This is a genomic window from Alteromonas sp. RW2A1 (assembly GCF_001886475.1).
Taxonomy (GTDB): domain Bacteria; phylum Pseudomonadota; class Gammaproteobacteria; order Enterobacterales; family Alteromonadaceae; genus Alteromonas; species Alteromonas hispanica.
Genome location: NZ_CP018031.1, coordinates 3,555,453 through 3,613,123, shown reverse-complemented (window position 1 = coordinate 3,613,123; position 57,671 = coordinate 3,555,453). Strand labels below are relative to the sequence as shown.

Genomic DNA, 57,671 nt, shown 5'->3' with positions numbered 1-57,671 from the left:
CCTTTTTCCCAACCTGCATAGCAATCGCCAATTCACTTGCTGGGGAACGAGCTGCTTCGTCAATAACGACGAGATCATAAATATTTTCCTGCACACCGTAATGGTTCCGACCAATACCTACACAGGTGCCACACACAAGGGTTCTGGTTTTGGCAAGGAAGTTTTGAAACTGGGCTTTTCCTGATGCCATTACACTTAACCATTCGTTAGATGTCTCAATAAGGTTGCTAACTTTGGATATCAGTTCCCTTGAGTAAATATCGAAATGTTCAGCGAGGTGTTCTAATAAAGTACTTCGTATCTTAGATAGTGGAACACCCGTAAAGGAGGGAGAGTCAGGTAATTGTCTGGCCAAAAAATCGTTAAAGTTCGATTTTAGCTTTGATTCTCTTTGCGTAAGTTTAGCTGTGCCAGCCTGATCTTCATCCTGAGCCTGAGATAGTAATTGGTTAAATCGTTGACCGTAGGAATCCTCAAATTCTGTAATGACAGAAGACATCTCGGCTGGTATGCCAATGTGTTCAAGTAGCGTACTTAGTCGCTCTTTATATTCAGCCCTAAACTTGTCACGATAGTGTTCTTGTAGTGCTTTTTCACCAACATCAGTCAATGATGCAGATAAGTTTGATTCATCACCAAGACGGACAATATCGATTGCTTGCTCCGTTCTTTTAAAAAGTGAACGAACTCTCTCACTAGCATTATTGACGGCTTCGTGAGATTGACTCACAAGCAGTACACGTCGAGCTCCTTTCATTATTGAATAATGAATATAGGAACCGATAAAGGCTGTTTTACCCGTTCCGGGGGGGCCTTGAAGCAAAGCAATAGGACCATATTTGTACAGTGCCTTGAAAGCATCTCGTTGTTGTTCGTTTAAGGCGAATGAAATGCTGCCATCTTCTTTGTATTCAGTATAGGAATCTAACTCATCTTCAGTTGGTGTTATACCTTCTATAATTTGAGCATCAAGTCCGGGAGAAAAATAGTCTGGAAGATCAGGTATTATTGCTCTACCTGTTATTAATTTTGTAACCGCTCTTTCTCGTTTAGAAAGTGACGCAGCGCTCATACTTCCCTCCAAAATGAGGGTGTCGCCTGCTTGTGGTGTATTATTACCGCGAGTTTTTAATATGAGATTGTCTGAGTTTAAATCTTCAACAATACCGATTACTCTTAGTTCGCCCCGCACTTCCATTTTTACATTCACTCGTTCGGTTCGTAGGTCGAAGTCGAATTTGCTGTCGTCTAGTGAATAGCGGAAACTGAGTAACTGATTGGCATTGTAAACAGGGTCAGTCACAACCTGAATTTTGGGATAGCTTTCTTCCTCTGTATCGACAAGCACTTTCCAAATTTCGCGAGCATCCAATACCGTTGACTTAGCCATCTTTGGTAGTGACAGAGTTGGTCTTATGGGCCCTTCGGCTTCAGCATTCGTCTCACCGGAAGTTCTGGCTAACTCTTTGTAGGCATCACTTTCGAGAATGAAGTTGATGAAATCTTCGGTTGATCCATGAATATTGTTCGACAGGTGAATTTCACCAGTTAGCTTTAACTGAGAATCGCGTTTATTTCTGATGAACTGGTCATGTCGAATGTCATTTTCTCTGAAACTGACAATGAACTTTCTATCTTCATTAATTAACAAGCTTATATTTTTCTTGATGCCACTCAGCTGAACACTTAATAGATCTCTATCTTTACCCGCGTTCTGCTTAAGGGTCATGTAATAAGCGCCATCGTCTGAGGTCAATATCTCGGTGACTGTTCGACAATTCTTATGATGGATCTCATATTTTTTGATGGTAACTGGAGGCGGTGGATTAACAATTTCATCGAAATTATCGAGTAACTTTTCTAGTTCGCTTGTCGACACTTCAGGGAGATCAAGTAATTCTTCTGTATATTTAACGAGATGAAGAGAGCTAATCGTCTGAGACAGTTCATGTATTATCTTTACGGCAGCAAAACGATCAATGGTGGCCTTGGAAAGGCTTTCATAGGAAGACGGAACATAGGAAGGTGTATGTTTGTCTGCGTTGTTTAAGTCATACTCCACTAAGTCGATGAAACGAATGTTTTCATTATCAACAATTATATTTTTAGGGTGTAAGTCGCCATGGTGAAGCTTTGCGCCATGGAGTTTGAGTAAAGCGAGTAACAGCGTCTTCGCCAATGCATAACCGCTCGGTTTCTCGATATTCTCAACTGCTTTTTCCCACGTTACCCCCTCGACCCATTCGTATTTAAAAAAGGCGCAGGTCATTGTCGGGTTAAATCCAAAATCTAAAATTTTAGGAAGGTAAGGTAAAGCGGCTTTATTGATGCTCTCAAGCCTGCTGAAGAACATCAGAAGCTCATGGTTTATTCCACCGGTTCCGTTTGTATCACTGACCCCAAACCATGCTTTTACCCCAAAAGAGTCATCAGGGGCTTTTAATAAATGACATATCCCTTCTGTTTTAAAGGGCACGGCGCCAAGTTCTGTATAGACGTTTTTATTGGTATGGTATTTTGCTAGAAGTGACAAAGTGTGTGTAGGGTCTTCTGCACCAGTTCTTACTAACTTATTTAGCGCCGTTTGCGCATCACAAAGATCCTGAAATCTATCTCTGGAGTCGAGTTCAAGGCCGCGAGAAAACCAGTCTCCAAGCTTTTCACTAATTTCATTGCCTGCAATTGGGGTCCACACATAGATGCCTTCTTCTTTCTTGGGCCAAGTATCAAACGCTATGTAGTGACAAGCCGCAGTTGCTAAATACACATCTCTGCTAAACGCAGTTGCATGTGAGGTTTCTTCAAAAAGCTCTTCAGGTGTCTCGACTCGCCCATGTTGAATAATTTTTCTGACTGGAGAAACCGTCTTTTTATCGGGATCTGGGTAATACGCTGTTAAAAAGTTTGAGAGGACCACTTTACTGGGTAGGGATAACCAAATGCTATGCGAACCGAGATCGCGGTGTGCCACTTCAATATCATGAAGTCTCGATAGTCGACTAACCAGAACTTGTATTAAGTCTAATCTGTTCTGTGTCGTTAACTTTTTGTGATTCTTACGAATAAAGGTATCTAGTCTTTCTTTCTTATTAGGCCACTCGTAGAGCTCTACGAAGTCTTCCGTTAAATCTGTCGGTATATGAAGTAACTGAAGGTGACTATTCTTTAAATCTTCATCTTGAGTGTCAATATAACCTAGAACATTAGACTCTCGTTGAGCAATTATTGCACGCTGTTCAGGGGTTCTAGAATGCTCAACTATGCATGGAGCAGTAAAATCCCATCTTCTCATTAAGGCTTGGTAATTAGCGTTTTCTGCCTTTTGGCTCCGATATTCAGCATACAAGTTATCTTTGTGCTGAAAAAGCGAAGTACCGTTTAATACATAGCCATTTGATGAAAAGGCTTTTGCTTTGAAGTCGGCGCTATTGTTAAGAAAAATTTTATTCCAAATTTTAATATTTTTTGTTGGGATGTCTTCTTTTCGGTCAAAACTGAATGGGCGTCCGATAATCTTTTTGTATATTTTTTCGTCACCGATGTGTTTGAACTCATCCAGTGTAAAAACGCACTCTCTTTCTTCTTCTGAAAGATGAGAAGCGTCAGCTGAGCCGCACAGAACGACACGTTTATCAACATAAGGCACATATCTATTACCGCGCTTTTCTCTCAGTTTCGTCTTTAATATTTTTGCGGCTCTACTTGCCTGAGATAACGCGTTAATACGGTTTTCTTGGCGACCATCATCGTACTCCTGAACCCATTTGTTACCTTTAGAAAATATTTTACCTTTGTAGTTTTTTAATTCGACAACGATTATTCGGTCGTGAGTAATTAGAATTAGATCAGCCTCAAAGTCTTTTCCCTGACGGCCAAGCATTTCTAGAGAAGAGTAGCCTATCCAGCTATCAGGTAGGTGCTTTGATAAAACATCGTTAGCTTTAAGTTCGAAACCATTGATTCCTTGAGGATCGAGACATTTTATGTCCATACTGCTTCCTTGAAGAGTGATAACTAAATTTTGATGAATACAATCAGGCTATCGCAGTAATAGAGAGGCTTTTTGTTGACTAACGAAACAGCTTGGCAGAGCAAGTGGGATAACGTTCAACTTCGATAAGCGCATTCCATTTCTGCTTATTAAAACGTTTTGTCGACGTTCTTCTTTATTAGACTAAAGTTTAAATTTTTATAACGATAACTCTTAATCCATTAAACGTAAAGTTCTACTTTCAAGTGTATAGCTGGTAACTGTAGCTCGACGAAGAGGTTAGTAATAAACGAAGACGCATCAGTACATCATCTGGCTGTTAGAACATACCAAATACGTTGTAATGGAGGGCCACAACTCGAAGAGGGAATGGATTGAGGTTGTCCCACAGCGTCTCAGCATACTTATAGGGCACCTCAAAATCATTGAGTGAACATACAAGGAAGCGCTGGAGAAGTATCCTAGAAAAAGTTTAGCGCGAGATGACATCGTAGATGCTCTAATTGTTTATGCATCGCATTTGCGCACAACGAGCAGCGCAAAACAGTAACTTCGAACCCGAGGGATAATGCCAGTGGATTACCGATGTAAATGTTATATATCGGGTAGCTATCGACTTTCGTCTCTGTATTTGTGAGCCTTTGACAACCGTCTACCTCTTCAGTCCCGGTTTATACCTAATGGTTGCCTAGTATAATCTTGCAGCGCGTTAAACAAGTCATTTAATTCTTCTGTGTCAAAAAGTAGCAGGTTGCTGACAATTTGGCTCAGTCTCTTATTTTTGCCAACCTTGCTCAGGAGCTCAATTTTCTCATCGTCCTCGAATTGTTGAGTCAGAGACTCTAGTTGTTTGACATTTAGCTGGGCTAAATCATTTAAAAATAACATGCATTTCGGTTCTATATTGAACAAGGCCGATGTATCAGCAGCGAGGAAACCTCCAATAGCGAGGGTTACCCGCTCATCCAGACCGTATACCTTACTGATGCGCACGAGGAAATCCCGAGACGGCTTTTCGGTCCCATTCTCAACGCGGCTGATATAACTTTTGCTGACACCAACCTTACCAGCGACGGTAAACTGTGAAAAAGCTTGCCGGCCGTGCTCGCTCATAAGTGCTTCGCGACAGTGTTTTAAATAATTATTAATCATAAGGTTTCGTAATTACGAAACTTATAGTAATAAAAAGGACCATACGAATACAATACCTGTTTATATTTTGTTCTCATAAAAGCTGGTTTTTTAGTCCATTTGGTTTGATATAACTAATTAAGCAATAAAAAGATAATCAAATAATTTTAAGTTATTACAGGGTTTTACTAAAATTATTTGAATAAAGCCCTTTTTAACCATTCATATGCAAACTAATTTGACACAAATAAGATAAAAATCAGTAGTTTAAGTTTTTTCGAAATATCTTGCAGCTTCGATTTGTGGGTCTATAACTGAGTGATATTGAATTCACGAGTCAAAGAGGTTGTAGATGACAAAAATGACAAAACATAAGCAGTTTGATCCGAAAGCTAAGCTGCTTATCACAGAAGCAGATGCTGAGCGATATGCGAATTGGGCGGAAGCAAGAAATAGAAATGAAACTTATGAACCGTTCATACGCGCTTGCTCAACGCATTCGTTAGGCCGTAAGCACTACTTCTTTTGTCCTGTCCTCAAGCGAACCGTAAAGTTACTTAGCGACGGTGAACTGTTGGCATATAAACACCTTATTTGGCAACCGGGCGTCATTAATATCGAAGAGCAATATGCGCTCAATCCGTCTCGAACATTTGAGATTGCTACGGAGAAGGGGGTTGTCCACCCTTATTCCTACAAGCAACACATTCACCATGTGATGACATCAGATTTCAGGGTAACCTCTTTAAATCATGAGGGCGTTCCTGTTAAACACACTTATGCTTACAAACCGAATTTTGATCCTAATAAGCCATCTAGAACGCGGCAGAAGTTAGAAATTGAGCGCTGTTACTCAGCCGCTGAGAACATCGGCTATCGCGTTCTTACAAGCGAAAATGTCACGAAAGCATGGTACATGACGCTGCGCTTCTGCGAGATGCACTACGATGAAAGCCTTTCTCCACAGGATCTCGAAGAGTTCTCTCAGGTGCTTACCCGCGCACACATCAACCAGCCTTGGCAGCCTCTAAGGCAGCTTTTAACGCGCATTGCGGCTGTTTTTTCTTATTCATTACGTAAGTCAGAACGACATTTCAAAAATGCAGTCCTCAAGCGGTTTATTTGCCCAGATCACAATACGCCCATTCAATTAAATAAACCTCTTCTGCTTAAAAATCAGCCTTTACTGGAGCTAGAGGAGTTGCCCTATGCTGTATAAACGTAATCAGGAGCTTCGCCTTAAACCGGCATATGAATCAGATATAAAGTGGGCGACACAACATGATGCTCTCTCGATTGTTTGGGTTAACCTAAAATTAGGGCGCGCAGCCATCGCGAATATGTCAAATGTGTTTGGCCTTGACGCTAATGGAAAGACGCTCGCTAAAAAGGGTGAGCGGAAAAAAGCTCACCAGATACCTAAGCCCAAAGTCTTTTCATTCGACGATATTGACCGCATGTTCAGCTGTGTGAAAGTGGGTAAGGGGTTAAAGTTTTTCAGACTTCCCAAAGTGCTGAGAGAGCCAGATCAGGTTTTAGCACCAGAGCGTCTTGAAAAATATAAAGAGAAAAACGACAGAGCACTTGAAAGGTTGGGCGGCCTTATCGATCCAAACGTAATTGAGTCTTACCTGCTAGGCTATGGCATTGCAGAAGAGTTGGAGGATGCGTTAACTCAACTGGCTATTGCTAACCCAACAAAGAGCTTTTCGTCTCCAACGGCATTAATTCGCCATCTTAATCAGTACATTACGTTCCGTGGTGTTGCAATGCCGTTGATCCCTTTGGGTTATCTGAATTGCGGTTGCAATTACCTGCACAATACCGACGATATGATCATTAGGCGAGGAGCAGCAGGTAAGGATGGTAGAAACGCAAACACCGATTACAAGGCGATTACACCATCACATAAAAAACTTATTAAACGACTATCCAGACAATTTGGGACCTCCAATCGAAATGGCGCACTTCGCTATACCGAAATGCACTACGTGTACTGCATAGAAGCTCTTGAGGCAGAGGGCATTGATATGCCCGAGCCAGATGAGCAGGGGAACCGTAACTTAAGTGAGTTCGAGCCACACATCCTCTCATATGGCGCTTTTCGCTATCATTATTTAAATGAATTGTCGCTAACCGAACAATTGTTTCTGCGTTATGGAACGATAAGAGCGCAGCGAGACTTTTTAGACCGGCAGGGTCATGCAATTGATATGAACCTTGGAGCAAACGATGTAGTTGAGATTGACTCTACTGAGCTCTCTCTTCATGTGCGGGATCCAAGGGTCGGTGAAAAGCGGATGTCAGCTGGGCGCCTTTATCTTTGCGTAGCTGTCTGTGTAAGGACGCGATATGTTTTGGGGTACAGCCTATCTTTCAAACCACCTTGCTGGGAAAACGTCGCTGAATGTTTATACAACATCGTTGCAGACAAAAAAGAGTACTGTAAAAAATACGGGATCCATCTCAAAGATTATCAGTGGGTATCACATCACTTATTCGATTCAATCCAAGTTGATAATGGTATTGAATATCCGGAAAACGAAGTCGATGAGCTGGTTGCCAGTCAGTTTGGTTGTGGCCACGTAAAAACTGTTACTAAAGGTCGGGGTGATTTAAAGCCAATCGTAGAGCGGGTAATTGGCTACTTTGACGATATGGTCTCCACTATGGACGGTGGAATTGAAGCAGACCGCGATAAAACAGAACAAGATGCATCCCAACGAGCTTTACACTCGATTGAAGATGTTCACCGAAAAATTATCAGAGAGATAATTACAGAAAACCTTCGTAAAGACTGCGCCGACTTGATGGATAGCGACATGGCGCACCATAATATTGGAATTTCACCACACAGTCTCTGGACATACAGTATGGAATGCCAGATGGGTGGTGGGCATCCTATTGATATTTCAGAATTACCTACTTACAGATACATGCTGCTTCCCAAAGCATTGGTGAAAGTGAGAGAGGACGGCATTCACTTCAATGGTCTGTTGTTCCATTGTGAGTATGCGAAGAAAAAAGACTGGTATATTAAAGCCAAATACTTGGGTGAGATAGAGAAGCGCATGGCATATACACCCAGCCTCTGCGACGCCATCTTTTATGAAGATGACGAAGGCACTATTCACACCTTTAGGCTGGCAGATCAGAAGGAGCAATACTCTGGATTGAGCTGGGAAGAGGTAAAAGAGCGTCGGGCCTATGTCGCTGAACTCCGCTCGTCAAATAAACGCCAGAAACTTGCTGACAAGGTTGCTAATGCTGCGGAGGACAGAAAAGACCGTAGAGCAGCAGAGGAGGCAGCAAAAGGAAGTCCTAAGAATGATCAACTTGGCTATCAAAGTGGGGCCAATGATCGTCGAAGAGAGCTTGCTGCTGAGCAGTCCAAGGATAATGCTCAGAAAATTCATGACCAGCTTTCCGATGTAACAGACTCTTCCGTCAGTCCATTTTCAGAGGAGTCAGCAATCTAATGCGCTTAGCTAAATATAATACGCATCCGCTATCGATTTACGCAGGAAATCCATTGATTGAGACGCTTGACATCATCAAGTACTCATCAGATTTTGAGGGAATAATTGAAGAAAAAAAGGTGCTCCCATCGGATATCATGTCTTACGATCCATTTGCTGGGCAAAGCGTGATAGGCGATTTGGAGGACGCTTACATTCCTCATCCCAATGCGTGGCATATCTATAAACAGCTCACGCAGCAGATAATGGCAGGGTATCGTAAAAGGAACCCTGCGACGGCTTCTGGGCAATATTATCAGAACAAGGTACTGGTAATGTGCCAAAACGGCCAGTCTGTCGAACTCGACAAGTTTATGGGCTCTGCCGCTGGGACTTCACGTTGCTCTCTCTCGACTGGCCTTTCAGGGACAGGGAAGACCGAAACGTTGAGACGGATTTTACGGTGCATCCCCCAGAAGTATCGACATACTAAGGTTAATAACCGACATCAATGCTTTGACCAACTTGTCTGGGTGTCATTTGATGTTACAACAAGTAATAGTCTGAAAGGCCTTGCTTCCAATTTTTACAGGGCCGTTGATCAAGCCATCGGCACTTCATATGAGGATGACTATCCGGAAAAAGGTTTAGGTGTGGATACGCATATTAACTGTGTCCGCAAAATCTGCGCAAGGCATTACATTGGCTTGGTGCATGTTGACGAATGTCAGCATCTACTGAAGGGTATTGGTAATCCCATTAATACTACGCTTGACCATTTGGAAAGCCTCTTTAACCGAATCGGAGTACCCATGCTGACCACCTGTACACCGGAGGGGCTTCGATTGTTCTTTGACCAAGATTTAGAAAATGCCAAGTTACAAAGTACTCGGCGGCTGATGTCGGATCGTGTTTATGATTTTTCGCCAATGGAAAAAGATTCACTTTTTTATAAGACATTCTTCGATACATATTTGCCTGAAAATATTTTTCATAATACGGCGATTACGTCACAACCATTTAGAGACATAATTCATTTCAATACCTTTGGTTTACAGGCCATTGCTAGTCACCTGATGAGACTTTTTTTTGAAGCCGTGCAATCTAAACCTGAATTCTTAGAAGGCGAAAAGTGCTTTGATCTGCTGGAGATGGTTTATCAACAACACTTCGGTGCTATGTCTTTAGCAATTGAAGAGCTAAGGAGAAACAAAGCGCAACGTTATGAAGCTGAGCGAGCGGCAATTCAACAAGCAGAAGCACAAATGGAAATGCTGCAACGTAAAGAGCAAAACGAAAAAGGCAAAGGTTTTCGAACTATGCATTCATCCAGACGCGCGCCACGAATTGCGCATACGTCCAGTTTGCTGAAACTGGCTGCACTCGATAAACGTTTAGCTAATGTGATAGACGCATCTCCTCTTTTGACTGGTTTTGCTGAGGCGCACCAGTGATCCAGCAGGACGCCTCTCCATTTTCGCTAGCCAGTTTGCCGGACGAGCATTACCTCTCTTATCTTTGGCGATGGGCTAACCTGTCAGGAAGTAGATCATTATATGCAGGTCTGTTTGCGCTAACAGATTCAAGAACACTGGGATTAGCCCGAGCATTAACTCCACAGTTTCTGGCTAGTGTATTAGAGCGGATGCCAGAGCATATCGACGTTAATGCCTTTATGCTGGAGAACACACCTGAGCGCTTTTTTAAAAGTCTAAAAGGAACAGAGTCTGGTTTTATACCACTGGGGAAAAACGTGGGTGTCGATTTTGCCAATAAGCATCTTCGTTGGTGTGTTGCCTGTGCGAAAGACGATGAAAAAAGCCACGGTCTGGCTTATTGGCGAAACAGCCATCAAGACCATAGACTGATGCGCTGTCAGAAGCATGGCTTAAGACTACTGAAAACCTGTCACTTATGTAAGCGGCATAAAGCTTTGCTGACAAAATTAGGGCAATCGCCGACGTCAGCGCGCTGTCAGTATTGCTCAAAACAATTGGAAAATCATTTAGTAAAAAAGCTAACACCGTTTCAACAATGGTTGGAGCAATTACACCACCTGTCGAATCATGGGGTTCAGGTAGATCGTAATTCGCTTATCAGGCGTGTGCAGGCAGTAGTGGCAGGTGAAAGTGCTTTGATGAAGCAAAGCCCGAGAAAGCTGTCGGAGCGTCCGCAGAAGCGCTTTATTGATGCATTCAATGATACAAAAGCATGTGACCATTTCTCTTTTGGTGAAGTGCCATATGGTGCTTTAAGTTCTTATTCTCAACTACATTTGTCTTACGTATTAAATCCTGACATTAACCACTCATCGATAATATACGCATTATTAGGGTGGGTCTTTTTATCGACAGAGGAGCGCAAAGCCAGCTTTGGGACTTTCTCGGCTGGAAAGGCTATTAAGGACTCAGTGTGATGGCTTTTCCAACACCAATGCCCGATGAAGCACTGTTAAGCGTGATCCAGCGTGCGGTTGTGTTAGACACAGCTGCCACGGAACGCAAAGCAGCAAAGCGACTATTTAATTCGTCGTCTTTGCAATTTTGTTCTCCGTTTCCTAGCTGTATCCCTGCGATTGCCGAGTTGAGCGGTATGACAGGTCATTACTGGATACAGCGTCACACTATACTCCCCGTTTTCCGGGCTCTTACACCTGTTTCCAGATATGTTGATGCCTATCAAAACCTGCTGAATGGGAAGGGTGACGCAGTGTTTAAGTCACTATCACTAATTGCTAATCGACAGTGTAATACAGGCGCTATGCGATTTTGTTCCGAATGCGCAGAGGAAGATAGCAAAGAAGTTGGTTTAGCATATTGGCATGTAGAACATCAGCTGCCCGGCACCTTTGTCTGTGCCAAACACAAGATTCGACTAATGAGCACTCCTGTATCTCGAAAGCGATTTGATAACTGGCCACACAGAGGCGTAGCGTTTCGTCACTTGGCTTCCAAGATTGAAATGAAGTTGGTCAGATTCGCATGTTACTTCCAGTATCATAGTTCTGAACGCTTTCGCCATTACCTTTGCGATATATACAAGGCTCGGTTACATGACATGGGGTTTCTCACTAAATGTGCACATGTTCGCCTGAAACAGCTACGACTCTCAATGATAGAGGCTCTTAAACCAGTTCTAGACTACTCAGAAGTTAAAGGGATTTTTGATGACGCTCGTTATCCTCTTTACCCTTCCAGTGTTCTGACTAACAGAGATGCTGCTATATCACCCTTGAAACATCTGCTTATGATGACTTTTCTCTTTGATTCTGTAAGTGATTTACTAAACAGTGATATTGAATGCTCACCAGAAGTGGTTCAGGCAAGTACGAATCCGAATGCGAACGATGAACTGAGTAGTGATATTGACGATATCATACATGCCCTTAAAAGGGGTGACAGCTTAAGATGCGTCGCCGGGAGCACCGAGCATTCGGTTGCTTATGTTAAGAAAGTAGCGTTGACGACTGGTGTTGCTATTGAAACCCGCGAACAAAAGCTTTTTGCAACAGAGCGGCGGCAGATAGCAATTAAACTGTTAGCGGGAAAGAGCACAGAAGATATTGCTAAGGATTTCAATTGCTCAAAGGGGGCCATTGAAAAAATTCTAAGTCAGCACCCGGATATCGTGACACTAAGAAGACGGCGCCGCAAATACGCCAAAATGAAGTTAATGCGTCAATCACTGTTAGAAACAATCAAGTCGATCACAACGCCACGAAGACAAGACGTGAAGTATGAGAATCACGTAGCCTATTTGTGGCTATATAAGAATGACAGGCATTGGCTCTATGCACACTTGCCCAAAGCAATCCCCAGAAATTTGAGACGTAGAAAGCCAGTCAGTGACGAGTCGCATATATAAAAGCTTGTGCTGAATATTAAAGGGTTGACCATTGTAGGTAAGAGTTAGCGTCGAGTACGTGACTATAACAATGTAGATAGGATTTAATGATGACAACAAAACATAATCTACTTTTGCCTAAAGAACCGGTAAGTGCAAAATCATGGGCTCTTGATTTAGGAGTAACCATTGCGTTTATTTCGCACTGTGTGGACGTATCTGAAGATGGTCTCGACAATCGAGACTTCAATTTAACCGAATCCCAACAGACTCGCTTGCTGATTATCAAAAGAATACTTCAACGAATAGAAAAGTGGTTTGATACTCGTCAGGAAGCTGTCTCGTGGTTTGACACCTGCCGACTAGAGTCTTCCGGTGATTTTACTCCATTGGAAATAGTCAAACAGCATGGAGAAGATGGAGAGCAGGTGGTACTGACATTCATTGCACAAAAAGAGCTAGGAGGCTTTGAGTGAGAATCAGAACCAATGCCTGAACCGTAAAGGCATTATTTTAGAAGTATATATTGTTCACTTATTTCCGCTTTTACGAATTCACAAGACGAAAAAAGGCTATTGTAGTTTTCGGAAAAGAAAGTAACATCTCCCTTCTTCACGTGGGAAATGAAAATTATAACAAAGACAAGGAGATAGAATGACAAATGGAAAGTCGGACATCCTCCGCAACCTTTTAGTCGAGAGTATCAATTCAGTTGTTAGTGCAGGTCGAGTCGATTTAAATTCTCAGTTAGATGTAGAAGGCGAATTGACAGCGGATATTCATGGCTACACCACCATTATTGAATGGAATGGTATTGGTCATGGTGAATTGTCCTTCCATGTTTTCTGGGCAATCGATGCACAAGCCAAAGGTGGGAAAACCCTAAAAAGATTTAGCGGTCAAACAATCACTTATTATGCATCAGTATCTGGATGGCTCGAAAGGAAGGACGGGAAATGGGTTCAGGGAGAGGGTGGAAGCTCATTATCCGAAACATATCTTAGTGAATTCGCGAGATCTCGCCTGTCAGATTTAAGTGCTGACGGAAGCGGTTTTAAAGCCAGCGGACCTGATAGGTTTTTTTGAGCAGCTACTACAGGAATCGTTTGTGATTCTATTTAGTAGGCATGTATTAGAGCTGCTCGCAAAGAAGGATTTGAAGTTTGAGCACACATATCATTAAAGATGACAAGCTTTCTATTCCGCTATATCACGGGACCACCTCACTATTTATAAAGTCGATAAATGAGTACGGCCTTGGGGGCAAAGATCCGCTGAAGTCTTACAACGCACTGAATTTATTGCAAAGTCTATGGTGTAAAGCCGAGAATCAACTCGCTAACGATTCCTTTTGGCTTTCAATTCGTGAAAGATTCCAAACGATTGTTGAACAAAACCAATTCAAAGGGGTTTTGAATCAGCAACATGGCGAGACCTACCTCACATACAATCCTATGATTGCCGTGAAGTATGCAGTTGATTGTCTTCACGGTGGTGAGTTTCTGACTAACTTAAGAGGATTGATTCAACTACTGATAAGTAAAAATGTTGAAGGCGTTAGAGAAGAGGTCAATGCTCATCCCTTACGTCAAGTTCTAGACCAATATTACGATCCATATGTTTTGAAGATTGAGTCATTAGATATTAATGATTTAGAGACGGAAACGGGACTTGCCATGGATGTGCAAATAGCGAAGATTTCTCACTATATGTCCAACGCCATCATTTCTCCTTTGAGTTTTAAACTTAAATCAGTGGTAAAGCCCCAAGATATTGAGATCAAAAAAATAGGTAAGTGGCAAACTGTTGAACAACAGCTCGCCTTAAAAATACTCAATACCAAATATAGTAGATATGTCGAGAAACTAGGGTAAAAGTTAAAACTCCTCACTTTCGCCAAAACATAATTATTGATTTTATGTTTTGGCGAAAGTGAGGAGTTTCATAACACCGGAAGATGTCTGAATTAGCTCTTTGGGGGGCTTTTTATCAGTGAAGTAATGCTTCTCTTCCAACCAGTTTTCGGCACTGGTAACAGAGCCGTATTTGTCCAGCAGTGCTTTATCTAGTGACCCAAGAAGAAACTGATGCTCCGTGTCTTCTGTGTAAGCCTGAGAGATTGAAGGGCAATTTACTGCGTATGGTGCCAGTATTTCAGGAATATACTTGGCAAGGAAGTCCCGGTCTTTATCGTGCCAGATAACAGTAGTTGCACCATGCCAGTCATGGGTCAGTAAAAGTGCACCATAGCTGCCAAAGAAAGCTGTGTGCACGAATTTTTTATCAACAATTTCGCTGACCTGAGACAAACCATATGTTTTATTGATGTGAATGGCCGCGTATCGTGCAAAAGCATAAAAGGTGCTTTCTGATGGTAATGATTCATTTTTCTTTTGAAGTAAAGATGTTTGCAGGCGTCCCTGAAATGGCTTACTGGTTTTCAGCATCGGCGCGATAAAGGCTGTATAGGCTGACTCAACGGAAACGAACTCATTATCAAAGGGGATGTAGCGCCATTTTGATGCTGTACCATTAAAAAAATAGCTAACGATAAATGGCTTTCTAGGGGGCTCTACTTCAACAACCTCATATCCCGTATCTTCAAGCTTTTTCGCCGAAACTCTGTTCATATAGTTAATGTTTGGCGATATCCGTATCAAAATCTCAATGCATAATGTCGGTGAGTGTAACGCCAGCTCTCCCCATCTCGATACGTGCGCAGTAAAACCTGCCACTTTAAACGCCTTAAGCAACAACTTCAAAACTGGTGTTATTTCATCAAAAAAAGACCTGTCGGCAGGCACACAAGGTTTTGCATCTTTGCAGTAGATTGATATGGGTTGTGTTTTTCTAGCTTGGCGTAGTGCCCTGATAACATTATTTATGTTCATTATTAGGAACCAATGTAACGTATGCTGATTCACTGCGTTTGCCAAGCAAACCATTTTTCAGAACTTTGGGACCAGTAAGGTACAGCGTACCATTGTAGTATCGAACCGACTCCAGCTGAATTTCCTGATTTTTATTGTTCAGCTTTGTTTGAGTAATGATCCGGTCACCGACAGATATGCTAAGGACACGATTGCAAAGAAGTTCGCATTTTCTTTCAATTAGCCGCTCCAGTGACTCAGCTTCTTTTTCTAGCTGTTTGATTTCAATGCTTACTTCAAGCGCAAGTTCATCAGTTTTTTCACTCGGGGTTGTAAAACTGGCAGCTTTGACTCCATCAATAGCGCTAGTAAGTCCCTCTAAACTATCTAGTCGTTCCCACGCGAGCTGCATTTCCCTATCTAAATTTTCTATTTCACTTATCAACGCCTTTGCTGTATCAGTAGCTAGAAATGCGAGGTTGAGTTGTCTTGCCGCTCGTTTTTCATCGGGAGTAATTGATGACAATGGAAGTCTCGTCGAGACAAAAATGGGAGTTTTGTCGGGAGCGAAGGCCCCTGAGTAATATATGCAATCTTTTGTGACGTGAAGATTGGAACGTATCTCCTGATATATTTGCTCAGACAGCGAACTGAACCAGTTTACGTCGTCGGAGCGAAAAGAGACTTCGTTTAAATCGTTCTCATCGATTAAAGACAGTGCTTTATTAATAGTATTTATGAAATCAGTCGTGACAAATGCACTGCAAAGTTTGGGGGATGGCACCATGAATGGATACATGGGCTTAGCGTTATTGTAAGCATTGAGCAGTTCAACATTGAGGCAAAGCAGTTTCTTAGTCATCGGCATGTTTCTTCTAGATATACAACAGCAATGTTTCATTGGTCATAGATGTAGGCGATAAACAGCTCGCCTGACAGCGGGGGTAGCAGTAATAACCGCTGTCAGACTAAGTTTGTTTCGTTGCAATTTACATGGACAGTATGTAATTCAGTGTCGCTGTGAATTTCGGAAATACGATAAGTTTAATGAGTAAGACTCGGTTGCATTTCAGCCCATCCAATAACAGCTTCTTCCCCAACAAAACCATCAGCAAGCATATTGTTAATTGATTTGCATGTGCTATCTATTATCCATTCATCTTCGATAAGGCAGGCTAATTTTTTCTGTCCTCGGACAGTTATCAACGCATAACGTTTGATTTGTGGGTTGGGTAAAGTTGTGATTGAAGCTTGACTAAAAAATTTATTTGTAAACATAAAAATTCCTTTTGGGTTAGGTCTATCGTTTTGGGTTGTGTTTTAAAATTTGAATCTATTGCTTCACATACTGACTTTGCTTGAAAGTAAGAAAGAGAAAGACTCTCGGGTTAAAAATTTCTTGCGGTTTCCAAAGTCATGATGAGTAACCATTTTACTTCTAACTGTCATGCCATCCGGTTGTTCTCTTCTTAAAAAAGGGCCGAGTGAGTCTCCTTTGACACCTAAAAAAAATGCAAGCTGTTGAAGAGAAAATAATTCAGCTGGCACGTCATACAGGTTGCGTAATTTTTGTTTACAACAATTAACACTATTCGCTTCAACCTGAGTGAGGATGTACAAGCCAATCGAGTCTATGGTCTCTTGTACCTCGCAATACTGCCTTTTTTTTGCACCGTATTCGTCACTCACCAGACCAAGTTTTAAACGAGTTTTTTCACGTACATTAAACCGCGCGATATTAATAAGTGCTGCCAAGTAGTCTAAGGTCGCTGACAGCTGACTAATAGTCGGATTATTCATACGTTTCTTCGTGTCTGTAGTATCGAATATGACGTTGATCCGAGGTACAAAGCAAAGATCTTGGTGCACCCTTTGAATGACATGTTCATTTACCAAGTTCAAAGGAAAGCAGTCATCTTCAAGTTGAATGGCTTGTTTAAAGTGTTGTTCCACCTCTTCAATTAAGAGGTAGAGCGCATGTCTGTCGTTAAGCAAAGTTTCGATGTGAGAGACTTTACGAAAATTCAAGTAATAGCCATCGAAAGGGTTGTCTAGTTGACGCCCAGAAACTAGGTATTCCAAGAACTGCTTAAACGCTGCTTTCGAAGAGAAACTTGTTGCTACACCGCAGTATTGTAATTTGCCAATGGCATTTTTTCGTTTTTCAAATTTTGAAAATCCGCCACTAAAATAGGGATAGGTTAGTGTAACAGCTTCATTGTCATCTAACTCACTGATTACTGATCTAGCCGCTATCTCTAATCGTTCGGCCGCTGAAATGCAAAAGATAAGAGCATTGTTTTTTTTCGGTTTAGTATTGCCGTTTGCGTCCACGCTAGATAATAAATAGAAACTATAGTCGTTCAATTCATTAATTGGGTCTACGACTGAGAAAAGACTCATACCTTTGTATTTAGCTTCTTCGAAATAGCCTCCTTGCTCAGTTAAGCAGTCTAAAATCTCATCTGAATTCATCTCACTCTCTAGTGTCTGTGGCGATTGGTTGTAACGATATAGACATAACCACTTTATGTCAATTATAAAAACGAAATAAAACGTTATTATAATTTGAGTGGACTTTTTATCAGTTTCCACAAGCTGAACAGATCATTACCGTCGCTAAATGTCTTTAGAACTCTCTGCAAATATTTAAAACGTTGGTGAGTTTGTCGTTGTAAAAATTAGGAGGTAGGTCTATGCTAGTGTTTTATTAATAAATAAAAAATAATTTAAAAATCAATATCTTAAATGGAGTTTATTCAGGTCTAAAGCCTTGATTATGCTAGCTTTCACAAACTTAATTTGAGAGGGCTTAGGAGTGTTTTGTGTTAACAGGACAAATTCACAAACTTCATTTAAAAACCCCTTTTCTTGAGCCTCCTGATATCAAGAGGGCAGATCACAAACTTCATTCGAAACTGACAGGTGTCGAAGTACTGATACTGATTTGAAAGGCGAACCGTTTGGTTCGCTTTTTTTCAAAAAAGTAACCAAAGTTGCAAATTAATGTTAGCGTATAAAGCAAGGATGGCAATTTTTGACTGATCACTATCATGGAAGACAAAGCGGAATCGAAGTATTTTTGGCTAATTGAACTGCTTGCGTATTGGCAAGGAAAAGTAAATAGTAAAGATCTTATTGATGCATTTCTTATAAGTGCTACACAGGCCAAGAAATATTTATCAGCTTACAATTCCCTTTATCCCTCACAGCTAATCTACAACCTTAGTGTGAAAGCGCATCAAACACAGACTGAATTCAACGCCCAATTTATATCTACTGATGTTGCCGAGTATTTAGATTGGTTAAACGGCTATCGCGCTAAAACGAGTAACTCAAATCAATCTTCAATATCGACTGAATTGAAGATCCCTTCAAGGCGAGTAAGCCCCCAGGTAATGCGAGGGCTCATAGGTGCAATTAAACAACGGAAGCGCGTTGACGTTGAATACTTGTCACTGAACACGTCGTCGTTTGAAGATCGAGTAATTCAGCCTCATTCTCTCGTTAAAACTGGTTTGCGTTGGCACTTGAGAGGGTATTGTGAGTATCGCTCTGAATTTCGTGATTTTGTATTAAGCCGTTTCCGCGGCACACCGTTGTTAATGGATCACGCCACATTTTTTGAAAAAGATGATCCAGGTTGGAATACAGAAATCGTTTTGCGAATACAACCCGATCCAAGGTTCTCAAAAGCGCAAAGCGCTGTTATTGAGCAAGACTATCAGATGAAGAACGGTGAATTACTGATCAAGACAAAGCCCGCATTAGCCCAATACTTGATTCAAGAAATGCGCGTAAGAACCGAGTTTCTAGCGAAAACACCTCAACAGCAGCAGCTTGTACTGGTAAACGAAAGCGACGTAAAAGAATGGCTATTCGGTAACTAGCCGATGTAAGCGCACACAATCGGTAAACTTAATTTACTGGTTTTATTTACCTTATTGTAGATGAGGTAGAAATATGGAAATGTACTTAAACACTGAGGGATCCCCACGAATTTAGCATGTAATCTTGCTCATGCAAGCTTCAGCGGTGAGTTCATCAAGCCAGCGGATCGTCTTTTTCCACTGATGCAGGTAACTCGGCTATAAGCTTTGTAAATTGTGCTGGGATCATGATCAACCCTCAATAACTGTATTCATATACAGTATAGCAACAATTTAGCAGAACATAGCCCTCTTTATTATTGAAAAAAAGCCTTCATTTTTCTACTGTAGGTACAAATGAAAGAATCTTCTGCCTGGTTAAAGATATCATCGAGTCGACGGCTGGGCGCAAAAGGACGTTATGTTTACCCACAATGCTGTATTTGAGGAAGCCGAGTTTAGCCGGCTAGTTAGGGCCAATAAGCAAGTATTTGTCGATGAATTGCTTGAATATAATGCATCGCTAAAAGCTGACTTTTTGTTGCTTGGTGTCCGAAACGAAAATAGTGTTTCTGTGTTAGTTGGAATTCAACAGCAAACGCTGGTTAGTGATTTATCTGATTATGCATTGCAGGGCTCTCCTTGCGAAGAGGTTTTACAACGCGGTGTGTGTGCATTTTCCGACTCTGTACGCAGTCACTATCCCTGCGATAAGTCGCTTCAAAAAATAGCGGCAGAGGCTTATCTCGGCGCAGGACTTTTTAATGAAGAGGGGCGCAACGTAGGTATTTTAGCTGCGATTTTTACGTCCCCAAGACCTAACATTGAAGAGCACAAACCAGGCTTCAGTGCGAATGCAAAGCTCATTGCCACGCGCTTACAAAAGTACTATCAAGAATTCCGTACTATAAATAACTTATCTTTATTAGATGAAGTAAGTAGTCTCTCGAAAACCGGAGCGTGGGAATATTACCCTGCTGAAGATAAGCTATTTTGGTCCAAGGAAACCTATGCAATTCACGATATTTCATATAAAAAGCCAGTGAGTGTAAATGATGCTTTGTCGTTTTATAGCCAAGAATCAATAGAGTTAGTTGAGCACACCTTTGCCGAGTTGATAAAGCACAACACCTCGTACGATATTGAAGTTCAAATACTTTCGGCCAGCAATGTCAAAAAGTGGGTCCGAACATCGGGTAAACACGAGCTTGACGAAGAAGGGAATGTGAGGCGCTATTTCGGAGCCTTCGAAGATATCACCGATTATAAGAAAACAATGATCTTGAGCGAGGAGCGGGCTGGACGAATTCAAAATATTCTCGACAACATTAACGATGCGGTAGTAAGTATTTCTTCAAAAGGCATTATAAAACAATGTAACGACATCACGCTTTCCATGTTTGGCTACGCAAAAAACGAGCTTGTCGGGGAGTCTGTAGAAGTACTTATGCCCGAGCCATATGCATCAAACCACTCTCGTTACATGGCAAATTATGAGCGTACAGGGAATGCCAAAATTATAGGTACGGGCAGGCAGCTGCCTGCAAAGCGCAAAGATGGCTCAGTATTTCAGATGGAGTTATCGCTTTCTGAAAGCACCGATTTAGGCGAAAAGATTTACATTGGCGTAGTGCGTGATATCAGTGAGCGAATAGCAGCCCAAGATACAATTTATAACCTTGCTTATACCGATAGCGTTACACACTTGCGCAACAGTCAGTGGTTTCAAAAAGAATGCAAAGATTTGATTTTGCGTGCGGCCATTCATCATGAGTATATGCATATTCTTTTGCTTGATATGGACAATATGGCGCAGATAAATACGCGTTTAGGCTATAACAATGCTAATAACGCACTACGTGCTATTGCTGAAAAGTTACTGTTTATTATCGGCCACGACTACCACATTTATAAATTCGCAGGCGACAGCTTTATCGTCTTATCAAAGAAAACCTATAAAAAAGCGGACATTCATCATTTCAATGCCAGCATGATAGAAAATGCGTTAATTAACCCTCGGCACTATGATGTAGACATTAGCGGCGTGAACGTCTCGATGAGTGCTTCTCTTGGCAGCGCGATATTTGAAGCCAGTAAGCAAAACTATGAACGCATGATCAATGTACTTGAAAATGCGGTGAAGCGGGCTAAAAAATCAGCCCCCTTCGGCCTTTGTCATATTTCAGAAGATGGTATGGAGGAGTTAGATCGCTATTTGGCTATAAAGCTTCATCTGCGGCAAGCTGTGGCTAAGGACGAGCTATTGTTGGCATTGCAACCACAGGTAAATCATAGTGGTGAAACTACGTCGTTCGAAGCCCTAGTTCGCTGGCATTCTTCAGAACTTGGAGTCGTCAGTCCCGCAGACTTTATTTCCATTGCCGAAGAAAGCCATGTTATTTGCGATATCGGTAATTGGGTCATCGATGAAACACTAAACACCCTCAAACAGTTTATCGCTCGAGGGCTGGACTTGTGCGTTGCTATCAATATCAGCGCAAAACAAATTGTACTGCCCGATTTCGCCTCTTCTTTGATTGCAAGGATCAACTATTACGGTATTCCAAGCCAAATGCTAATTTTAGAGTTAACTGAAACCGCGCTAGTGGTAGATATCGAGACAGTAAAAAACACAATGAACGAATTGGCCAATTATGGTTTTCGCTTTTCTATTGACGACTTTGGCACCGGATATTCTAGCTTAGCTTACTTAAAAGAGTTGCCCATTAGTGAACTTAAGATTGATAAAATATTCATCGACGATATTGATAATAACAGCGCTAAAAAGGGAGCGCCTATTGTTGATGCCATTATTGAAATGGCAAGAGCGCTTAATGTCACATCAATCGCAGAGGGAGTAGAAACGCAAGAGCAGGTTGACTACCTCACGAGTAAGGGCTGTAATCGTTTTCAGGGCTACTATTTCTCAAAACCCCAATTTGTACAGCACTGGCATAACAGTGAGCTAGGGTGATAGCGCCTGTGATTGTTATGCCTGTCAGGCTATTTTCGTGCCTGTCACGATAGTGGTTTCCTGTCTGAATTCGACAATCAAAAATGCCTGTCTGAATTACATAGCCCAAGTTTGACATTATAGCTCGGTAACTTGAACACCAGTTCATGTATAAGTGATTCTGTTGCGCAATGACCAATTATTGCTAAGGCAGAAAGGTAAAATTTCTTTTAGTTGTTATAATATAACAAATGACAGTTTTACTATTAATTGATGTCAATTGACGCCCTCCTCAGCATATTTGTTTAATAGGTCCTTACTATGATTTCACGGCGACAGTTTATTTTGGGTTCTTTAGCGTTTGGAGGGTTGGCGTCAAGTGGCTTCGGCAAAAACCAATTGGGTCAGGCAACAGAAGGGGTAATGTCGATATCAAAAGGCTATGGAAATTTGCTTTCAGACAGCAATGGCTTATTGGATTTACCTAGAGGGTTTTCTTATCGCGTTATCTCTGAATTCGGGAATGCAATGTCTGACGGTTTGCATGTGCCAGACAGAGCAGACGGTATGGGGTGTTTAGCTCTTGACGATAATAGACTAGCGCTCATCCGCAATCACGAGTTACACCCAAAGCATATCGAGCAACAGCCTCCATCTATTCAACAGCATTCTCACTCTCTCGCATACGATACTTATAGTAGTGGAGTAGCCTTGCCAGGTGGTACATCAACAATAATTTACAATCTGTCTACTCAACGCGTTGAAAGGGAGTTTATGAGTTTGACTGGAACGGTGCGCAACTGTTCTGGCGGAGTTACTCCGTGGGGCACTTGGCTTACTTGTGAAGAGTCGGTTGATAAGCCAAATGGCTTGGTAAATAAAGAGCACGGGTATATTTTCGAGGTTCCAGCGTCGGCAACCTCTATGGTTCAAGCCGTGCCGTTAACAGCAATGGGACGTTTTAATCATGAAGCCGCAAGTGTTGATCCCCGCACCGGCATAGTTTATCTAACAGAAGATAGAGGCGACAGTGTCTTGTATCGCTTCTTACCAAACTCGCCTTCAAATCTCGCTGCCGGCGGTCAATTACAAGCGCTTAAAGTGTCTGGGCGTCCTCAGTTTGACTCTCGAAATTGGAATGCTACCACTATGCCGCTAGGAAAGTGGTTAAATGTTGAGTGGGTAGATTTAGAACATCCGGAAAGCCCCAAAGATAATCTCCGTATGCAGGCATTTGAAAAGGGCGCCGCGTTATTTGCCAGAGGCGAGGGTATTCATTGGGGAGAAAATGAGCTGTATTTTTGTTGTACCAATGGGGGGGAAATGCAGTTAGGCCAGGTAATGCGTTTAATGCCATCTGTTGATGGGAAAAACGACAGACTACAATTGTTTTTAGAAAGCAAAGATAAAAATTTGTATAACTTTGGCGATAATCTTACCGTGTGCCCCAATGGCCACTTGCTTGTATGTGAAGACCAATATACTGATGTGGTTGATAATCATCTACGCGGCGTAACGCCTAACGGTGAAGTGTATAATTTTGCAAAATTACACGCCCAAACTGAACTGGCTGGTGCCTGTTTCTCTCCCGATGGTCGAACCTTATTTGTTAATCTTTATTCTCCGTCGAAGACATTGGCTATAACGGGTCCTTGGATGATGAGTTAAAATCTATTGGCCTAATCGAATGTTTTCAATTTAATCATTATTATTGATTAAGCATAATGTGCCTGTCATTTTAAGAATTAGACATCTTAAGAATTAGCTTTAGGAGAAAACGATGAGCACATTATTTACAAAGTTTACTACTTCAAAGTCACCTACTAACGTTGCGGAAAAAGTCCCGTTCAGTAAAAAAGAATGTAACTACGCTGATAATTATTATGGCGACCAAGTTTGCGTTGAAGTGAAGATTCAAAAGCCTCGAGTAAATCTTCACTTGGGCGTTCAAGCTTAGCAATGAAGTGTAATTCGGGCTGCGACTTGCTGATTTTGATAGATAAAATCATTTACTCTTTGAGAGAGCATGGTCTAAAAACCTCAATGGGCAGGGGGGAACTGGAAAGAATCCTCTAGGATAAAATTGTGACTATGCTACAAATCACTATGGCGACTCAATGTGTAAATAAAGTTAATTAGCGTTCTTTTCTTACGCATGTGTTAGTAAAAGTAAAATTGCAGTGCTGAATCCGCTCCTAGTCAGGAGAAAGAGGTTTACACATTTTTTACAGTCAGCTTAGTAAAAGTAACTAGGGTCTAGCCATGTAGATTTTCGAAGGGTAGTCTTAGGCTCACGTATGACTAATAGTGCCTTAGAAGGCACGAAAATAAAAATTGAGGTTTAGCTGCTATGAATTTCAATCGCTTGGGTTCTAGTGATTTGCAGGTGTCAGATATTTGCTTAGGTACTATGACTTGGGGCATTCAAAATACGCAACAAGATGCGGATGCTCAGATGGCTATGGCTCTAGATACAGGTATTAATTTTATCGATACCGCAGAAATGTATCCGGTACCGCCTAATGAGCAAACATACGGTGATACAGAGCGTATTATTGGTAACTGGATTGCTCGCAATCAAGACAAACGAGACGATATTGTCGTAATGACAAAAATCGCTGGGGCTGGACTTAAATACATTAGAGAAGCTACTCCCATTACAGCTACTGCGGTGACTACCGCATTAGAGGACTCTTTAACTCGCCTGCACACCGATTACATTGATGTTTACCAGCTACACTGGCCGAATAGAGTTACCCCACATTTTGGCAAGCACTGGCCAGACGGCGCAGATCCTACGCGCATTGACCGCGAGAAAGAAATTGAGGGGATGCGAGATATTTTACGCGGCATCAAAGCCGCTATAGACGCAGGGAAAATTCGTCATTGGGGACTATCTGATGATACTCCTTGGGGGATTCACACATTTTTACGATTGTGTGAACAAGAAAATGTGCCGATACCAGTGTCTATTCAAAACGAGTTTAGTTTATTGCACGCAAAAGATTGGCCCTATTTAATCGAAATGTGTGAGTGCGAAAATATTGCCTATTTACCTTGGTCGCCACTGGCCACTGGCATGTTAAGCGGCAAGTATCAAAACGGAGCCCGTCCAGAAGGTTCACGCTGGACCTTGGCGCAGCGCATGGGGCTGTTTAGAGATCAAGCGCCAGCTCAGGCAGCTACTGCACAATACATGCAGGTGGCAGAAAAGGCAGGTATTACACCTTCACAACTAGCACTAGCATGGTGCCGACAGGTACCCGGAGTTACCTCCACTATTATCGGTGCTACAACATTAGATCAGCTATCGGAAAATATCGCTGCGTTTGACCTTACTTTAAGTGAAGACACTCTAAGTGATATTCATGGCATTTTAAAATCTTATCCATTGGGCTTTTAATTTTTATCGTCTAGTTTTGAGAATATCGAAATAGGACATAGAGTTACGGCAAAGAGCCAGGAGATAAAGTTAGCGTACAAAGCCAGGGCCTGTAAGCTCTGGCTTATACTTGATTTGCCCTGGCGTGAACTTTGCCATAAACCCAGATTCAATTTTTAATCTAACGTCTAATCTAACGTCTAATTTAACGTCTAGTCCAAGCCCTAAAATAGCTGCACTAATTTCAATGTTTGCTAACGATAGGCTTTTGGCTCCTCTCTTTTAAATTCAAATTCTGTAATACCTAAAGCATTGTTGAGCCGATACTTTGCCTTGTCGTTAATGCATTAAATCCTAGCCTTACAAAAGTAATGCTTTGCAAAAACTCATAAGCCAATGAACCTATGTGCCGTCATTTATGTGTAACAAGCACGTCATACTATGGAAGTATCCGTATCTTTCTATTTATAGTGAAAAAGTAATTTTTTATGACCGTACTTGAGTCTGCAATTCTCGATGAACGTCCACTAGAAAATAAGCCGCAATGGTTACGTTGGATAGTACTTACTTTGCTTGTATACGTTATGTTGCTTGCAGTAAGTATGATTGGAAGTGGTTTTCAGTATGCAACCGGCGATCAAGCTCGCGAGTTATTTAATTTTGCATCGAACCCTATTATGGGTCTCATTATTGGCATGGTTAGCACTGCGCTTATTCAATCATCAAGTACAGTTACCTCAATTATTGTGGGCATGGTGGCGGGTGGTTTGCCTATTACCATAGCCATACCCATGATGATGGGAGCTAATATTGGTACCAGCATTACTAACACCCTGGTTAGCCTTGGGCACGTTAGGCAAAAAGAAGAGTTTCAGCGCGCGTTTAATGCAGCAACTATACACGACTTTTTCAATGTTCTATCGGTGCTTATATTCCTGCCTTTAGAAATGGCGTTTGGTGTTTTAGAGTTTCTTAGCGGCCAGCTCGTCGCACTAATTCATACCGGCGAAGCGATGGGTGTAGGCGGCGTTAATCCCATAAAAGCCGTAACAAAGCCAGTAACAGAGCTTGTTTCTGAATCTCTACAGTTTTTGCCCTCTGTGTATCCGGGAGTGGCGAAGATTTTTATCGGAATTCTACTCATAGTGGCGTCTATTACCTATATGGGCAAAATTATGAAGTCGCTTATGGTAGGAAAAGCGAAGGCGTTATTGCATAAAAGCATAGGGCAGGGCCCTTTATCTGGTATTGCGTCGGGCGCTATTGTCACCGTGTTAGTTCAATCGTCATCAACGACTACCTCGCTTATGGTTCCTCTAGTTGGTGCTGGCGTGTTAAAAGCACGAGATATTTATCCATTTACTCTTGGTGCGAACGTGGGAACTTGCATTACCGCACTTATTGCTGCACTAGGTGTAGTAGGTGTAAACAGTGGTTTCGCATTGCAAATTGCGCTGGTGCATCTCATTTATAATGTATTAGGGGTTACTCTCATTTACGGAGTTCGTTTTTTACGGGATATTCCCATAAATTTGTCCTATCAATTATCGGTACTTGCATCGGAACAAAAGCTCTATGGCGCAGCTTATGTTGGCGGCCTGTTCTTCATTATTCCGCTTGGCATTATTTTCACCTCTATGTGAATTTAACGCGAATAAGGTCGAGTGCTCTGCTTTTTGCCTAACGCAATATGATCTAATAAATAGCAAAGCGAGTCGTCCTACTCGATGCAAAGTGTGTTTATTCTTTATTTAATCCGTCGTTTTACACTTTGAACGAAATCAGATAGTTACTCTTTATTTCTATTCTGTGCTGCATAGAAATAACAAACGATTTTCCAGCTAATTACAGCTGAAAATGTAAATGCTCTCGGTACTTGAGTGATAAGACTTTGGTCGCAACAGCTATGATTTGTCGAGTATTTTGCCTATTTTTAACCCACAATTGCTTTGTTGAATTTATGTTAACCGAAAGTTAACTCGGTGAATGATTCAAACTCAATTTTATAATCTCTGTGCTTTCACCATCGAACACAGGGTAATCAAGATAAAAATGATAGTGAACACTAAGAATAATTTTGGAGAACCACATGCTTAATCGTGTAGCTGCGTCTTGCGCACTTATTTTGATAAATAGTCCTGTTTACGCTTTTGATTTTAGTTTCAAGGGTATGATTAAATCTGAAGTGGTTACGTCTAGCCAAGGCGTAGCAAGTTTTGGCGGTGCCTACAGCCAAGTGGCACCCACACATGCGCTGAGAACGGATATCTTCGGTGGTGCGCCAGCTACGGAACAGCAAACAAACTTCTTGGAGTCAGAGTCAACATCTTTCCAAGCGGCTCAATCACGATTCTCATTAAATATGAATCATGAAAAAATAAGATCGGTACTGGAGTTTGATTTTATTGATGGTGAGGATGGGTTTACCAATCAAACTGCACTTCAGGCGCAAGAGCCTCGTCTTCGCCTAGCAACGCTTTACTACGATATGGATGAAAACTGGACTTTCTTCGGTGGGCAGAAATGGAGTACCGCAGCTGGTATTAAGTCGAGTGGTAGCTACAACTGGATTGGTAACGCCTACCGCGCAGGTAAGTCAGGGTTCTTAGCTGTAGAAGTAGGGGCAACATATAAGAACGACGGTTTAATGGTAACCGGCGCATTAACAGGAAAGGGCAGAAACGCCACAGCAGGTGGTATTAATGCGAACGAACTTGGCCGCATGCCTGGTTTGGCTTTGGATGTGAATTACAGTTTTTCTGGTCATAAAATTGGTGCAGCAGGTCATTTTGCAGAGCTCAACTTTGAAGACGAAGCTGGGTTTACTGCCGGTGAAAACCAAGATGCCACGCTAATGAAAGTTTATACCACCCTAAATTTCGGTGCAGTCAGCATAAATGCTGAATATTACACAGGTGATGCGCTGAATAATCAAAACGCTCTTGGTGTTGCTCCTTCATCGGGCTTGAACGGTGCAGGTGAAGTTCGCGAAAGCTTTGGTGAAAGCGGCTTCTTCACATACCTTACTTGGAAAGTGAATACAGATTCTACTATCAAGGTAGGTTACGCCAGTGCTTCTGTAGACTCTAGCGACCGTAACCGCTTGTCACTAACAGACCTAAATGAAAACACTACAGCCTATATAAACTATGGCCACAAGTTAATGGACGGTTTGACTGGGTTTGTGCAATTTACTCATTTCAATACCGAATACGGCGGCGATTTTGAGGACTTCTCAACGGTAGTAGGCCGTGCAGGTGTTGTCTTTAAATTTTAATGCCTGAGCGAGAAAACACGCTAAATTAGCCCGCCATTGTGTAACGCAATGGTGGGTGTACTTTTAAGTAATGCTTAGAAAGACAGGCATTTTTAAACATTATTTTAAACGTTAATGTGACTGTCTTAATAGCGGCCCTTGATGTGACTGTCTTGATAGTAGTCTTGCTGTCTGAAATTATGACTGTCTCGATAGAATTAGGAAGGTTTACTTATAAAGACAGGCACTCTAAAAGATTATTGTGACTGTCTTAATATGTAATTCGTATTGAGACAGGCACATTTAAGTAAGAAACAGCCTTAAGCGTTGAGCTGTAAGGTTTTTTGTGGATGATTCTTCGATAACGACTACCAGTAAGACCAATGTCTCATTTTTCTTTACTCATTAATGGCTAGAGTATTTCAACGAAATCGAGAATTTAACATTATAAATAATGGAGGCAATCTATGACTGCCAGCAAGACTTACCCCGTACCTGAAAATATCCTTCAATCTACGCATCTTACTGCCGCTCAGTATGATGACATGTACAAGAAGTCGATAGACGATCCAGAATCATTTTGGGCGGAGCATGCTGCACTACTGGAGTGGTACGAGGCGCCAACCAAAATTAAGAATACCGCTTTCGGTAAGAATGATGTGTCTATCAAATGGTTTGAAGACGGCTCATTGAATGCCAGCTACAACTGTATCGATAGACACCTAGAAAAAAATGCAACAAAAGTGGCCTTTCACTGGGAGGGGGATTCTCCCGAAGACAGCCTCGACGTCACTTATCAACAGGTGCATTACGAGGTATGCAAACTGGCTAACGCACTAAAAGGGATGGGCGTTGAGAAAGGCGATCGTGTAGCGATTTACATGCCTATGGTGCCTGAAGCCGCATACGCTATGTTAGCTTGTGCACGCATTGGCGCAGTCCACTCGGTTATTTTCGGCGGCTTCTCGCCTAACGCTATTGCAGATCGCATTAATGATAGCGCGGCTAAAGTTGTGATTACCGCCGATGAAGGACGCAGAGCAGGGCGCAGTATTCCGCTTAAAGCGAACGTAGATAAAGCGTTGGCAAATGGTGCCTGTCCATCTATTACTAATGTTATTGTTCATAAGCTAACCGGCGGTGATGTTGAGTGGAATAGTGCTCACGATGTGTGGTGGCATGAGGCCATCGATAGTTGTTCAGCACAATGCGAACCGGAAGTGATGAATGCTGAAGATCCGCTTTTCATACTGTATACATCAGGCTCTACTGGCACGCCAAAAGGGGTAGTGCATACAACAGGTGGGTATTTGCTGTACTCAGCCATGACATTCAAATACGCCTTTGATTACAAAGAAGATGATATCTATTGGTGTACCGCAGATGTGGGCTGGATAACCGGTCATAGCTACATGGTTTATGGGCCAATGATTAACGCGGCGTCGCAGGTATTTTTTGAAGGTGTACCTACCTACCCAGACGTTAAGCGTATAGCCCAAGTGGTAGAAAAATATAAGGTGAATAGCCTGTACACTGCGCCTACCGCAATACGTGCATTAATGGCACATGGCGATACACCAGCCGAAGGCTGTGACCTCTCGTCGCTTCGCCTGTTAGGCACTGTGGGTGAGCCAATAAATCCAGAGGCATGGGAGTGGTACCACCGCGTGATAGGACAAAACCGTTGCCCAATCATTGATACTTGGTGGCAAACGGAAACCGGCGGACATATGATCATGCCGTTACCGGGAGCAACAGAGCTTAAGCCGGGCTCTGCTACGCGTCCTTTCTTTGGCGTAGCGCCTGCATTGTTTGATGCCGATGGAAACGAGCTAGGAGGTGCCGCAGAAGGTAACCTAGTCATTAAAGACAGCTGGCCAAGCCAAGCCAGAACCGTTTACGGCGATCACCAGCGCTTTATCAATACCTATTTTAGCGCGTATACCGGTGTGTATTTCACAGGTGATGGTGCACGTCGTGATGAGGACGGTTGCTACTGGATAACCGGCCGTGTGGACGACGTGCTTAACGTTTCTGGACACCGTTTAGGCACCGCCGAAATTGAGAGTGCGCTGGTGGCCCATAGTAAAGTTGCCGAAGCGGCGGTGGTTGGCTATCCTCATGACATTAAAGGTCAGGGCATTTATGTTTACGTAAGTCCTAATGAGGGTGTAGAGGTAGATGAGGCACTGACTAAAGAGCTCAAAGCTTGGGTACGTCAAGAGTTAAGCCCCATTGCAACGCCTGATATTATTCAATGGTCTACTGGGCTTCCTAAAACACGTTCAGGCAAAATAATGCGTCGTATATTACGTAAAATAGCGGCTAATGAACACGAGCAACTCGGTGATACATCAACATTGGCGGATCCGTCTGTTGTTGATACACTCATAGAGGAGCGACTTAATAGATAATCAAGGAAAATGACAATGGTAACGCTTTTAATCGCAGATGATCACCCGCTGTATCGCGATGCATTAAGAGGCGCCTTATCGTTGTCGCTGCCCTCTTTAACACTCAAAGAGGCAGGCGACTTAACGTCAACGGTCGATATGCTTAATCAAGAAGATATCGACCTGTTATTACTCGATTTACACATGCCCGGCAGTAACGATCTGTTCGGGCTTCTTCATATACGCAAGCTTTACCCAGATATTCCCGTTGCTGTGGTATCAGGTACAGAAGACACCTCGTTGATTTCAAAAATCATTGGTGTTGGAGCATCTGGCTTTATTCCAAAAACTGCCAGCGCCCAAGACATTGGCAACGCCGTTGAGGCAATACTCGATGGCGATATATGGCTGCCCGAGGGGTTAAGCGACAGTGTTGATGATGTTGATGAAGCGTTTTCAGAACTGGCCGATAAAGTGGCTTCTTTAACGCCCTCTCAATACAAAGTGTTGTGCTACATGAGAGATGGGTTACTAAACAAGCAAATAGGCTATAACTTAGATATTGCTGAGGCAACGGTAAAGGCGCATGTTACCGCCATATTCAAAAAGCTGGGTATTAACAACCGCACACAAGCCGTACTTATCGCGTCTCAGCTAGAATTAGAGCCGCCGTCTCGTTAAGTCAGCCAGCATTGGAGCAGCCTCACTAAATCAAAAGCGCGACTTTAAAAGGTTACCGCTTGATTGAGATAGGGAAAGGCAGGCTGTAGCATTGCTTAGGTTATAGCTCTTTTTTAGTCTGTTTCGAGTCTTGCTCATCTGGTGATTCTTGCTCTGGCGTATTTTTCAACCTTGTAAGGCGAGGAACAAAGGTTTCTAACGCCATTCTACTTTCTTCATTTAAAAGCGGGTTATCGATATTAATTGTGGTGCGTCCTTCCATTAAGGCAAGGCTTTCTTGGTAACCTTCTTGGCTCAATAATAGCTGCTGAAAACTACCGGTTTCTATTAGCTGCAGTAAACCATCGGTGATGCGTTTGGCCAAGGGTTGATTATCACTACGAACGAAAAAAAACACAGGGCTTGGATAAGCAATAACGAGGTTGTTTTCCAATTGCAAGCCTCGACTAAGTTCAAGGTTGCTCATCTCTTCTTTCACTTCCATCACGCTGCGCGGGAACATGTCGGCGAAGCCATCTGCGACCATTTTAAACGAAGCGCGATAGTTGGTTTCAAGTACCGGTATTTGTGCATGACGAAAAATAGCTGTATCGGGCCAATCATAGCCCAGTGCAGCTCTAAAATTGCGTAATGTGTCTATGTCGATGTTCTTCGAAAAGCGTGTATCGTCACCGGCAATCAACAGCACTCTCTTGCCGTAAAGACCTGCCATGATGGGAATACGAATAGGCTGAAAGTAGGCTTCTCTGTCCTTAGAAGTAACGCTCCAAGTGACATCGAGCATGTCGTGTTCCAAGCTTCTTAATTGGCGCTGTTGAGGGCTCTCTTGTTCGCTAATAATAAACTCAAAAGTGCCGTATTCTTTTTCAGTCACCGTTAAGGCGTTAAAAAGCAACTGCTTTGCATAGCTGTAAATGGCGTCCCGGCCGGGATGAATGTTGGGCAGCCTTACTTGGGTGTGAACTCGTGGTATGTCGCTCTCATCTGAGTTCTGGCGAGCAGAAACATCTGAAAGTGCAGTGATAAAAGATAAGAGCGAAAAAACAATAAGTGCCTTTCCTGGCAATCGCATACCCATTTACTCATTTCAGAAGTTAGTCTTTACCTGTGAGAAGATAGTCATACTCTGGGTCGACAATGAAATGCCCCGACATGCCCTCACGGCCTAAAAGCATGGAGTAGGTCATCTCTGAGCGGTCTGTTAACGTCAGTTGGATTCTCCATTGAAACCCATCCATGATGATATCTGTTAATATAACATAGCGCTTTTCTCGGGTTGCGGTGGAACTTTTTACCTTTTTTTTGCCAAATACTTCTGCTTCTCTTCTTACTACCGTGTCGACATTGTAAATATCAGGGTGAATGTCAAAGCGGATCCACAGCGTTTCATCACGGGTAAACTCTTCTATATTGTCGACATGAAGAGAGGAAGTGGCTGCTCCTGTATCTACGCGAACATTCAGCTCGGCAATAGCAAGTTGGGGTAAATCGCACACTTCAACTGCACCAATAAGTTTTTTATTTTTCATTTTTTTACTCAACAAGTGGCTCGTCTGTAGGTAATAAATTGTCTTGGTAAAGTTCAACGTGTTCTGCTACTTCATTAGGCTGTGAAAAATACGCAATGTGATAGATTGCCTCTCCCTCTTGCGTGAGAGGTATGTTTTGCTTGCCTATTACAACACCCTCGGCCGGGCTAATAATGCTGCCGATAATGTTGCCAAAAGGGTCGGCAATAGCCGCAAGTTTATCCCCTTTTACAACATGGTCGCCTAATTGTGCAAGATGGGTTACAAAACCGCTTTCAGCTGCACGCACCCAGCCGCTTTGTTGAGCGATAAACCGATTTATACTGTGGCCTTTACTGCGACTTTTATTCAGCATACCAAGGTGTCTCATGGTATTGATAATACCTTTCACGCCGGCCCTGATAGAAAACTCATCGTAGCGAAGTGCTTGGCCTGCCTCATAAAGCAAAATTTTAACGCCATTTGTGCTTGCGGCCTCTCTTAGCGAGCCTTCACGAATTTCAGCGTTAAGTAACACGGGAACGCCAAAGGCTTTTGCCATCTCAAGCACGTCTGCGTCGTCTAAATCTGCGCGAATTTGCGGCAGGTTGCTTCGGTGTATTGCACCGGTGTGAAGGTCTATTCCAACGTCACACTTGCTCACTACCTCGTTAAAAAAAAGATTTGCGAGCCTTCCCGCTAATGAGCCTTTTTTGCTTCCGGGAAAGCTGCGGTTTAAGTCTCGTCTATCAGGCAAGTAACGTGACTGATTTAACACACCATAGACGTTTACCATTGGCACTGCGATAAGGGTTCCGCGCAATTTATCAATGGCTTTCGAGCGTATTAAACGCCCTACAATCTCTATGCCGTTTAGCTCGTCACCGTGAACGGCAGCGCTAACGAACATAACTGGCCCTGGGCGTTTGCCTCTTTTTACATAGACTGGAATACTCATATTGGTAGCCGTATAAAGCGGCGGCATTTCCAAGTCTATTTTCTTGGTTTCTCCTGGGGCGATATCGTGACCCCCAATCGTCAAAACATTACTTACCACTAAGGTTTTTCCTTCACAAATGGCATTTCAGCCTTCATTAACGATGAACGTTGCTATGTATTAACCTTTACCACGAGTTTTTGTTTTGTGTGGCTCGGCGCTTTTTTCAATAAACTCAATAATCATAGCTGCTACATCTTTATTGGTGGCTTTTTCTATACCCTCTAATCCAGGAGAAGAGTTAACTTCCATAACGACGGGGCCATTGTTAGAACGCAAAATATCTACGCCGCAACAATTTAACCCCATGGTTTTTGCTGCATCTATTGCTGTTTTACGTTCAGCAGGGCTTAATCTCACTAGGCTAGCTTGTCCGCCACGGTGTAAATTAGAGCGAAACTCGCCGGCTGCGGCCTGACGTTTCATTGCCGCGACAACTTTTCCGCCTACCACCAGGCAGCGAATATCACTTCCTCCGGCTTCTTTTATAAATTCTTGAACCAGAATGCTGGCGTTAAGCCCCATAAAAGCTTCAATTATAGATTCAGCGGCATTGTGAGTTTCTGCCAAAACCACGCCTATACCCTGCGTACCCTCAAGTAACTTAATAACAACAGGCGCTCCTCCCACGGTTTTTATCACATCATCTATTTTATCTGGATGATGGGCAAACCCTGTTCGTGGCATTCCAACCCCTTTACGAGAAAGCAATTGAAGAGAGCGTAGCTTGTCACGAGAGCGGCTGATTGCCACTGATTCATTAACACTGTATGTGCCCATCATTTCAAATTGACGCACTACTGAGGTGCCGTAAAAGCTTACCGACGCACCAATGCGTGGAATAACGGCGTCGTAGTAGGGAAGCTTTTTACCTTTATATCGAACAGAGGGTCTTGCGCTGGTGATATCCATGTAACAGTGCATGGTATCGATAACATCCACTTCATGACCTCTAGCTTTTCCTGCCTCAACAAGACGTGAAGTAGAGTAAAGTCGCGGGTTTCTTGACAGTATTGCAATGCGCATAGGTTTATTAGCCTTGATAAAATAATGAGTTCAGCTCTCGAATTAACACTACCGTTACATGTGAGCGATAAATGCGCAAGCTGTTTAGGACGCGCATACTAATCGAGTCTGTAGGGTCTGTCTTACAAATTTTTCTTATGGTGTCGATTGTTTTTATTTTATGAAGACTGTGGTTTTTGGCAGTAGCATATCGACTCTTCGCATTAGAATACGGGCTATTGGTGGCCTTGCAAAGATGTCATAGCGCTTTCGTGATAATGTGAGTATATAGCAATAATGAGAGCGCTAAGCGCTACGAAGGAATACATGTGGAGTACACTGGAGTGATGATTCAATGGTGGGACAATTTTCTGCAATGGGCAACGCAATATCAATCTAATATCGTGTTTAGTGTTTTGGTACTGCTCGTTTATTTGGTTATGTCAAAAAAGCTGCTGCCGAAAATTGAAAACGACATTGCGAAATCGAAGCTTAAGTCTCACAGTGCATTGAAAGGACTATTTGCTGCTAAAGTAATAGCGGCAACAGTGTCCCTTTGTTTGCTATTGCTTGCTTGGGGAATAGACTTTTCAGGCCTTCTTGTCTTATCCACATCTATTATAACGGTTACAGGGGTAGCGCTGTTTGCCAGCTGGTCGTTAATCAGCAATATAACAGCCTACTTCATATTGCTTACGAATGTATCTTACAGACGAGGCAATTACTTACGCATTATCGATGGTGATAATTTTGTTGAGGGGTTTATTGCCGATATCGGGCCATTCAGTACTCGCCTGGTCACGCTTGAACGTGAAACTATTATGTATCCTAACAACCTCATTCTCACTCGGCCTGTTATGTTAAACCCCAAAGTAAAATGGGACAGCATAGGAAAAGTGGTTGCTAAAACGAACGCCATGTTAGAGGCTAATTCGACTGAGGCTAATTCGACCGCTAAGGAAAAAACACGCCCAGCTACCCATGCCGCTAGCAATGCCAGTGATCATGCTGCAGGCCAGGCCGCAGAGCAGGCCCAGTCAAATGAGGAGCGGTAGTAGGCAGTACTTGTATTCGTCTATTTAATCAGTATCTCTATGCAGTTCTAATCGCTACTGCCTTCATTTGCATCTACGTTTTTTGCCTCGCGAATGTAGCGCGTCATGCTTTGCAATAACGCTCTTAATTTTGCAGGCTTCAGCGGCTTCGCTAAAAAGTTTACTCCCTGCTCTTTGCATTGCACCACAAGACTTTCATCAGGCGTTGCGGTAATCAGAGCGGCGGGTACAACAACGTTTAATTTGGTTCTAATAGTATCAATAAGAGCAAGCCCGTTTTTGTCATCTTCATGGCTTAGCTGGTAATCCATTAGTAATATTTGAGGTTTAACTGACTCGGCAAGAGACAACGCATCATCCCAATTATTAGCCAGATAAACCTTAACGCCCCATTTCTCAAGCAAGGTGCTAAGTGCGTCTAAATTTTCACGTTGATCGTCCACACACAGCACCTGCATACCGCTAAAGGTTGTATTTTTTGGTTTATTACTAATAGCTGAGGTGGCTTTAGGGGCAGCTTTATTGAGCGAGAACATAAAGCTACTGCCCTTACCTAAGTGTGAACGCACCTGTATTTTGGTGTCGAGCTGTAAACTCAAGCGCCTTACCACACCAAGGCCTAGGCCTAAACCATGTTCCTTACTTTCATTGGCGCGGAAAAAGTCGCCAAATATGGTGTCTAGTTTGTCGCTAGAAATACCGATGCCTGTATCTAAAATCTTAAAATATACAGTGTCGTTAACCGATTTGACCACAAATAAAACTCTTCCTTTTTCGGTGTATTTCACCGCATTTGACAACAAGTTTTGCAGTATTCTGTACAAGTATGTTTTGTCGGCCCGCACCCAACAAGGTCTAATAATGGCTTTTAGCTCTAAACCTTTGTCTTTAGCCCGCATCGCCATTTCATCTACCAGGGGAGTGAGCAGGGCGCTCACATCAACAGACTCGATGTCTGGTTTCATTTCGCCCTGATCTAACCGTGCTATGTCTAGCAACGTACCTATCAAAGCCTCGCTAGACGAGACGCTATGACTTAGCTTTTTGATAATGGCATGAGTTTGCTCAGATAAGTCTTGCTCTTCCAATGCGCTAACGTATAGCTTAGCGGCATTAAGAGGTTGTAAAACATCGTGGCTGGCAAGCGCAAGGAAACGAGTTTTACTGGCGTTGGCATCTTCTGCTGCTTTGCGGGCTCTTATCAGCTCTTTTTCGGCCCCCGAACGTTTTTCGATTTCAAGGCGAAGCTCAGCATTAATTGAATGCACTTCTTCTGTGCGCTTTTTTATTCTCGCTTCAAGGTCAATATTAGACTCTTCTAGCGCCTGCTGAATTTCTACGTGCCCGGTGATATCGTTAAAGCTAGTTACAAAGCCACCGCCAGGCAGAGGGTTGCCCACCATCTCTATTACCCGCCCGTCCTTACGCTGGCGCGTAAAGCGATGTGGCATGCCCGAGCGCAAGTGTTCTAGGCGTTTTTCCACCTCGGATTCTACGTCAAAAGTGCCAAACTCTCCCTGTGAGGCGTTATAGCGAATAAGCCTTTCAATAGGAACGCCAACGGTAAGTAAGTCATCGGGGTAGGGGTACAGATTAGAGTAGCGTTTGTTCCATGCCACTAAGTTTAAATGCTTATCGACAACGCTGATCCCTTGATCCATATTTTCAAGCGAGGTTAAAAGGGCCGTCATGTTAAATTGCATGGCCTGAGTGGTGTCATCAAAGAAGTTGATAATTTCAGTGAAGTCCATCTTTTTGCCGCGCAGCGCACTATCGAGTAAAACCTTTGCACTTGATGCGCCGATAACCCCCCCGAGCGCACGCTCGCAAAACGACAAGAAGTTCTCGTTTGGTGTGTCTTGTTCGTTAAGTTCGCAGTGATTTAACTGCTGATATTGCTCAACGAGCTGTATACATCTGCCCGCTCCCATAAAAGTAGAGAGTAAGGTGGTTAAATCTGCCACTTTTACGTTGGTAGCCTGAGATTTCACCGTATTGTTAGCAGACATAGTAGGTGATACAAAGGCTTCTGCTTGAATGCGATCGATAAGGCGCTGTGGTGCAAACCACGAAAACAGTATGTACATAAGGGAATTGGCAGCAAGGCTTATCATGGCGCCTTGGCTGATAAGTTCGTTTTGTTCTAAACGCGAGACTTGCTCGCTGACAATTGGCAGAACTAGCCATAGTACCCAAATGATAAGCCCTACCATCAGGCCAGCATACACCCCATGAGCGTGAGCGCGTTTCCAGTAAAGCCCGCCTACGATAGCGGGTAGCAATTGAATAACCAATGAAAATGCAATAAGACCAATAGAGTGCAGCGAACGACTGCTCGTCATTTGCTGGTGGTACAAAAAAGCCATCAGCAGAATAGAGGCAATCACAATGCGACGTATTAATTTTATTCGGCGAGAAATATCCCGCTTTCTACCTGAGTCTTCGGTAAATGCGAGTATGCGAGGTAAAATAACGTCGTTGGTGAGCATAGTACTTAGTGTAAGCGTGGCCACGATGATCATGGCGGTAGCTGCAGAAAGCCCTCCTACAAATACGATAACTTGCAGTAGCGCAGACTCTGAGAACATGGCTAAAGAAAGTACATAAGAGTCTGGCTCTACACTGGTACCCGCAAAAATAGCTTTCCCTGCAATAGCGATAACAGGAATAACCGCAGAAATGATGATCAGATAAAGCGGAAACAGCCACCGCGCAGTGCGCAAGTGAGACAAGCTAAGGTTATCAATAATTGCTACGTGGAATTGTCTGGGCAAACACACAATGGCCGCGGCGGCCATAATGGTTTGTGCAATGAAAGTAAACGAGCTGAATTGCGACATCGCAGCTTCGTTCAAAAAACTTTCAAAAAATGGTCCGCTTTGGGTGTTTTTCCATGCGCTGTACCCTACAAACGCCACCAATACCAGTGCCAGTAGTTTTACTGATGACTCAAAAGCGATGGCAAGCATCAGCCCGCGGCGATATTCGGTGACGTCGGTCTGACGGGTACCAAAATAGATAGCAAACACGGCTATAAAAGCAGTAGCAGCAATAATGATAATATCGTTTTTGGGCTGCTGTGTAAGCAGTTGAAACGTTAATCCAACGGCTTTTAATTGTAGTGCTATGTAGGGAATAGTAGCGAGTAAAGCAATAATGGTAACAAGTAAGGCCACGGTTTGACGTTTGCCGTAGCGCGATGCAATGAAGTCAGAAATGGTAGTTATATGCTGCTTTTTACTCACAAGGGTAAGCTTATAAATAAACTTATACCCAATGACGTACACCAAAATTGGCCCCAACATAATAGGCAGGTAAATCCAGGTGTCTCTACTTGCCTGTCCTACCATGCCAAAAAATGTCCATGCTGTGCAGTAAATAGCAAGAGCAAGAGAGTAAACCGCAGGATGTGAGGTTAGTGCACGTGCTGTAGGCGAGTTTTTTTCACCCCAACTCGCGAGGGAGAAAAGTAAGAAAAGATAAAGTACTGCCAGTGTAACCCAACCAAAAACCATAGCGCTTCCGTTAACCTTATTTTTACAACTCTGTGTCTATTATACCTATTGAGACCATCGTCTACCTACGACCATGGTCTCATTTTTAAATTTAACACGCAGGTCTAAAGTGATATCCAACCTCCTAAAAGCTTGGCTTTGCTGCATGATGGGTTTGCATTTAACAGTGTGAAATTTGAAGCGGCAACCACACAAAAGCTGAGCGTTAGGAAAATGTAAAAAAACAACAACCGATTAACCTGACGTGGGGACGGACAAATGGCATTTAGAAATGATGATGACAAAAAAGCATATTGGAAGGAGAACTTAGCGCTCCTTTTCAAACTTTTAGTCATTTGGTTTGCAGTGTCGTTTGGTGCGGGCATTTTATTTGCCGACGCATTAAACAACATCCAATTCTTTGGTTTCAAACTGGGCTTCTGGTTTGCACAACAAGGTTCCATTTTAGTATTTGTTGCTCTTATTTTTGTCTATATGGCCAAAATGAACGCGATGGATAAACGCTATGGCGTAGACGAGGAGTAAAACAATGGATCTTCAAACACTCACCTTTATTATTGTTGGCGCAACATTTGCGCTTTACATCGCAATTGCCATTTGGGCAAGAGCAGGTTCAACGAACGACTTTTACGTAGCAGGTGGCGGCGTTCCTCCCGTGCTTAACGGTATGGCAACTGCTGCCGACTGGATGTCCGCGGCATCCTTTATCTCCATGGCTGGTCTAATATCTTTCATGGGTTACGATGGTGCTGTTTACTTAATGGGCTGGACTGGCGGATACGTACTGCTTGCACTTTGCCTAGCACCTTACCTGCGTAAATTCGGTAAATTTACTGTACCCGATTTCATTGGTGACCGCTACTATTCGCAAACCGCTCGAACCGTGGCAGTATTCTGCGCCATCTTCGTGTGCTTTACTTATGTTGCCGGCCAAATGCGTGGCGTAGGCGTTGTGTTTAGTCGCTTCCTTGAAGTAGATATCGTTACCGGCGTTGTAATTGGGATGGTTATCGTATTCTTCTATACCGTTCTTGGCGGTATGAAAGGGATTACATACACTCAGGTTGCACAGTTCTGCGTAATGGTATTTGCGTATGTTGTTCCAGCAGTATTTATCTCAATTATGGTAACGGGTCACATCTTACCGCAGACCGGATTCGGTGCCACATTAGCTGATGGTTCGGGCATGCATCTTCTGCAAAAACTCGACAACCTCTCCACCGACTTAGGCTTCCACGAGTACACCACAGGTACCAAAAGTACCATAGACGTATTCTTCATTACATTTGCACTTATGGTGGGTACGGCAGGCCTACCTCACGTTATCGTTCGCTTCTTTACTGTGCCTAAGGTTCATGATGCTCGTAAATCAGCAGGTTATGCCTTAGCGTTTATCGCCATTGTTTATACAACCGCACCGTCACTTGCAGCGTTCGCTCGTGTGAACATGATTGAAACTATCAATGGTCCAGAACTCACAGGTACAAGTTATGAAGAAGCGCCGACGTGGATTAAGAACTGGGAGCAGACCGGCCTTATCGAGTTTAACGATAAGAATGGTGATGGTGTTATGTTCTATTCTGGTGACGAGCGTAACGAGATGAAAGTAGACCGCGATATCATGGTACTTGCTAACCCTGAAATTGCGAATCTTCCAGCGTGGGTAATTGCCCTAGTAGCTGCTGGTGGTGTTGCCGCTGCGTTGTCTACATCGGCAGGTCTATTACTGGTCATCTCTACATCAGTGTCGCATGACCTACTGAAACGAAACTTTGCGCCTAATATTACCGATAAAGCGGAGCTGTTCTATGCCCGACTCGCTGCGGGGGTTGCTATAGTGATTGCAGGTTACTTTGGTATTAATCCGCCCGGATTTGTTGCGCAGGTGGTCGCCTTTGCCTTCGGCTTAGCTGCATCAAGCTTCTTCCCTGCGATTATTATGGGTATCTTTAGTAAACGTATGAATGATAAAGGCGCTGTGGCGGGTATGCTTGCGGGTATCGCTTTCACCGCTGCGTATATCATTTACTTCAAGTTTGTAAACCCAGCGGCGAATGTTCCAGCAAACTGGTGGTTTGGTATCTCACCTGAAGGTATTGGTACATTGGGTATGATGGTTAACTTCTTGGTGGCATTCCTAGTCTTTAAAGTGACAGACGATGCGCCAGAAGAAATCCAGGAGTTGGTTGAGAGTATTCGCTATCCTAAGGGAGCGGGTGAAGCCTCTGCACACTAAGTATTAATAGGTAATACAGGTAACACCTTGCGATGCTTGCAGATGGCAAGTATCGCAAGGAAACCAACAATAAAAGAAAGCCAGCCTTCTAGCAATATTTAGTCGGTTGGCTTTTTGTTTTAGTAAGACCCTAACGCCGTTGCTGCTTTTTTACGAAACAACGTCGTAGCTACTTTTTTCAAAAGAATATGCAGCCTTAAAGGAATAGTGAGGATTTTGTAATGACAGCAATAGCGAAACAGGTTGAAGACTTTCTATCTTCATCGGCCCCATTTGACATGTTGAACGAAGCGCAGCGCAGCGACCTCATTCGCAATGCCGATTTATTGTATGTGACAAAAGACAACGCCGGGCAATTTGGTGCGAAAGAGTCACGTCTGTATCTTATTCAAAGTGGACAATTCTCAGTAGAGGATGGCGAGGGTGCTGCGCGACATTTAAGCGAGGGAGATTATTTCAATTATACCGCTATTTTAGATAACCAGACTTACCCGCTTTCGGTCACCGTAGATAGCCCAGGTTTAATTTACAGTTTCGCAGCAAGTGACGTAACGGGTTTACTAGACCTTGTAGAAGTAAGTAGTTTTTTTAACGGCTTACGCAATAATGCGTTACAAAACCATGCAATCGCAGACTCTAACTCTATGTGGTTATACAAATCGTTAACCGATGTAGTGAGTAAGGCTCCGGTGGCGGCACATTGCGATACCACTATTGTGGAAGCGGCAAAACTCATGACCCAAGAAAAGGTGTCTTCGCTGCTTGTCACTGAAAACGAGAAACTAATAGGCATAGTCACCGACAGAGATTTGCGCTCACGTGTAGTGGCAGAGGCGTTTGATACTCATAGAGCGGTGAGAGATATTATGACTGCCACGCCTGCGCAAATTGGAAGTAATAGAACGCTGTTCGATGCTATGTCCCTCATGACAGAGAAGAATATTCACCACTTGCCGGTAATCGATCACTTATCGCAATCACCAATGGGTATGATAACGGCAAGTGACATTATTCGACATCAGCGCGGTAACGTCCTCTTTATTATTGGTGAATTAACGAAAGCTAACAGCCTTTACGAACTTATTCGGCTTTCTTGGCAATTACCCCACTATTTTGCCGCTCATGCTAAACGGGCTGGCGATTATGATATTGCGGGTAAGATTTTGTCGCAGGCGACAGATGTCATGACGAGGAAACTGATTGGCTTTTTTCAGCAGGACAACGGCAAAGCACCAATGATGTTCGCATGGCTAGTTTATGGTTCGCAGGCAAGGGAAGATCAAACAACAGGTTCTGATCAAGACAGTGGGTTACTTTTAGCCTCAAAACCTAACGAAAAACAAGCCGCTTACTTTGCTGAAATGACAGATTACGTATGTAAAGGTTTAGCAAAGTGTGGAATTAAACTTTGCGACGGTAACATTATGGCTAGCAACCCCAAGTTGCGACTGGCGTTAGATGATGCAGTAAGTGAGGCACAACAATGGGTTAATTCACCCACGAAAGAAGCCATAATGCACTTTAATATATTTCTAGATGTGCGCTGCGCCGCAGGCGATGCCAGCCTATTTAAAGAGTTACAAAAAAGGCGCGCTCCATTATTACAGCAAAAAATGTTCTTAGCGGCTCTTGCTCGCGCCAGTAACGAAGTATCTGTGCCCTTATCCATGTTTCAAAAGTTTAGCTATGAAAAAGGACGCAAGCAAAAAGACACTATTGATTTAAAAACACGGGCCGTCGCGTTGATAAATAATATTGCTCGAATCTATGCATTGGCTGATGGAATTACCTTACCTAACACAGTTACTCGCCTTGAGAGTTTATCTGAGAAGTCGGAGCTTTCTTCAAAAGACGCAGCAAATTTAAAAGACATATGGATATTTTTGAATCGACTTCGCTGGCGCCACCAGTTGGAAAACAAGGTTACGGATAATCTAGTGTCGGTAAGTACATTGTCTTCAATACAAAAGCATCAGTTAAAAGCCGGTTTTAAAGCCATAGAACGTGCCAATGAGGCTATGGTAATGAAGTTTTCCGGCGGGGTGGGTTAGCATGGTAATGCATTGGCTAAAGACCCGGCTATTTGGCAAAAAGGGATTGTCGTTTAAGAAACAACTATCTAATTTGTATGTCCATAACACAGAATTGTTGGCGATAGACTTAGAGCTTACCTCCCTTGATACGCAAACAACCAGTATTACATCGATAGGCTGGGCAAAGGGTAAAGGATGCCAATTGCCACTCAACGCCTGCGAGTATTATGTTATCGATACGCCAGCGGAACTTGGGCAAAGCCCAGTCATCCACGGATTAACTCAGGATATTTTACAAGAGGGTGTGTCATTACAACATGCGATTTCAAAAGTCTTGCCACTTTTAGAAACGTCAGTATTGGTATTTCACAATGCGAGCTTAGATTTAGCTGCGCTGAATAGGACGTTTGTAGAACTATCGCTGCCCGCTATCGATGTTGTGTATATCGATACTTTAAAGCTAGCGGTGTACCAATTGAATAAACAGCATCAAGTACTGCCAAATAACAGCGCAACGTTAAGTGTATGTCGACAGCGGTTAGATTTGCCCAGTTGTCCAGAGCACAACGCGCTTGATGATGCGATGGCTACCCTGCAGCTGTTTTTTGCTCAAATTGAACAGTTTGGACTTACCCAACAAAGTGCACTTTTGCAGTTACATCATACAAAAGCGCTAGGGTGCTATAGGCTTGGTAAAGAGGCTGGAACTAGACTGTAGCCGAACTCTAGTCTGGACTCTAAACTGGAATCTAGATTAGATCATAAGAAGTGTGCTTGCTCGAGGGAAGATCGCTTTAAAACAATGAAATTTAAAGGAGGGAAGCGTGCAATTATACCAATATTCGACGTTTGGTGGCCTTAATAGGCGACTCGTTTCCTGTGATAGTAAACCCTTCAGCTTTCACACAATTACGGCCCGATGTTTTGGCCATATAAAGGTGTTTATCACCTTCTAACATCACGTACTCGATGGTTTTATCATCGTCAGCTTGTTTGGTTGAGAGACCGGCACTTAAAGTAACTCGCTCAAATTCAGATGCAGCATGTTTAATGTTGAGATCATACACTGTTTCTAACAGGCGCTTGGTAACCTCAACGGCACCTTGCGTGTCTGTATTCGGCAAAATAACCAGAAACTCTTCACCACCAATACGCACTAATTTATCCATAGGCCGCAGAAGTGAGCTACTAATACACTGACTCACCTTCCATAAACAACTGTCGCCATCTAAGTGACCATACATGTCATTAAATAGTTTGAAGTGGTCAATATCAAAAATGACAAGCGAAAGAGGGGTGATGTTTCTCAGACCGTCCCGCACCAAACGCGGAAGATAGTCATCAAGGTAGTGCCTGTTGTATGCGCCCGTTAACTTATCAATGTAGATAAGTTTTTCGAGTAAATCGTTGCGCATTTTATTTTTCAAATGCGATTTAACGCGGTTTTGTAGGGTACAGGCGTTAACAGGTTTTACAACAAAATCAACACACCCAGAGTTCCAGCACTTAGATTCCTCCTCTTCTGTAGACGAAGAGGTAACGAAAATGATTGGAATGCCTTCACATTGAGGTTTTTTTCGTAAGAGTGCGGTAGTCTCATGCCCGTCTAGCTCTGGCATAGAAACGTCCATAAGAATAAGGTCTGGTTTTTTGAAACGGCAGTATTCAATTGCATCTCTGCCAGAGGAAACAGACTCACAGGCCACAATGTCTTGCAGCAGTGTTTCTAGCACTAGTCGACTACTTGCATCGTCGTCAACAATAAGCACACTGCAATCAGACAGTGTTCTGTTATCCACCTGTTCTATGTACACGCCAAACCCTCAAAGACTATAACGCCTAGCTGGCGTTTAAATAACACATTACACCTGCTGAACAGAAAAGTGCATTCAACATAAGTTTAACATTGGCCATTTACACTAAATATTTATGCGTGAAGACAATTGACGGCATTCGGAAACGTGGGGGAGTATTTTAGAGCAAGAGTTGAGTGAACGGGGCTAGATAACCAAAGCGAAAACTAACAAACCACCGCATTTATGTCCTAATGTTTGGGAATAAAGCGGTGGTTTTATTTGATGTTCTAACTATCGCTTTTGTTTACGAAGCGATTTTACTCTTATAACGCAGCTGCTACTTCAGCAGGTAGTAATACAGCGTCGATAACGTGAATTACACCGTTCTCAGCCATTACGTCAGCTTTGATAACGTTTGCATTATTGATTTTTACTTTACCCATTGCAGCAGTAACCGATACATCGCTACCTTCAACTGTAGTTGCAGATGACAAAGTAACTACATCTTCAGCTTTTACCTTACCCGCTACTACATGGTAAGTAAGAATTTGTACTAGGGTGTCTTTATTCTCTGGCTTCAAAAGCATGTCTAGCGTACCTGCAGGAAGCGCAGCAAATGCCTCATCTGTTGGTGCAAACACAGTAAACGGGCCGTCGCCTTTCAATGTATCTACCAGGCCGCCTGCTTTCACAGCCGCAACTAGCGTTGAGAACATTGGGTTACTCGCAGCAGTATCTACGATGTCCTTGTGGTCGCCCATTTTATGATGACCTGCAAAAGCCGAAGAACTCACTACCATTATCACTAAAGCACTTAAAAACTTACGCATGATTTATTTCCTTAAAGTTTAAAATTATGAACGTTAGATTTACTACTTGTTTACAAATCTGATTTCGCTAGTGGTTACGGTACTTTTGTCTAAAATGATGATTAACTTTATGTAATACGCTCTTCTCTTAGACGAAAAACCTTTAAATGAAAGGGCTGTAGGCGATCGAATATATTTTATCAATCCTTCATAAAAAGCCGCTGGTGTACGCAGCGCTAGGATTAATGAGATGTAAAGCAATAATCGCAGTTCAAGGTCTATACTAAAGTATCGAGTATTTTCTTGGAGTAAGAGATATGTTCACTCGACGTGTATTACTCGCCACCTGCGCGTTTCTAGCTGCATGCCAGAGCGTTACCTCTACAAGCTCGGTAAGTACTAAAAGCTTGCTAAGAGATGATTTATTCCCAAGCCACCAACTCTTTACTATTGAGACAGAGCAAGACGTTTTCTATCTTGGAAAAGAGGCGAAGCGGTTTGCAGAGCGCGCCATACTGGATGAAACCGCGAATGTTACTACCAAAAAGGCCAAAAATGTTCGAGGCTTTGTCAGTGCCATCCTCGACTACTCTGATAATGGCATTGCATATCGCAATAATGCAAACACGGTAGCAAATACAACATTTAGCAACCGAGCGGCAAATTGTCTTTCACTATCTATAATGACGTTTGCACTTGCCGAGCATGTTGGCCTTAATGCGACATTATACGAAGTTGACATTCCCGAGTACTGGACTAGGAGGGATGGTTTTAGCTTGCTCAATGGTCACGTGAACTTGCGGGTAAGTGCATCAGATAATCCCTCGTCTATTGTATTAGGTACCACCTGGGCGGATGTAGACTTTGATCCTCAGGCTATTCGCAGTCGCTTTCCTCGCGTACCTGTATCTAAACAAAGTGTGTTGGCCATGTTTTACAACAATAAAGGTGCCGACGCTCTGGTTGCAAATAGTTATACTCGGGCCTACAAGTATTTTAAAGCCGCTACCGAAGTTGCACCTCAACTTCAGCAAAGCTGGACAAACTTAGGGGTGCTTTACAGAATGAAAGGCGAATTGAAACTTGCCGAGAATATTTATCAGCACGCGCTTTCGTTAGATTCGGAGAACTTAACTGTTTGGGAAAATCTCGCGATCTTGTATCGGCACCAGAACAGGCATGAGGAGTCGAAGCAGTTGCTTGCAAGTGTGGAAACAAAACGTAAAACCAATCCGTTTTATCACTTTATTCTAGGCGAGCAGTCTTTCGAAGACGGAGAGTTTGCAAAGGCCTTAGCTCATTATCAACGGGCAGTGCGATTGGATAGAAAAAATCATGAAATTCTTTTTGGGTTAGCTAAGGCCTATTACGAACTTGGAGACATCAGCAATGCTCAGCGCTATTTGCAAGGCGCGGTTAATTTTTCCCCCGATAAGTACAGCGCACAGCATTATTCTTCAAAGTTAGCTGCATTAGCACACAATGAGCGTTAGCAGCCTTATCTTAGGAACATAAATAGAAAGACAGGCATAGAAAGTTAACGAGACAGGCATAAAAAGGGCTTAACGAGACAGGCATAAAAAGCAACTTATTAAGACAGGTATAAAAAGTAGGCTTATCGAGACAGGCATAATAGAGCTAAGTAAGACAGGCACTAAAAAACAGGTAAAAAAAAGCCACGGACTAGCCGTGGCAAGGTAACACTACAAAAGGAACTTCACTTAAATCACGCCTAGTTCACGAAGGCGCTCTTGCAGGTATGAGCCTGCGGTATGACGTTCTGAAAGAACAACATCTGGGCGAGGGTGTAAGAACAAAGGCAGTGAAATACGCGACTTCGTCATGTCTGCACCATCTGGATTTATAACCCTGTGGGTAGTCGATGGGAAGTAGTGACCGGATGCTTCTTGAAGCATGTCGCCAATATTCACAATCAAACTACCAAAGTCACACGGTACATCTAACCAGCTACCGTCTTTAGCCTGAACCTGAAGACCAGGCTCGTTAGCTGCTGGCAAAATAGTAATTAAGTTAATGTCTTCATGAGCAGCAGCGCGGATGGCATCCACTTCTTCATCGCCGCTTAGAGGCGGATAATGAAGAACACGCAATAAGGTTTGATCTGAATCTTTGATCATATTACCTAAAGGCTGGCTATATTTATCACTGACTTCACTTGGCGAGTGCGCTTCTATCCAACCCAATAATTCTGTGGCAAGCGTATTCGCTTCTTCATAATATTGAGAGATCTGAGGACGTAAAGACTCAGGACATTGTCCCCAAGGGTAATAGTGATAATACTCTTTGATATCTTTTTTCGTGAAGCCCTTAGCTACCTCAGAAACGCTCTGAGGGAAAAATCCGTCTTGCTTACCCTTGTTGTAAAGGTAATCGTTCTTCTCTTCACTGTTGAAGAAATCCTGCCAATTGTCATAAATACCTTGAACTAAAGACTGCTTGATAGGGTGATTTTTCAATACACCAAACCCAGTCTCACGCAACGATTTAACAAATTCTTCTTGCGCGTTTTCAGCTTGGTAGTCAACAGCAACTAATTGCATAATGTTTTCCCGTATATTTAGATTGCGGCATTATAAAGGTAGACGGGCTACAGAAAAAAGTCGCTGATATTGATTTACATCAACGTCAGCGAAGAATGCGCGTAATTTACATAAACCTGACCATTTAGTCTAGTAAAAAACTGACTAAATGGTCTGTTTAAATAAAATTTAACTGAGAGAGAGGAAAAAGCCCGCTAGTGCGGCACTCATTAAGTTTGATAAGGTTGCAGCAATAACCGCTTTTAATCCCAGTCGCGCAATTTCTTTTCTGCGAGTTGGTGCCATAGCGCCAATTCCGCCCATCAAAATCGCGATAGAAGAGAAGTTTGCAAAACCACATAGTGCAAAGGTGATAATGGCCTGAGAAGCTTCGGACAATTGATCTTGGTTTTCTAAGAAATTGAGATAGGCAACAAATTCATTCACTACCATCTTTTGACCAATAAAACTGCCCGCAAGTTGTGCTTCTTCCCATGGAACGCCGATTGCCCATGCAAGTGGTTGAAGAACAAACCCCAGGATCCCTTCAAACGTGACGTTTTCATAACCGAACAAACCTGCGCTCCAGCCAATGAGGCCGTTGAACATGGCAATGAGGGCTATGAAAGCGAGTAGCATTGCACCTACGTTAAGCGCAAGTTGCATGCCTGATGCTGCGCCACTAGCGGCAGCATCAAATACATTGGCATAGCCCGCGTCGTCTGCGTCTACGTCATGTAAATCTTCGTTTGGCTTACTTGTTTCAGGCAAGATGATTTTTGCCATCAATAAGCCGCCAGGCGCAGCCATAAAGCTGGCCGCTAAAAGGTATTTAAGCTCTACGCCCATTCCGGCGTAGCCGGCCATAACAGAACCAGCAATTGATGCTAAACCACCCACCATGATGGCAAATAGTTCAGAGCTGGTCATATGGGGTATAAAAGGGCGTACGACTAAAGGCGCTTCAGTTTGGCCTACGAAAATGTTGGCAGCTGAAGACATAGATTCGGGTCGGCTGGTGCCCAGCGCTTTTTGAAGAAAGCCACCGATCACCTTGATAATGATGCCCATTACCTTTAAATGATAAAGCACCGCGATAAGCGCGGAAAAGAAAACAATGACGGGAAGTACGTTGAACGCAAATATGAATCCTAACGATTTATTGCCAATAGGGCCAAATAGAAAGTCAATTCCCTGCTGGCTGTAGCCAATAATATTGGCCACAAACTGCGTTGCTTTATACAGAAATTGCTTACCGGGTTCAGAATACAGGACAAACGCACCAACAGCAGCTTGTATAGCAAATGCTCCACCAACAGTACGCCAGTTAATACTGCGCCTTGCCGACGACATCGCTAATGCAATACCTATAAGGAGCGCAACGCCCAGTAAACCTACCATAAATTATTTCCCTTAAAGAAGCGCTTGCTGAATGTGTGATTTGATCACATCTAATGCAATTTGATTTTTTCCACCCTGCGTTACCACTACGTCGGCAGTAAAGCGGCTAGGCTCTATAAACTGGTGATACATTGGCTTAACAGTCTCTTCGTACTGTTTTGCTACAGACTCTATCGATCTACCGCGCTCTTTTAAATCGCGCATCATTCTTCGCATTAGGCAAATATCGAGGGGAGTATCGATAAATATTTTCACATCGTATAACGGCAGCAAATCGGTGCGTGCTAACAACATGATGCCTTCAAGTATAATAACCGGCGCAGGGTTTAAGCGCTCTGTTTCAGGCAAACGAGTATGCGTTTTATAACAATAATGTGGATAGTCTATGGGCTGACCTTCTCTTAACGCCTGTAAATGAGCTTTTAGAAGCTCATGCTCAAATGCATTGGGATGGTCGTAGTTGTTTTGCTCTCTCTGCTCCATGGGCAGATGATCTTGCGCGCGATAGTAATGGTCTTCGCGCAAAACCTGGACAGGACGGCCTTGTGCGCTGAATCCGTTAAATAAATTTTTTGTAAAAAGAGACTTTCCAGAGCCTGAAGCTCCAGAAATGGCAATAATTAATGGCGATTGCATAGTACTAAAAAGCTGATTTTGTTGGTGCAAAGATACGCGCTTAGCCCTCGCGAATCAATGATATATTCACGCAGCCTAGTATTTTGGATCGGTCTTTGCTAGGTCTTTTCTTGAAGTTCACCGATATTTCAAGGTATTGCAGGCCATTCATTAAAACATGAAGACGTTATCCAATTGGTCAATATTATTCATATACAGCGGGTTGTTGTTTAAATTTAAAGCAAACTGTCTAGACCAACCCCCTAGTTACCAATTATTTCTATGTCAGCTAACGCGATTTTGGGTAAAGCATAAGAATGCTGTTTTGACCGAGACCCTTCACCTTGCGCCCTTGGTGGATAGTAGGTTTCTTTTTCCGTCGGGTAGTTGGCAAATACTTCATCAAGTGCTGCGCGAATTTCGCTGAGGGTTTTATCTAAATTAGCATTGAAGTCCGGCCTTTTCCGTTTGGTATGGCCTAACTCAATAAGGCGACCAAAACTTTTATTCGCCAGTGCGACCAACTCATTGGGTACGTCTTTGTGCGGAGGTAATTGCACTCCATGATTCTCGATGCAGAACTTCACTAACGCGGTGTAGAAGCATAGTGGTTTGTTCTGCAACGTCACAGCATTATCGGTGACGCCGTTTGATATGGTTTTATCTTGCAAGTTGATAATAAGCTTTGGGGTAGGGGGTAGTAATGCCTCTGCTCGTTGCGCCATTTGCTTTGCAGTGGTTCTGGTGTTAATCGCAAACATTGGCATTATAAGTAGTGACGCAATCAAAGCGGTCCAACTAAAACCAAGTGCGCTAGAAATAGGTTTGCTTACTATCTCTATATCTATGCGCTGTTCGGCATTTCTCAAAACAGTTGTATAACTTTTTGGAAAGCTGAGTGTTGATATTTCCTCACTTTTAAATTCTTCACCCTGAATAGACTTAACTAAAACAGGGTAGCCTTGGGTAGATAACTCCGCATTCAACGATGTAGTGTATTGCCATATTGCGTAGCTATTTACTGGCGTTTGCAGAGTTTGATTACCCACATCTAAAAAAGCGCTGTCTAAACTAATTCTTCGTTCAACCTTATCAATAGCGCCATGAAGCGTGCTTTGATATGAAACAAACTGTCCTGCAAAAGCTATGCACTGCAATAAAAAAAGCAGCGTCAATCCACTCATAACAATTCGTCGCTTAGATTTAAATGACAGTTTATTTGAAATGTTCATCGGCAGCCTTCCTCAAGAACAATATTCTTATAGTAGGGACGTGGATGTGCCATAGCAATATCATGGATGACTGACTGCATTGCGCAAAACAGGTCGGTGTTTTGAGTTTGCATCTTTAAATACCAACGCATTCCGCTTACCTGCTGTAATAATGGTGCGGTATAATTTTTTGACAGAATTTCTTCATCGTCTTTTGCCCAATAAGAGGAAATGATATCAACCTCACCAGCGAGCAGGGCACGCCTCAGTTCTTGATGTGAGCTGTAATATACAATGTTCACATTAGTATCACTTAACCCAAGCCGCTTTAATACTGTTTTAGGCACTATGTGCCCAGAGCGGCTGCTAGGGTAGTCGAGCAAGCCAATTCGCTTTCCCAATAAATATTCTTTTTCTAGTTTAGGCTTTTCTCGTAATGAGATAAAAAATGCCCCGTAATCTGGGTGAGATGCGATAGGCGTTAAGCCGTAGATATCGTTTGCTGCAAAGGCGTCTACTACGTTTCGTTTAACTAATGCTAAATCAACCACGCCATGATTGATATAACGAAAGGTGTCATAGTCACTCTGACCTATTATTACCTTTACCTCTCCATATTGTCGTTTTATGACATTATTGTTACAGATTTTTTCGCTAGCAAGCTGCGCGATTCTGCTGTCTGTAACATATACTGAAAATCGGTCGGCATTGGCTGAAAACCCGCCATTGCAGGTTAAATGTTGACCTGTTTGTGGTGGTATGTCAGAAAAGTTCCGTAAATTTGAAAAATAATTAATCGAGACGCAGCAGACTGCAGCGAATACTAACAACCACCATTTTAGTAAAGAAACAATTCGAAGAGTTGTCAAAAAACGACCAATAAAGTTAATAATCGAAAGTAGTATTTCAACAGCTAAGATTATTTATTGCAATAGGTAAGTTTATTTTATTGCTCTATCTGCATGATTTTTATCTTTTTGTTGTGGGTTAATCTGATTTTTGTTAAACGCTGTTTATTAGTCGCGGGTGTGACAAGAATAGCGATGTAAATTGCGAGTAGGAAACAATAATAACAATAAGTAATTTAACTTGACCGCTTGGTCAGCTTAGATAGGCGTAGCTGTTCACGATATATGAATTCTGCGTAAACAAAAACGCAATTTTGTAATAAAAATGACACGAAGCTCGAAGACAATTTACCCAAATCTTGTCCAAAACACAGGGCGAGCGATAAGTTGTCTGTAACATCTAATTAGAAAAACATTCTAAACAAAAGGGAAACACACATGAACTTTAAAGCAAAACTCAGCCGCGTTGCGATCGCTGTTGCTGTTTCTGCTGGCTTAGCTGGAACAGCTATTGCCCAAGAAACATCATCAGGTATTCGCGGTACTATTGTTACGGAATCTGGTGCAATCGTTGATGGTGCTACGATAACTATTACCGACCAACGCACAGGACAAACTCGTACCTACGAGTCTGAGAGCAACGGTGCTTTCAGCGCTCGCGGCCTTCGCGTTGGTGGTCCTTACACAATAAATGTAACTGACAGCAGTGGTTCTCGTACTGTTGAAGATGTTTATCTGTCACTTGGTGAATCATCATCTATCGATATTTCGTTGCAGCCCACAGATGTAGAGCGAATTGTGGTAAGCGGTTATGCAGGTGGTGTTATAACAGAAACAAATGGACCGTCGGCAAACTTTGGATTTGAAGATTTACAAACGCAGCCGAACGTAGACCGAGATATCAAAGACGTTATTGCTACCGATCCACGTATCTCAATCGATCCGACTAATGCAAACGCGATCGGATGTGCTGGTGTAAACAACCGTTTCAACAGCTTAACGGTTGATGGTGTTAAGCAGAATGATAACTTCGGTCTCAACGCAAACGGGTACCCAACAGAACGCCTTCCTTTCCCATTTGACGCTATCGATCAAGTTGCTGTTGAGCTTGCGCCATTTAACGTCCAGTATGGTGGATTCACAGGTTGTAATATCAATGCGGTAACGCGTTCTGGTACTAACGAAGTACACGGAAGCGTATTCTTTGACTACACCAATGACTCATTGCAAGGCGACTCGGTCGATGGTGACGATTTTGTTGTTCCAGCGTTTAACGAGCGTCGCTATGGTGCGACTATCGGTTTCCCAATAATCAAAGATAAGTTGTTTTTCTTTGGTGCCTTTGAAAAGCACGAGCCAGTAGAAATTATTGAGTTTGGACCAGAAGGTGCCCCTGTCCTTAATGAGATTGAAGGGTTAACACAAGACGTTGTTGACCGCGTAGCTGGAATTGCGAATGACGTATACGGTTACCAAGTTGGTGATGTACTTAGTTCGCTTGACCTTAAAGAAGAAAAAATACTCGCTAAGCTTGATTGGGAAATCAACAATGACCACCGTGCACAGATCACTTACCAAAATACAGAAGGCTTTACACTAAGTACTTCTGGATTGGGTAATGACAGCTTTGCATTTTCAGACCGTTTCTATCAGCGCGCAAATGAGTTGACAACCTACGGTGTTCAGATTTTCTCTGACTGGTCTTCAAAACTTTCAACCCAATTTCGTGTGAACCGAGCAGAAGTAGTTAACGGCCAGACTCCTCAGACTACGCAGCCTGATTTTGGCTCTGTAACTATTTTCGACGTCGTACCAAACGTTGATTTTAATATTGGTGCTGACCAATTCCGCCAAGCTAATCAGCTTAACTATGATACTGACAACTACGTGTTCATCGCTAATTATTTTGAGGGCGATCACGAAATCATGGCAGGTGTTGAGTATGAGAGTGTCTCGGTATTTAACTTATTCGTGCCAGGCAGCCAAGGGATTTTTGAATTTGATTCTTTAGAAGACTTTGAGAACCAACAGGCTAGCCGAATTGAATACAACATTCCTCCGTCACTAGATGTTAATGACGGTGCAGCCGAATTTGAGTTCAATACATTTACTGCTTACATGCAAGACCGCTGGATGGTAAATGCAGACCTTACCCTAACATTTGGTCTTCGTTATGACCGTTGGGATTCTGACAGCGACCCTGTTGCAAACAGCCGTTTCGAGCAGCGCTATGGCTTTTCTAATGCACAAGGTCCAGACTTTGACCTCGTTCAGCCTCGCTTGGGTTTCAACTACATTGTTGATGATGAAACGTTTATTTATGGTGGAGCGGGCTTATTCGCGGGCGGAAATCCAAATGTGTGGTTGTCAAACAACTACTCAAACAATGGCGTGTCTATTCGTGGTTCAGAGTTTGAAGGGGATGCTACAGACCCTCGAGTATTAGCAGCATTAGATGGTACTAACACCGCCAATTTTGGTTTCGAAGTACCTGCGCTATCGACTGACGAAGAGTTCTTTGTTGGTGGAGACGGTGCAGTTAATGCTATGGCGCCAGGTTTTGAAGTGCCTGCGCTGTGGAAATATAACATTGGTATCCAAAAAGAAGTTCAATACGGTGTAATCTTGGCCGCTGATATTATTTATACGCGTGAAGATAACCCGGCTATGTCAGTACCGCTGAACGTGCGTAACATTGGTACTGCACCAGATGGTCGCCCAGTTTACCAAGACTTCGATGCATTGGATGCTGACTGTCAAGCTGATCCACTTAGCTCAGATTGTGGTCGTTCAGGTACAGATTATTTGCTAACCAATAACCCTGATGAGGGTGATGGCTGGGTTTATACCTTTACAGCGCAGAAGACCTTCGAAAACGGGTTTGACGTTAACTTTGGCTACTCTCATCAAGACATTGAGCAAGGTAGTCCAATGAACAGCTCAACCGCAAGTTCAAACTTTGGTAACCTTTCGGTTCGTGACCTAGGGCAACCAGCTGTTGCGACAAGTAACTACCAGGTTGAACATCGCTTTACGTTAAACCTTAGTTATGCGCATGAGTTTATCGACGGCTATCCAACGCGTGTGAATCTTTTCGCGACTCGCCGCAGCGGTCAAGTGTTTAGCTACACATTCGATGGAGACCCAGGTTTTGGTGATGAGCGTTTCTTTGAAGATAGAAACCTTCTTTATGTACCACTTGAGAATGATCCTATCGTCAATTACGCGCCTGAGTTTGACCAAGCAGCCTTTAACGACTTTATTGCCGATGCTGGTCTGAACGGTTCGCGCGGCACAATTGTCGATAGAAATGCTCAAGACTCAGATTGGGTTTCTAGGGTTGACCTTCGTATATCTCAGGACATTCCTGGCTTTATGGAAGGACACACAGGAGAAATATTCTTTGTTGTAAGAAACCTAGGAAATCTTCTCAACGACGAGTGGGGCACGCTTAGACAAGTTCCATTTGAATATAACGAACCTGTTGTAGACGCGTCTTTTGCTGACGGGGTATATACCTTCGAAAACTTCGATGGGCCTCGCGGCCAACGAGTTGATACACCAGCATCAACTTGGTCTGCTCGTGTAGGTATTAATTACCGCTTCTAATATCGATAGTTTTAAAACTACGTAAAATCTTTGTAGTGTTAAATGCCACTTGCCTTTACGGGCAGTGGCATTTTTTTTGATCTAATCATTCACCTTGGACGAAAGAAAAAGACTCTATTTTCTGGAAATCAATGCAAGGAGGTCAAATGTCAAAGTCTATTCTTATGGTAATGACATCACACGAAATCATGGGCAATACGGGTAACAAAACCGGTATGTGGTTGGAAGAGTTTGCCTCTCCCTACTATACATTCAAAGACCAGGGCTACTCCATTACACTTGCATCACCTATGGGTGGTCAGGTACCTATCGACCCCAATAGTCTCTCCGACGACGCCATGACCGACGATGCTATTCGCTACACAAAAGACGATATTGCCCGAAGTGCAATCGCGTCTACAATTCCGTTAGAAGATGTGAGAGCAGAAGAATTCGATGCGGTATTTTACCCAGGCGGACATGGCCCATTATGGGATTTGTCGGACAACACTCATTCAATTAAATTAATTGAAGATACTATTGCTGCGAATAAGCCTGTTGGTGCGGTGTGTCATGCGCCAATTGTACTTAAAGACGTGAAGATGCCTGATGGTAGCTTTCTTGTTGCAGGTAAGGCAGTAACAGGTTTCACAAACAGTGAAGAAGCTGCAATGCAGTTAACTGATG

Annotated in this window: 43 protein-coding genes (2 of these 43 cut by a window edge); 25 read left to right on the top strand and 18 right to left on the bottom strand. The window is 42.9% G+C overall.

What is annotated here, in order from left to right; genetic code table 11:
- Positions 1-3,991: the 5' portion of an AAA domain-containing protein gene (locus tag BM528_RS15935; protein WP_071980689.1), read on the bottom strand. 851 nt of this gene lie to the left of the window's left edge; 3,991 of the gene's 4,842 nt are visible here — the first part of the coding sequence; the start codon lies at positions 3,989-3,991; the stop codon falls past the left edge of the window.
- Between the two features lie 660 nt (positions 3,992-4,651).
- Complete coding sequence (locus BM528_RS15930; protein WP_071980688.1) at positions 4,652-5,143, bottom strand: helix-turn-helix domain-containing protein; 492 nt, start codon at positions 5,141-5,143, stop codon at positions 4,652-4,654.
- A gap of 331 nt (positions 5,144-5,474) precedes the next feature.
- Between BM528_RS15930 and BM528_RS15925 the strand changes: the two genes are divergently transcribed.
- From BM528_RS15925 to BM528_RS15890, 8 genes are all read left to right on the top strand, one after another.
- Positions 5,475-6,341: a TnsA endonuclease N-terminal domain-containing protein gene (locus BM528_RS15925; RefSeq protein WP_071980687.1), complete on the top strand. Its 867-nt coding sequence runs from the start codon at positions 5,475-5,477 to the stop codon at positions 6,339-6,341.
- Positions 6,331-8,601: a hypothetical protein gene (locus BM528_RS15920; RefSeq protein WP_071980686.1), complete on the top strand. Its 2,271-nt coding sequence runs from the start codon at positions 6,331-6,333 to the stop codon at positions 8,599-8,601. The genes BM528_RS15925 and BM528_RS15920 overlap by 11 nt, the downstream gene beginning before the upstream one ends.
- On the top strand, positions 8,601-10,034 hold the full coding sequence (locus BM528_RS15915; protein WP_071980685.1) for an AAA family ATPase: 1,434 nt from the start codon (positions 8,601-8,603) through the stop codon (positions 10,032-10,034). The genes BM528_RS15920 and BM528_RS15915 overlap by 1 nt, the downstream gene beginning before the upstream one ends.
- Positions 10,031-10,996 carry a TniQ family protein gene (locus BM528_RS15910; RefSeq protein WP_071980684.1) on the top strand — a complete coding sequence of 322 codons (966 nt, stop codon included), beginning with the start codon at positions 10,031-10,033 and terminating at the stop codon, positions 10,994-10,996. The genes BM528_RS15915 and BM528_RS15910 overlap by 4 nt, the downstream gene beginning before the upstream one ends.
- A complete protein-coding gene (locus tag BM528_RS15905) occupies positions 10,996-12,444 on the top strand; it encodes a TnsD family Tn7-like transposition protein (protein ID WP_071980683.1) in 1,449 nt (482 codons plus the stop codon). The genes BM528_RS15910 and BM528_RS15905 overlap by 1 nt, the downstream gene beginning before the upstream one ends.
- 89 nt (positions 12,445-12,533) lie before the next feature.
- Positions 12,534-12,899 (top strand): hypothetical protein, encoded by a 366-nt coding sequence (locus tag BM528_RS15900; RefSeq protein ID WP_071980682.1) that lies wholly within the window; start codon positions 12,534-12,536, stop codon positions 12,897-12,899.
- A gap of 178 nt (positions 12,900-13,077) precedes the next feature.
- Positions 13,078-13,509 (top strand): hypothetical protein, encoded by a 432-nt coding sequence (locus BM528_RS15895; RefSeq protein WP_071980681.1) that lies wholly within the window; start codon positions 13,078-13,080, stop codon positions 13,507-13,509.
- A gap of 77 nt (positions 13,510-13,586) precedes the next feature.
- Complete coding sequence (locus tag BM528_RS15890) at positions 13,587-14,297, top strand: hypothetical protein (protein ID WP_071980680.1); 711 nt, start codon at positions 13,587-13,589, stop codon at positions 14,295-14,297.
- Between the two features lie 42 nt (positions 14,298-14,339).
- Here BM528_RS15890 and BM528_RS15885 read toward each other — a convergent pair whose 3' ends face one another.
- From BM528_RS15885 to BM528_RS15870, 4 genes are all read right to left on the bottom strand, one after another.
- A complete protein-coding gene (locus BM528_RS15885; RefSeq protein WP_071980679.1) occupies positions 14,340-15,314 on the bottom strand; it encodes a hypothetical protein in 975 nt (324 codons plus the stop codon).
- Positions 15,301-16,155, bottom strand: coding sequence for a hypothetical protein (locus tag BM528_RS15880; protein WP_071980678.1), 855 nt, complete (start codon positions 16,153-16,155; stop codon positions 15,301-15,303). The genes BM528_RS15885 and BM528_RS15880 overlap by 14 nt, the downstream gene beginning before the upstream one ends.
- Positions 16,156-16,337: 182 nt before the next feature.
- A complete protein-coding gene (locus BM528_RS15875) occupies positions 16,338-16,571 on the bottom strand; it encodes a hypothetical protein (protein ID WP_071980677.1) in 234 nt (77 codons plus the stop codon).
- A 63-nt stretch (positions 16,572-16,634) separates the two neighbouring features.
- Complete coding sequence (locus BM528_RS15870) at positions 16,635-17,768, bottom strand: hypothetical protein (RefSeq protein WP_071980676.1); 1,134 nt, start codon at positions 17,766-17,768, stop codon at positions 16,635-16,637.
- A 578-nt stretch (positions 17,769-18,346) separates the two neighbouring features.
- Between BM528_RS15870 and BM528_RS15865 the strand changes: the two genes are divergently transcribed.
- From BM528_RS15865 to BM528_RS15830, 9 genes are all read left to right on the top strand, one after another.
- The gene (locus BM528_RS15865) at positions 18,347-19,183 is read left to right on the top strand and encodes a WYL domain-containing protein (RefSeq protein ID WP_071980675.1); all 837 of its coding nucleotides are present in this window, start codon (positions 18,347-18,349) and stop codon (positions 19,181-19,183) included.
- Positions 19,184-19,583: 400 nt separating this feature from the next.
- Positions 19,584-22,136, top strand: coding sequence for a sensor domain-containing protein (locus BM528_RS15860; protein ID WP_071980674.1), 2,553 nt, complete (start codon positions 19,584-19,586; stop codon positions 22,134-22,136).
- Between the two features lie 300 nt (positions 22,137-22,436).
- Positions 22,437-23,783: an alkaline phosphatase PhoX gene (locus BM528_RS15855; RefSeq protein WP_071980673.1), complete on the top strand. Its 1,347-nt coding sequence runs from the start codon at positions 22,437-22,439 to the stop codon at positions 23,781-23,783.
- Between the two features lie 112 nt (positions 23,784-23,895).
- On the top strand, positions 23,896-24,072 hold the full coding sequence (locus BM528_RS18575; RefSeq protein ID WP_156844084.1) for a hypothetical protein: 177 nt from the start codon (positions 23,896-23,898) through the stop codon (positions 24,070-24,072).
- A gap of 393 nt (positions 24,073-24,465) precedes the next feature.
- Positions 24,466-25,518 (top strand): aldo/keto reductase, encoded by a 1,053-nt coding sequence (locus BM528_RS15850; protein ID WP_071980672.1) that lies wholly within the window; start codon positions 24,466-24,468, stop codon positions 25,516-25,518.
- Positions 25,519-25,985: 467 nt separating this feature from the next.
- Positions 25,986-27,140, top strand: coding sequence for a Na/Pi symporter (locus BM528_RS15845; RefSeq protein WP_071980671.1), 1,155 nt, complete (start codon positions 25,986-25,988; stop codon positions 27,138-27,140).
- 446 nt (positions 27,141-27,586) lie between these two features.
- Positions 27,587-28,774, top strand: a complete 1,188-nt coding sequence (locus tag BM528_RS15840) for a hypothetical protein (RefSeq protein ID WP_071980670.1) — start codon at positions 27,587-27,589, stop codon at positions 28,772-28,774.
- A 446-nt stretch (positions 28,775-29,220) separates the two neighbouring features.
- Positions 29,221-31,167, top strand: a complete 1,947-nt coding sequence (gene acs / locus BM528_RS15835; protein ID WP_071980669.1) for an acetate--CoA ligase — start codon at positions 29,221-29,223, stop codon at positions 31,165-31,167.
- 15 nt (positions 31,168-31,182) lie between these two features.
- Positions 31,183-31,827, top strand: a complete 645-nt coding sequence (locus BM528_RS15830) for a response regulator transcription factor (protein WP_071980668.1) — start codon at positions 31,183-31,185, stop codon at positions 31,825-31,827.
- Between the two features lie 100 nt (positions 31,828-31,927).
- Here BM528_RS15830 and BM528_RS15825 read toward each other — a convergent pair whose 3' ends face one another.
- Genes BM528_RS15825 through rimK form a run of 4 tightly spaced genes read right to left on the bottom strand, consistent with a single transcriptional unit; the run spans position 31,928 to position 35,358 of the window.
- Entirely contained in the window at positions 31,928-32,899 is a 972-nt protein-coding gene (locus BM528_RS15825; protein ID WP_156844083.1) for an amino acid ABC transporter substrate-binding protein, read from the bottom strand.
- Positions 32,900-32,921: 22 nt separating this feature from the next.
- Complete coding sequence (locus BM528_RS15820) at positions 32,922-33,356, bottom strand: ATP-dependent zinc protease family protein (protein ID WP_071981360.1); 435 nt, start codon at positions 33,354-33,356, stop codon at positions 32,922-32,924.
- 4 nt (positions 33,357-33,360) lie between these two features.
- Positions 33,361-34,392 carry a succinylglutamate desuccinylase/aspartoacylase family protein gene (locus BM528_RS15815; protein WP_071980666.1) on the bottom strand — a complete coding sequence of 344 codons (1,032 nt, stop codon included), beginning with the start codon at positions 34,390-34,392 and terminating at the stop codon, positions 33,361-33,363.
- Positions 34,393-34,452: 60 nt separating this feature from the next.
- A complete protein-coding gene (gene rimK, locus BM528_RS15810; protein ID WP_071980665.1) occupies positions 34,453-35,358 on the bottom strand; it encodes a 30S ribosomal protein S6--L-glutamate ligase in 906 nt (301 codons plus the stop codon).
- A gap of 308 nt (positions 35,359-35,666) precedes the next feature.
- Between rimK and BM528_RS15805 the strand changes: the two genes are divergently transcribed.
- A complete protein-coding gene (locus BM528_RS15805; protein ID WP_232230511.1) occupies positions 35,667-36,392 on the top strand; it encodes a mechanosensitive ion channel domain-containing protein in 726 nt (241 codons plus the stop codon).
- Positions 36,393-36,439: 47 nt separating this feature from the next.
- On the opposite strand, the gene BM528_RS15800 is transcribed toward BM528_RS15805, so the two are convergent.
- On the bottom strand, positions 36,440-39,907 hold the full coding sequence (locus BM528_RS15800; RefSeq protein ID WP_071980664.1) for a PAS domain-containing hybrid sensor histidine kinase/response regulator: 3,468 nt from the start codon (positions 39,905-39,907) through the stop codon (positions 36,440-36,442).
- A 258-nt stretch (positions 39,908-40,165) separates the two neighbouring features.
- Here BM528_RS15800 and BM528_RS15795 point away from each other — a divergent pair, with 258 nt between their 5' ends.
- From BM528_RS15795 to BM528_RS15780, 4 genes are all read left to right on the top strand, one after another.
- Positions 40,166-40,432 carry a DUF4212 domain-containing protein gene (locus BM528_RS15795; protein ID WP_071980663.1) on the top strand — a complete coding sequence of 89 codons (267 nt, stop codon included), beginning with the start codon at positions 40,166-40,168 and terminating at the stop codon, positions 40,430-40,432.
- A 4-nt stretch (positions 40,433-40,436) separates the two neighbouring features.
- Positions 40,437-42,143, top strand: a complete 1,707-nt coding sequence (locus BM528_RS15790; protein WP_071980662.1) for a sodium:solute symporter family protein — start codon at positions 40,437-40,439, stop codon at positions 42,141-42,143.
- A gap of 221 nt (positions 42,144-42,364) precedes the next feature.
- Complete coding sequence (locus BM528_RS15785) at positions 42,365-44,194, top strand: putative nucleotidyltransferase substrate binding domain-containing protein (protein ID WP_071980661.1); 1,830 nt, start codon at positions 42,365-42,367, stop codon at positions 44,192-44,194.
- A gap of 1 nt (position 44,195) precedes the next feature.
- Positions 44,196-44,894: a 3'-5' exonuclease gene (locus BM528_RS15780; protein WP_071980660.1), complete on the top strand. Its 699-nt coding sequence runs from the start codon at positions 44,196-44,198 to the stop codon at positions 44,892-44,894.
- 112 nt (positions 44,895-45,006) lie between these two features.
- On the opposite strand, the gene BM528_RS15775 is transcribed toward BM528_RS15780, so the two are convergent.
- On the bottom strand, positions 45,007-45,990 hold the full coding sequence (locus BM528_RS15775) for a GGDEF domain-containing response regulator (RefSeq protein ID WP_071980659.1): 984 nt from the start codon (positions 45,988-45,990) through the stop codon (positions 45,007-45,009).
- A 305-nt stretch (positions 45,991-46,295) separates the two neighbouring features.
- The gene (locus tag BM528_RS15770; RefSeq protein WP_071980658.1) at positions 46,296-46,802 is read right to left on the bottom strand and encodes a fasciclin domain-containing protein; all 507 of its coding nucleotides are present in this window, start codon (positions 46,800-46,802) and stop codon (positions 46,296-46,298) included.
- 296 nt (positions 46,803-47,098) lie between these two features.
- Here BM528_RS15770 and BM528_RS15765 point away from each other — a divergent pair, with 296 nt between their 5' ends.
- Entirely contained in the window at positions 47,099-48,274 is a 1,176-nt protein-coding gene (locus tag BM528_RS15765) for a tetratricopeptide repeat protein (RefSeq protein ID WP_071980657.1), read from the top strand.
- Between the two features lie 228 nt (positions 48,275-48,502).
- Here BM528_RS15765 and BM528_RS15760 read toward each other — a convergent pair whose 3' ends face one another.
- The 5 genes from BM528_RS15760 to BM528_RS15740 all read right to left on the bottom strand — a co-directional run bounded on the left by BM528_RS15760 (position 48,503) and on the right by BM528_RS15740 (position 53,417).
- Positions 48,503-49,342 carry an isopenicillin N synthase family dioxygenase gene (locus BM528_RS15760; RefSeq protein WP_071980656.1) on the bottom strand — a complete coding sequence of 280 codons (840 nt, stop codon included), beginning with the start codon at positions 49,340-49,342 and terminating at the stop codon, positions 48,503-48,505.
- A 168-nt stretch (positions 49,343-49,510) separates the two neighbouring features.
- Positions 49,511-50,722: a NupC/NupG family nucleoside CNT transporter gene (locus BM528_RS15755; protein ID WP_071980655.1), complete on the bottom strand. Its 1,212-nt coding sequence runs from the start codon at positions 50,720-50,722 to the stop codon at positions 49,511-49,513.
- Between the two features lie 12 nt (positions 50,723-50,734).
- Entirely contained in the window at positions 50,735-51,358 is a 624-nt protein-coding gene (gene udk, locus BM528_RS15750) for a uridine kinase (protein ID WP_032095511.1), read from the bottom strand.
- A 242-nt stretch (positions 51,359-51,600) separates the two neighbouring features.
- A complete protein-coding gene (locus tag BM528_RS15745) occupies positions 51,601-52,569 on the bottom strand; it encodes a hypothetical protein (protein WP_071980654.1) in 969 nt (322 codons plus the stop codon).
- Entirely contained in the window at positions 52,566-53,417 is an 852-nt protein-coding gene (locus BM528_RS15740; RefSeq protein WP_232230510.1) for a PhnD/SsuA/transferrin family substrate-binding protein, read from the bottom strand. Before BM528_RS15740 ends, BM528_RS15745 begins: the two co-directional genes overlap by 4 nt.
- A 417-nt stretch (positions 53,418-53,834) precedes the next feature.
- Between BM528_RS15740 and BM528_RS15735 the strand changes: the two genes are divergently transcribed.
- Positions 53,835-57,005, top strand: coding sequence for a TonB-dependent receptor (locus tag BM528_RS15735; RefSeq protein ID WP_071980652.1), 3,171 nt, complete (start codon positions 53,835-53,837; stop codon positions 57,003-57,005).
- A gap of 146 nt (positions 57,006-57,151) precedes the next feature.
- Positions 57,152-57,671 carry the 5' portion of a type 1 glutamine amidotransferase domain-containing protein gene (locus BM528_RS15730; protein ID WP_071980651.1) on the top strand. The gene runs 164 nt beyond the window's last position, so 520 of the gene's 684 nt are visible here — the first part of the coding sequence; its start codon is at positions 57,152-57,154; its stop codon lies off the right edge, out of view.

What these genes read in the sequence shown, in the direction of transcription:
- BM528_RS15930 (WP_071980688.1), bottom strand. Translation starts at nt 5,143, where the DNA reads ATGATTAATAATTATTTAAAACACTGTCGCGAAGCACTTATGAGCGAG.
- BM528_RS15925 (WP_071980687.1), top strand. Translation starts at nt 5,475, where the DNA reads ATGACAAAAATGACAAAACATAAGCAGTTTGATCCGAAAGCTAAGCTG.
- BM528_RS15920 (WP_071980686.1), top strand. Translation starts at nt 6,331, where the DNA reads ATGCTGTATAAACGTAATCAGGAGCTTCGCCTTAAACCGGCATATGAA.
- BM528_RS15915 (WP_071980685.1), top strand. Translation starts at nt 8,601, where the DNA reads ATGCGCTTAGCTAAATATAATACGCATCCGCTATCGATTTACGCAGGA.
- BM528_RS15905 (WP_071980683.1), top strand. Translation starts at nt 10,996, where the DNA reads ATGGCTTTTCCAACACCAATGCCCGATGAAGCACTGTTAAGCGTGATC.
- BM528_RS15900 (WP_071980682.1), top strand. Translation starts at nt 12,534, where the DNA reads ATGACAACAAAACATAATCTACTTTTGCCTAAAGAACCGGTAAGTGCA.
- BM528_RS15895 (WP_071980681.1), top strand. Translation starts at nt 13,078, where the DNA reads ATGACAAATGGAAAGTCGGACATCCTCCGCAACCTTTTAGTCGAGAGT.
- BM528_RS15885 (WP_071980679.1), bottom strand. Translation starts at nt 15,314, where the DNA reads ATGAACATAAATAATGTTATCAGGGCACTACGCCAAGCTAGAAAAACA.
- BM528_RS15880 (WP_071980678.1), bottom strand. Translation starts at nt 16,155, where the DNA reads ATGACTAAGAAACTGCTTTGCCTCAATGTTGAACTGCTCAATGCTTAC.
- BM528_RS15875 (WP_071980677.1), bottom strand. Translation starts at nt 16,571, where the DNA reads ATGTTTACAAATAAATTTTTTAGTCAAGCTTCAATCACAACTTTACCC.
- BM528_RS15870 (WP_071980676.1), bottom strand. Translation starts at nt 17,768, where the DNA reads ATGAATTCAGATGAGATTTTAGACTGCTTAACTGAGCAAGGAGGCTAT.
- BM528_RS15865 (WP_071980675.1), top strand. Translation starts at nt 18,347, where the DNA reads ATGGAAGACAAAGCGGAATCGAAGTATTTTTGGCTAATTGAACTGCTT.
- BM528_RS15860 (WP_071980674.1), top strand. Translation starts at nt 19,584, where the DNA reads ATGTTTACCCACAATGCTGTATTTGAGGAAGCCGAGTTTAGCCGGCTA.
- BM528_RS15855 (WP_071980673.1), top strand. Translation starts at nt 22,437, where the DNA reads ATGATTTCACGGCGACAGTTTATTTTGGGTTCTTTAGCGTTTGGAGGG.
- BM528_RS18575 (WP_156844084.1), top strand. Translation starts at nt 23,896, where the DNA reads ATGAGCACATTATTTACAAAGTTTACTACTTCAAAGTCACCTACTAAC.
- BM528_RS15850 (WP_071980672.1), top strand. Translation starts at nt 24,466, where the DNA reads ATGAATTTCAATCGCTTGGGTTCTAGTGATTTGCAGGTGTCAGATATT.
- BM528_RS15845 (WP_071980671.1), top strand. Translation starts at nt 25,986, where the DNA reads ATGACCGTACTTGAGTCTGCAATTCTCGATGAACGTCCACTAGAAAAT.
- BM528_RS15840 (WP_071980670.1), top strand. Translation starts at nt 27,587, where the DNA reads ATGCTTAATCGTGTAGCTGCGTCTTGCGCACTTATTTTGATAAATAGT.
- acs (WP_071980669.1), top strand. Translation starts at nt 29,221, where the DNA reads ATGACTGCCAGCAAGACTTACCCCGTACCTGAAAATATCCTTCAATCT.
- BM528_RS15830 (WP_071980668.1), top strand. Translation starts at nt 31,183, where the DNA reads ATGGTAACGCTTTTAATCGCAGATGATCACCCGCTGTATCGCGATGCA.
- BM528_RS15825 (WP_156844083.1), bottom strand. Translation starts at nt 32,899, where the DNA reads ATGCGATTGCCAGGAAAGGCACTTATTGTTTTTTCGCTCTTATCTTTT.
- BM528_RS15820 (WP_071981360.1), bottom strand. Translation starts at nt 33,356, where the DNA reads ATGAAAAATAAAAAACTTATTGGTGCAGTTGAAGTGTGCGATTTACCC.
- rimK (WP_071980665.1), bottom strand. Translation starts at nt 35,358, where the DNA reads ATGCGCATTGCAATACTGTCAAGAAACCCGCGACTTTACTCTACTTCA.
- BM528_RS15800 (WP_071980664.1), bottom strand. Translation starts at nt 39,907, where the DNA reads ATGGTTTTTGGTTGGGTTACACTGGCAGTACTTTATCTTTTCTTACTT.
- BM528_RS15795 (WP_071980663.1), top strand. Translation starts at nt 40,166, where the DNA reads ATGGCATTTAGAAATGATGATGACAAAAAAGCATATTGGAAGGAGAAC.
- BM528_RS15790 (WP_071980662.1), top strand. Translation starts at nt 40,437, where the DNA reads ATGGATCTTCAAACACTCACCTTTATTATTGTTGGCGCAACATTTGCG.
- BM528_RS15785 (WP_071980661.1), top strand. Translation starts at nt 42,365, where the DNA reads ATGACAGCAATAGCGAAACAGGTTGAAGACTTTCTATCTTCATCGGCC.
- BM528_RS15780 (WP_071980660.1), top strand. Translation starts at nt 44,196, where the DNA reads ATGGTAATGCATTGGCTAAAGACCCGGCTATTTGGCAAAAAGGGATTG.
- BM528_RS15770 (WP_071980658.1), bottom strand. Translation starts at nt 46,802, where the DNA reads ATGCGTAAGTTTTTAAGTGCTTTAGTGATAATGGTAGTGAGTTCTTCG.
- BM528_RS15765 (WP_071980657.1), top strand. Translation starts at nt 47,099, where the DNA reads ATGTTCACTCGACGTGTATTACTCGCCACCTGCGCGTTTCTAGCTGCA.
- BM528_RS15760 (WP_071980656.1), bottom strand. Translation starts at nt 49,342, where the DNA reads ATGCAATTAGTTGCTGTTGACTACCAAGCTGAAAACGCGCAAGAAGAA.
- BM528_RS15755 (WP_071980655.1), bottom strand. Translation starts at nt 50,722, where the DNA reads ATGGTAGGTTTACTGGGCGTTGCGCTCCTTATAGGTATTGCATTAGCG.
- udk (WP_032095511.1), bottom strand. Translation starts at nt 51,358, where the DNA reads ATGCAATCGCCATTAATTATTGCCATTTCTGGAGCTTCAGGCTCTGGA.
- BM528_RS15745 (WP_071980654.1), bottom strand. Translation starts at nt 52,569, where the DNA reads ATGAACATTTCAAATAAACTGTCATTTAAATCTAAGCGACGAATTGTT.
- BM528_RS15735 (WP_071980652.1), top strand. Translation starts at nt 53,835, where the DNA reads ATGAACTTTAAAGCAAAACTCAGCCGCGTTGCGATCGCTGTTGCTGTT.